The sequence below is a fragment of the Pseudoalteromonas sp. A22 genome (genome assembly GCF_018141345.1).
Taxonomy (GTDB): Bacteria; Pseudomonadota; Gammaproteobacteria; order Enterobacterales; family Alteromonadaceae; genus Pseudoalteromonas; species Pseudoalteromonas maricaloris.
Window position 1 is genome coordinate 2,225,759 of the sequence record NZ_CP047238.1, and the last position, 57,671, is coordinate 2,283,429.

Here is a 57,671-nt window from a genome sequence, read left to right on the forward strand (position 1 = left end):
GGGCCTTGTCACTTTGCTGCTCATCTGTGTATAGAATGATCGAGCGATACTGCGTTCCAACGTCATTACCCTGACGGTTTTTCTGGGTTGGATCGTGACTTTCAAAGTAGTACTTTAGCAGCGCATCGGTGGTGATAAGATTTGCGTTGTAAGTTACCTTTACCACTTCCGCATAGTTGTCTTCATCAAAGCGTCGGCTCGATTTAATAATTTCTCTATAACTTGGCTTAAACCCTTTACCGTCGGCATAGCCAGACTCAGCATCTATCACGCCCGTCATTTTCTCGTAGCGTTTTTCGGGACCCCAGAAACAACCGGAGCCCAACACTAACGTTTTAATATGGTTACTTGCGCCATCAACTTTAGGCTTGGGCATATCTGTCCCCGCGAGCGCCGAAACACCTACACCTAACATCATGATAAATCCTATCGATGCGGCTACCTGTAATGTTCTCATCACTACCCTCTCAATACTGTATGTCACAACTAAGTATGATTATCACTTCATACTTATTGAACTTAATATGATTTACTGCGTATTAAATGAGACCGTCTAAGGTTAATTATCATTTCATCTAAAGTCGTTCATGATAGTGAAGTAGTGCTGTCTGCAAAACTGCAAAATAAAGGAATAGGTGTGAGTAAAATAAGTGAGAATCTCTATCAAAAGCTAACCAATGATGACGAAGCGCGTGCCTGTAAGGCGATTGATGATAAGGCGTGTAAAGAAGTTCCAGGTAACTACGTGCTTATTTTATTGAGTCAACTATTTAGCAAATTGGGAGATGCCCTACTCAACCCAAAGATCACGCTACCTTGGCTGATGCAATCACTCGGTGCTCCTGCTTATTTGATATCGGCTCTAGTCCCCATTCGCGAGTCTGGTTCACTGATCCCACAATTGTTTATTGGTCAATGGGTGCGTAAGCATGCTAAGCGAAAGCACCTTTGGTCTCTCGGCGCACTTACGCAAGCTATTTGTGTACTGCTTATGGCGCTACTTGCATGGCAACAAACTGAAAATCAATTATACGCTTGGTTGGTACTTGGATTACTGGCGATTTTTAGCATCGCCCGCAGCTTAAGTTCCGTGTCGTCAAAAGATGTCATAGGTAAAACTATCCCTAAACAAAAGCGCGGCCAGCTTAGCGGCCAAGCCGCCTCTGTCAGTGGACTTATAACCGTTACATTTGGTGTTGGGCTTTTTATCGCAGCCACTCAAGTAAACAACGTCAACTTTGTGATCACACTGGTACTAGCTGCAACCTTTTGGTTGATTGGTGCAATAACGTTCTCACAAATCAAAGAATATGGAGGCGCCACCGAAGGCGGTGAAAACGGATTAGATAAAATAAAGCAAGATTTCGCGCTGTTAAAAACAGACCCAACACTGAAAAAATTTATTTTTGCGCGTGGGTTTTTGTTAAGTTCCGCGCTTATTCCGCCCTATTTCACCGTGCTGGCGCAGCAGAATATCGGCAACGGAGCATGGGTGTTGGCAGCTTTGTTAGCGGTGTCTGGGCTTGCCAGTTTAGTCAGTGGGGCTTTTTGGGGTCGTCTTGCCGATCAATCCAGTAAACGCGTGATGATGTATGGCGCTACAATCACCGTTGCCATCACTGCAATACTACTGGCAACTTCTTTATTTTATTCTTCACTGCTAGAAAGAATCTGGTTCATTCCACTTTGCTATTTTGTTATTGCTATCGCCCATCAAGGCGTGCGCGTGGGCCGCAAAACCTACGTGGTCGATATGGCTGAAGGAAACAAACGCACCAGTTACGTCACACTCAGTAACACAATTATCGGTATTGTGCTTTTATTAACAAGTGCACTTGGTGTCATTGCCTCGGCATTTTCAATTACAGTGTTACTTGCACTCTACATTATGATCACGATATTAGGCATTGTGCTGACAAGCCGCTTACCTAATGTCACTGAACGGTAAAACCTGTTACTTCACCGACAAATTGTGTCTAAATTTCTCTGATTAAGGTAAAAACGCCGCAATTTTAGTTATCTGAGGATAAGATTATGTCATTGACTACGCGTTTTTCTGCTTTAGCGCTGGCGGTTGCCAGCATGACTTCTGCAAATGCCGCTGACTTTGAGTTCAATACCAAGCTTGCAGACGCTGATGCACTGGTAATTTTTCAAGCTGGTGAAAGCCAAAGTAACCTAAAGTTCCTTGATAAAGACACTCGCAAACAATTGGAGCGCGCAATTGCTGCTGAAGACTTTAAAGGAGCATATGGCAAAACAGTTGAAGTATTAGCGCCAGTAGACTCTGATTATAAGCGTATCTTCATTGTTGGTTTAGGTGAAACGGGCGCACTCAATGCGAGCAAAATGACCAAACTTGGCGGTAACTTACACGCTAAATTTGAAGGTAAAAAGCTGGAGAGTGTTGCAGTTGCATTCGAAGACGTTGAGGGAGCGCTCTCAAATGCAGAACTAGCAGCACAATTTGCACACGGTGCAAACCTTCGTGACCACACCTTCGAAGTATACAAAAAAGAGCCTAACACTTTTAACGTAAGCTATCACTTCGACGTTGCCGATAAGCAAGCAACACAGGCTCAGTATAAAGCACTACAACACATTCAAGCTGGCGTGTTTTTAGCGCGTGACTTGACCTCTGAAGTCGCAACAGAAATGACCCCAGTAGACTTTGCAAAAGCAGCAAAGGAACTTGAACAATATGGCGTTGAAGTAAAAGTATTAGCACCAGCTGAACTTAAAGAGCTTGGCATGGGCGCACTTGAGGGCGTTGGCCGTGGTAGTGAGCACGGCTCTCGTTTAGTTGTAGCACACTATAAAGGCAACAGCGAGACACCGATTGCTCTGATCGGTAAAGGTATTACGTTTGATTCTGGTGGTTATAGCATCAAAACCGGCGCTTCGATTGCACGCATGAAATCTGACATGGCGGGCGCGGCTGCCGTGCTTGGTACAGTAAAAGCAATGGCACTGAGCAAAGCAGACGTAAACGTGGTCGCTGTGATGGGGATGGCGGCAAATATGGTGTCTCAGTATGCAATCGCACCGGGTGATGTACTGCGCACTGCAGAAGGTATTAGCGTAGAAGTTGTCAACACAGATGCTGAAGGTCGTTTGGTGCTGTCTGATGCAATGTGGTATGCACGTAAACATTACAGCCCTGAGATCATGATTGATGTCGCGACATTAACTGGCTCTAAAATTGGTGCTGTTGGTAACGAATATTCAGCAATTTTCTCTGAAGATGATAGCTTAATTACAGAATTTACCAACGCAGGTAAAGTTGTGAACGAAAACGTATGGCGTCTACCGCTTGGCTATAAAAACAAGCTAAAATCAGACATCGCCGATTTCCAAAACGTAGGTTCAGGTGGTCCTGGTGCAACAACTGCTGCGACTTTCCTGCAACAATTTGCAGGTGACACCCGTTGGGTTCATATCGATATTGCCGGTAACGCACTTTCAAGCTCAGCTAAAGACGAAGTACCAACTGGTGGTACAGGCTATGGCGTTCGCCTTCTAAGTCAATGGCTATTAACTGCTAAATAAATCCTCAGATTTTAAGCCGTGTTTAAATACGGCTTTTTTGTAACTACAACAAAACGGCAACTGATAGCAATAACTTCGTTTCAATTGCGAGGTGTGTTATAAGAAATATAACGTTTACCAAAGCAACCAACTGTTATTGTCTATGTCCGATGTGAGTTGTTATCTATTAGGTGAGCAAGCAATTGTTGTAAATGCAACGTGTTTGCCTGATAGCAAAAGTCCAATTAATCAACAATTGTTCGCCCTCAAGAAATGGCTTGATAGTAGCGGTGCTTTTATTGATGTAGTGCCTGCCAAATCTTCCGTTACTGCCTATTTAAAAGACCCCCGTAAAGCCGATGCCTGGCAACATAAAATCCAAGCACATTGGCAAGACCTAGAAGTAGCAGAGGTAAAGCCAACACGCCATCATATTGAGGTGTTTTATGGCAAAGAATTCGGACAGGATTTTGAACGTATAGCCCACGAATTACAACTGACACCAAAACAGCTTATCGAGCTGCACTCAAGCGTTGATTATCAAGTACAATTTATTGGCTTCTTACCCGGTTTTGCTTACTTATCAGGGTTACCAGCTGCGCTGCAATTACCCCGAAAATCCACACCGATTACCAAAGTCCCCAAAGGCAGTATTGCCATCGCAGACAGTTACAGTGCAATTTACCCGAGTCAATCTCCTGGTGGCTGGCATTTACTTGGACAAACCAATACTACGCTATTTGACCCAAATTCTGCATCCGCAAGCTTGCTACAACCGGGAGATATCGTGCGTTTTGTGGAGAAATCATGCTAGAAGTTATTAAACCTGGGCCACTTTCAACTATTCAAGACATTGGCCGTCAAGGACTTCGCCACTTAGGAGTAAGTCAAGCAGGTGTCATCGACCCTGTTGCGCTTAAACTTGCAAATACACTCTTGTCAAATGACGACGATAATGCAGCTATTGAAGTGACCATTGGCTTATGCGAGTTTCACTTCCACGCCCCCACTAACTTTGTTATCGCGGGGGCAGATCTCAATGCTGCTTTAAACGATGAAGCGATATACCCTTGCTGGCGCTACAGCGCTAAAGCTGGAGATAAGCTGACATTTAAACAAAATCGCGATGGTTTACGCGCTTATTTGGTGGTCGAAGGTGGATTTACCAACATAGACAAGCTGCTTGGGAGTTATTCAACCGATCTCATGGCAGGCTTTGGAGGAGTATGCGGCCGAGCTCTTAAACAAGGGGACAAACTAAGCTACACGCCAAGCACTGCCAAAGGCGCCGTTGGTGGTCTACAGCCCAGTTATGAAAAACTCATCCACTTTATTCCAGGCCCGCATCTCGAGTTAATTTCCAAACAGACACTGAGTGTATTAAACGACACCATTTGGAAAGTAAACCCCAGCAGTAATCGTATGGGCATTCGCCTAAGTGGCCATAGCAGCCTAATACATACACATAATATTGCAACCCAAGCCGTCCACCCAGGCGTTATTCAGCTGCCCCCCAGTGGCGAGCCCATTATCCTATTGAATGACTGCCAAACCACAGGCGGTTATCCAATTATTGGTACCATCATTCAAGCCGATATGCGCCACTTGAGCCAATTAGGCGCGGGTGATTGTATCCATTTAAAATCAACATCCCTTATAGATGCAGCAAAGGAATCTCACCGAGTACAGGCGCATCTCAATCAGCTAAGGTTAGCGCTTAAAAATAAAGAACAACAAAATGACTGAGCTAAATCTCCTTCCCCTTTCGGGCATTGCCGTGATTGTTATTGGCTTTGCTCTGAGGTTTAATCCCTTATTGGTTGTCACCTCGGCAGGTCTAGTTACTGGTTTTGCCGTTGGAATAGACTTTGTCGACTTAATTGCCACCTTTGGCGAAAAGTTTATGAACTCTCGCCAGCTTGCGAGCTTTTTACTTATCTTACCCGTGATTGCAATTTTAGAGCGTTACGGTTTACAGCAACGCGCTAAAGCTTGGGTTGCGGGCATAAAAGGGGCGACCACTTCTCGAATTTTAAGTATGTATTTTGTGGTCCGTGAGTGCTCCGCTGCGCTGGGGTTAATCAATTTAGCGGGCCAAGCGCAAACCGTTAGACCACTGCTTGCTCCGATGGCGATAGGCGCTGCGGCAAACCAATACGGCGACCTGCCACAAGATGTAAAAGACATGATAGGCGCACATGCTGCCGCCTGCGATAACATTGCCGTGTTCTTTGGCGAGGATATTTTTATCGCCTTTGGTGCTGTACTTCTGATGGATGCATTTCTAAAAGAAAACGGCATTGCCGGGATTGAACCGCTACATATCGGACTTTGGGCAATACCAACTGCAATTGCCGCGCTCATTGTTCATCTCTTCCGTTTAGCGCGATTTGAAGCAAAAATCCGGGCAGAAATTGCGCGCTGTCAGCAGCAACAAAGCGAAGAAGAGCAAACACTTAGCAACACAAATTCAGCGCTTAAGGAGGAGTCATTATGAGCTTAATGAACACTTCTGACGCGCAATCTAGCCTACTTTCAATTGACAACATCTATTTATTGATTGGTTTTATCGTGATGTTTCTGGTGGTAAAAACGCTACAAGATAAGGCCCATCCTAAGCGTCTCACTACGGCACTATTTTGGTTTTTATTTGGCTCTGTTTTTATCTTTGGCGATGCTTCTATCGCATTGATTGGTGAGCGAAATACATATTTATGGATTGGCATCAACGTGGTGATCATCGCACTGCTTGCAGGTATGAATATGGTTTCCATGGGAAATTACGACATGCCGTGCGAACGAGCCAAAACAGAAGATGCAAATCGGTTTGGTAATAAATTGTTTGTTCCTGCTGTACTTATTCCAATCGTTACTGTTATCTGTACTATCATCTTAAGTGAGATCCAGCTCGGCGATTTTTATCTATTCGATCAGGAGCACGTAACGCTTTCAGCACTGACACTCGCTTGCACCATCGCATTGCTGGTGAGCTGGAAAATAACCAAAGGCAGTCCACTACAAGCACTTTCTGAGTCTCGTCGCTTAGTTGATTCAATAGGCTGGGCAGCAATATTGCCACAGATGCTAGCAATGCTTGGCGGTGTATTTATCGTCGCAAACACTGGCACTGCTATCCAAGACTTAGTGACATTGTTTATTTCGCCAGATAACCGCTTTATGCTCGTTGTGCTGTATTGTGTGGGCATGGCACTCTTTACCATGATAATGGGCAATGCATTTGCCGCATTTCCGGTAATGACGGCGGGTATTGCGCTGCCATTTTTGATCCAGGGGCATGGCGCTGATCCTGCGCCGCTCGTCGCAATTGGCATGTATTCGGGTTATTGTGGAACACTGATGACACCGATGGCCGCTAACTTCAACATCGTGCCAGCGGCACTGTTAGATTTAAAAGATAAATACCAAGTCATTAAAGTGCAAATACCAACCGCTATAACGTTATTGGTGATTAATATTTTTCTTATGTACGGAGTCGTTTTTTAATGTCCAGTTACAGTAAACCTTGTGTCCTCGTGACTGGGTTCACCCCATTTGGTGGTGAGTCCATCAACCCTTCATGGCAATTAGCTCAGCTATTAGAAGGTGAGACCATTGAAGGTCACCTGATCCACACAAAAGAGTTACCTTGTGAATTTGACAAAAGTATTGAGTCTTTAACACAAGCGATAGATAAGTATCACCCAAGCATCGTGATCTGTTTAGGCCAGGCTGGTGGACGCTGTGATATCTCCATCGAACGTATTGCGATTAACGTTAACGATGCCAGAATAGCCGACAACGCAGGAAACCAGCCGATAGATACACCAGTCGTTACACACGGACCCGATGCTTACTTTGCCTCTTTACCAATAAAAAGTATGCTAAGTAGTGCGCTTCAAGCGGGAGTTCCTGCAAGTATTTCTAATACTGCGGGCACTTACGTGTGCAACCATGTGATGTATGGATTACTGCACTATCTTAGTACACATGACTTAGCGTGCCGTGGTGGCTTTGTACATATTCCATACTTGCCCTCCCAAGCGGCGCACCACCCTGGTGCGCCCAGTATGGACATTGACACCCTAGTTAAAGGAATAAAAATCCTATTAACCAGTGCTATTACACAAAAGCAAGATATTAAACTTGTCGCTGGAACGACACACTAATAAGTAATGCCCCAAAATGGTGCAGAATTGCACCATTGCACATCACAAAAAATTCACATTTTCTCTATTTCATTGTGTGACTTATCAAATTATTTTTGGTAGAACTTAAACTATCTCATGGTAGCTATGCTTCCGTGAGCAATAATAATTTGTTGATATTATCAACACATCAATAGGAATGAGGAAATATGTGTTCAATTTTCGGCGTACTTGACATCAAGACCGATCCCCTTGCACTTCGTGAGCAAGCGATCGAAATGTCAAAAAAATTAAGACACCGTGGCCCCGACTGGTCAGGGGTATATTCAAGTGAAAAAGCCATCCTAGTTCATGAGCGTTTGGCAATTGTTGGCGTTTCTAGCGGCGCACAACCATTATTTAACCCTGAAAAAACACATATTTTGGCGGTAAATGGTGAAATTTATAATCATAAAGAGCTTGCAAAAACACTGACCGTTCCATTTGAATTTCAAACAGAGTCAGACTGTGAAGTGATCTTGGCGCTATACAAGCAAAAAGGCCCTGAGTTTTTAGATGATCTCAATGGAATTTTTGCATTTTGTTTGTACGATGAAACGGAAGATGCCTTTTTAATTGGTCGTGATCATATCGGTATCATTCCACTTTACACTGGCCGTGATCAAAGCGGTAACCTCTATGTCGCCAGTGAAATGAAAGCGCTCACACCTATTTGTACACAAATTGAAGAGTTTCCTCCTGGCCATTATTGGTATTCAAAAGAAGGTGGTCCAAGAGAGTATTACCAACGCGACTGGCAAGCATTTAGTGCTGTAAAAGACAATGAGGCCAGCGCCGAAACGGTTAAAAATGGGCTAGAAGCCGCAGTAAAACGCCAATTGATGTGCGATGTGCCGTATGGCGTGTTGCTGTCTGGTGGTCTAGATTCTTCTGTGATTTCCGCTATCACACAAAAGTTTGCAGCAAAGCGTATCGAAGATGATGATGCTTCCGATGCTTGGTGGCCAAAACTTCACTCATTTTCCATTGGCTTGGAAGGTTCACCCGATCTCGCTGCAGCACAAAAGGTAGCGGATAAAATCGGCACAGTTCACCATCCCATTCACTTTACCGTACAACAAGGGATTGATGCTCTGAAAGAAGTGGTCTATCACCTAGAGACCTACGATGTCACAACCATTCGCGCTTCTACTCCTATGTACCTCATGGCACGCTACATTAAAGCAATGGGCATTAAAATGGTGCTATCGGGTGAAGGGGCCGATGAACTATTTGGCGGCTATTTGTATTTCCACAAAGCACCAAATGCTGAGGAGTTTCACAACGAGCTAAACCGAAAGGTCTCGAAACTGCATATGTTTGATTGCTTACGTGCAAATAAGTCGATGGCAGCTTGGGGGGTTGAAGCACGTGTACCCTTCTTAGATAAAGAATTTGTCGATATTGCCATGCGCACTAACCCAGACTACAAAATGTGTAAAGATGGCCGTATCGAAAAACATATTATCCGTGAGGCGTTTGATGGCTATTTACCCGATGACGTATTGTGGCGCCAAAAAGAGCAATTTTCTGATGGCGTAGGCTATAGCTGGATCGATTCACTAAAAGAGTATGTTAGTCAGCAAGTGAGCGACTCGGATCTTGAAAACGCCCACTACCGCTATCCAATCAATACACCTGATAGCAAAGAAGCCTATTATTATCGCACCATTTTTGAGTCGCATTTCCCTGGAGAAGCGGCAGCTAAGTGTGTTCCTCACGGCAAGTCTGTGGCGTGTTCAACGCCTGAAGCGCTTGCTTGGGACGAGTCTTTCCAGCGCAATGCCGATCCATCAGGTCGCGCAGCGAGCTCACACAACGAAGCGTATAATCAAAAATAAGAAAGTAAAAAAGGGACGCTCGTCCCTTTTTTAAAATTATCAGTTCTTGCGTTAAATAAAACGCTTGATGATAAAGTCGACTTTCACACGCTTGGCCTGACCAAGGAGTTTTTTCACCGGTGCTGGATAATCCGCTAGTGTCTCGAGATCATCGTGGCTTTCGATGCGACGGCAATGTTTTAAGATCTCTTGCTTTTCTAACTCAATTTGAGGCAACAATACTTTGTCGGGATCTTCTATTAGAATGCCATTTTCAATATCTAACCCCCACGCCCTTGGGTTGAGATTGTGACCACTCATTAAATGCGTATCGCCATCTTTGCTCACTCCCTTCAAGTGAAACGAGTTATTGCCATCTTGCCACAGATACACATCCAGCAATCCGGCAGTTATGAAGCGGCGTTGCGACTTGATAAATTTATACAAAATGGTTTCGTACAAATAAGGAAGCGCACCAATTCGGCTAAATGGCTGCTCTGGACTGATATAGAAATCATTTGCCGTTTTATCCCCCACCACTATTGTTACCTTTTTACCTGTTTTCAGTAAACGACGTAGCGAGCGAAGTAGAGGAGCCGGAAAATTGAAGTAAGGGGTGTAAAGTACTAACTCTTGTTCTGTGGTATCGAAAAGCGCCTTAATAAGACGGTTTAGCTTATTAGTTCTACGACCAAAACCTAAAAATGGACGAACCGTTAGACCTTCCCGACTGTTCGCCTTGGAAATATCATAACTGGCCTTTTTCAACTGTTTCATCAGCTGTTTTTGCTCAGTACGAATGTCGAGTAAAGTAGGTAATGGGCGGATGTCGAGTCTAGGTACTGCGTCGGACGCTATCAGCACTTGATCGGTAAAATGGCAAAAGCTATCCGCGAGCTGTGCTTGTTTAATCACAAAGTAGCGGTCTAGGCGGTATTTTTCATCATGATGCAAGTAGACATTATTTAAACTAGCACCACTATAAAGCAGGATGTCGTCAATAACAAAGCCTTTTAAATGCAACACACCAAAAAGCTCTTTTGCTTTTACCGGCACACCATACACTTCGACTTGAGTGCCTAGCTGCTCTTTTAAATCACAATATAGCTTGGCGTTGCCTTCTGACTTTTCAGCACCAATGAGGCCACGTTGCGCACGGTGAAAATCAACCAACACTTTTACCGTTAAGTCTGGATTTTGCTGTGCAGCCTCGTGCAATGCGTGCAATATCTCACGACCTGCCTCATCATCTTGAAGATAAAGTGCGGTGATATAAATACGCGTTTTTGCCTGTGAGATCAGTTGTAAAAGCGTCTGATGATATTGCTTAGCATCAGTTAACACCTCACAATCTTGTGCACTTAACCCAAAGCCTGGGGTATTCTGCCAAAATGCCATATGTACCTTTTCAATTAGGCTATCAACTCTTGATAGCAAAACAAAATTCTCTAAAACATATCAAAAAAAAAACCTGAGGTCATGAAATACTGCTGTTTTTTGCTAGTCCAGAACAAGATTGCTCAATCTGTAGTCGATTTAAAACAAAACAGTACAAATTTTTTGACAACTTGCCAATTTATACCAAATCGGATTACGGTTTTTTATTTACTTCCCTATTGAATTACATAGAATCGAACAAACTTTTGCTTAATAGCATTTTTTAGAATTTAGTTAGGAAAATTACATGAGCGATGCAAAACACTGCAAACTGTTGATTTTAGGTTCGGGTCCTGCAGGCTACACTGCCGCGGTATACGCAGCACGAGCAAATTTAAACCCAGTATTAATCACAGGTATGCAGCAAGGTGGTCAGCTGACTACAACAACTGAAGTCGAGAACTGGCCTGGTGATGCACATGGTTTAACGGGTCCAGCACTTATGGACCGTATGAAAGAGCATGCAGAGCGCTTTGAAACTGAAATCATTTTCGATCACATCAACAAAGTTGACGTGACGAAGCGCCCTTTCACACTCACTGGCGATCAAGGTACTTATACTTGTGATGCGTTAATCATCGCAACAGGCGCATCTGCTAAATACCTTGGTCTAGAGTCTGAAACAGCGTTCCAAGGCCGTGGCGTATCTGCTTGTGCGACTTGTGATGGATTTTTCTATCGTGGTCAAAAGGTTGCGGTTGTCGGTGGTGGTAATACCGCGGTTGAAGAAGCACTTTATCTATCAAACATCGCTGAAGAAGTACATGTTATTCACCGCCGCGATTCTTTCCGCAGTGAGAAAATTCTTGCCGATCGCCTAATGGATAAAGCAGCGAATGGTAATGTTGTGTTACATCTAAATCGCACACTTGATGAGGTGCTAGGTGATGATATGGGTGTTACTGGTATTCGTATCAAAGATACTGATTCCGAAGCGACAGAGCAACTTGATCTTGCTGGTGTTTTCATCGCGATTGGTCACAAACCAAACACAGATATGTTTGAGGGCCAGCTAGAGATGAAAGATGGTTATTTGGTTGTGCAGTCGGGCCTAAATGGTAACGCAACACAGACCAGTGTTGAAGGTGTATTTGCAGCAGGTGATGTGTCTGACCACATTTACCGTCAAGCAATTACCTCTGCTGGTACAGGCTGTATGGCAGCACTAGACGCTGAGCGCTTCTTAGATAGCCAAAAATAATAGATAAATGGGTCGGTCTAGACTGACCCTCTTCCCTCCTTGCCTTAATTTGCTATATTGAAATAAATAACAATCTTGTAGTTTGTTCAATGATCCAACAACTGTTCCACCTTGCTTGCGATGACTTTCGTTTTCCGCCAAATCACTATGCCTTATCTGAACCAGATGGACTGCTTGCTATTGGTGGTTGTTTACAAGTAAAACGTCTGAAAAACGCTTATGCCAATGGGATCTTTCCTTGGTTCAATGAAGGTGAGCCAATTATGTGGTGGAGCCCAAGCGAGCGCGGCATTTTGGAGCTTCAAGATTTTCACTGTGGTAAAACACTAAGAAAAGCGCAACGTAAACTCAGTCCAACCGTCACTATCAATACCGCCTTTTCACAAGTGATTGAAGCTTGTAGAAATCAACGAATGGCCGCTGAAGGAACTTGGATCACAAATGCGATGTTGGCTGCGTATCAGCAAGCGCACATTCAGGGGTTAGCACATAGTGTGGAGATATGGGATCAAGGTAACCTAGTTGGCGGGCTATATGGCATCATGCAGTCTGGTGTATTTTGTGGTGAATCTATGTTCCACACCTTACCTAATACGTCCAAAATGGCGATGTGGGCACTGGTAAATTGGCTCAAAGCCCATCAGGCACATTTTATTGATTGCCAACTTGAAAATCCTTATTTAACAAGTTTGGGATTAAAAGTTGTACCAAGGAGCGAGTTTTTGACTAGACTTAAATTGGCGGATCGATTTGAGATCCCATCATCAATGTGGCAGCCTCAGGAGTTGAAAGCTATCTATGAATGAACACTTTCCTTCTAAAATCGGACTGAGCCAACAATTTAGTTGTAGTTATTTACCTGAGCAGAAGGAACAGTTACTGGTTATTCTAGACCCAAATTGTTACAGCCCAGATAGATTTGAACAATTGTTAGCATTAGGGTTTCGCCGCAGTGGAGACCAGATTTATCGTCCACACTGTCCCGCATGCTCAGCTTGTCAATCAGTAAGAGTATTAACTCAAGAATTTAAACCGAGTAAATCTCAAAAACGCAAACGCAATAAATTAAAGCAAGATTATCAGCTAATTATTAGCCACCAGGAGCGTCCTGAATACTATCCGCTATACGAAAAATATATCAGCCTACGTCACAGCGATGGCTCTATGTACCCACCTAACCGTCTCCAGTACGAAAGCTTCTTATTTTGTCGTTGGATGAACATCGTCTTTATCGAGCTATGGCACAAAGATAAATTAATTGCAGTAGCCGTCACTGATTCAATGCCTTATTCATTGTCTGCTATTTATACCTTTTTCGATCCTGAGTATGAATCACTAAGTATCGGCACTATCATGATCATGGCTCAGCTCGAACAGGCAGCGAAACAAAATAAACCGTACTTGTACTTGGGTTATCAAATCGACGACTGCAAGAAAATGCGTTACAAAACCCAATTTGTTCCAGCACAAAAGCTAGTTAAAGATATTTGGCAAGATATTGATCCGGATGTCTCACAACCTTGTGCTTAATACCTAGCTTTCCTGCATACGTTTGCTCAAATGCAGGAATACACCTCCTTTTACACCACAACTATCCTATAGCATGGACAAAAAACATGCGTTACTAGCAGACTTTCCTATGCTAGAATGTCGCCCTTGCCTATCAACAAGGCTCCAGATTTTGAAATGCGTTAGGAATAGAAGCAAAAAACTTTGGTAAAACTGGCTGAATAAATGACCAAATTAACAAAAAATCAGCTTGTAACTTTACTTATTCCCCGCTTTTGGGCAAAATCTGCATCGTTTAATTTAACCAAGAGGTGATACGCTACACATGGCGAAAGAAGACGTAATTGAAATGCAAGGCACGGTCCTTGACACGCTACCAAACACAATGTTCCGTGTTGAACTAGAAAATGGTCACGTGGTTGTTGCACATATTTCTGGAAAAATGCGCAAAAACTACATCCGTATTTTGACTGGTGACAAAGTTACTGTTGAAATGACGCCTTACGACCTATCAAAGGGACGTATTGTCTTCCGTGCTCGTTAATCTGCGTGTGTAGATTTATACTAAGTTGATGCCGTAAACTCGTTGATACCCAAGCGACTTCAAAATGCTGATGTTACTTAGGTATACCAAGTTCATTCAAGCAATTAGTATACACGAACGACTAGCACTGAGTTTGAGAGACGGTGATGCCGCATCAAACTGAGTGATAACAAAAAGCCCAGCGATTCTGGGCTTTTTGTCGTGTGAAACTTTTTATTCTAACCCCACCATTCAAAGGGAGCATCATGGTCTTCCGTGCTCGTTACTCTGCGTGTGTAGATTTATACTAAGTTGATGCCGTAAACTCGTTGATACCCAAGCGACTTCAACATGCTGATGTTACTTAGGTATACCAAGTTCATTCAAGCAATTAGTATACACGAACGACTAGCACTGAGTTTGAGAGACGGTGATGCCGCATCAAACTGAGTGATAACAAAAAGCCCAGCTATTCTGGGCTTTTTGTCGTGTGAAACTTTTTATTCTAACCCCACCATTCAAAGGGAGCATCATGGTCTTCCGTGCTCGTTAATCTGCGTGTGTAGATTTATACTAAGTTGGTGCCGTACCAAGCGACTTCAACATACTGATGTTACTTAGGTATACCAAGTTCATTCAAGCAATTAGTATACACGAACGACTAGCACTGAGTTTGAGAGACGATAATGCCGCATCAAACTGAGTGATAACAAAAAGCCCAGTTATTCTGGGCTTTTTGTCGTTTGAAGCTTTTTATTTTAACCCCACCGTTCAAAGGGAGCATCATCGTCTTCCGTGCTCATTAATCTGCGTGTGTAGATTTATACTAAGTTGATGCCGTAAACTCGTTGATACCCAAGCGACTTCAACATACTGATGTTACTTAGGTATACCAAGTTCATTCAAGCAATTAGTATACACGAACGACTAGCACTGAGTTTGAGAAACGGTGATGCCGCATCAAACTGAGTGATAACAAAAAGCCCAGTGACGCTGGGCTTTTTATAAATACTTCAGAGGTTTTATGCTGACACCGCTTCCGTTTGGTAATCAAAGGACAACTTGTTGTCTTTCACTGTAACTTTCACTGTCCCACCATCAGACAAATGACCAAACAAGATTTCATTGGCAAGTGGCTTTTTCAGGTTGTCCTGAATAACCCTCGCCATTGGACGAGCCCCCATTGCCTTGTCGTAACCCAGATCTGCCAGCCAATCTCGTGCTTGCGCCGTAAGTTCCAGGTTAACCGATTTCTTATCAAGCTGCGCTTGCAATTCAACAATGAATTTATCAACAACTTGCAAGATAACTTCTTTCTCTAGGTGGTTGAACCAAATGATGTTATCCAAGCGGTTTCTAAACTCTGGTGTGAACACCTTATTGATTTCTACCATGGCATCATGAGAGTAGTCTTGCTGCTGGAATCCAATCGATTGACGAACAGTCTCTTGCACACCCGCATTTGTTGTCATCACCAACACAATGTTTCTAAAGTCTGCCTTACGACCATTGTTGTCTGTTAATGTACCATGATCCATAACCTGCAACAGAATGTTGTAGATGTCTGGGTGCGCTTTCTCTATTTCATCCAGCAACACCACTGCATGAGGATGCTTGATTGCAGCCTCGGTCAACAGTCCACCTTGCTCAAAGCCAACGTATCCCGGAGGCGCACCTATTAGTCGGCTAACAGCATGGCGCTCAGAGTACTCAGACATATCGAAGCGAATAAACTCTATGCCCATACACTTAGCAAGTTGCTTGGTTACTTCGGTTTTACCGACCCCTGTAGGACCTGCAAACAAGAATGAACCTACAGGCTTGTCTTCATTAGCAAGACCAGAGCGTGATAAGCGAATTGCTGATGTTAACGCGTCAATCGACTCATCTTGGCCAAACACCAACATCTTCAAGTTACGATCAAGATTCTTGAGCGTTTCTTTATCACTAGATGACACGCTTTGCTGTGGAATACGCGCCATTTTAGACACAATCGCTTCAATGTCCGACACATTAATCGTTTTCTTACGTCTTGAAGTTGGCTGTAGCCTTTGACTGGCGCCCGCTTCATCAATGACATCGATTGCTTTGTCAGGCAAATGGCGCTCATTGATATATTTAGCGCTCAGCTCAGCTGCCGCTTTTAACGCTTTTTGCGTGTAACGAATACCGTGGTGCTCTTCATACCGCTCTTTCAAACCATGTAAAATCTTAGTGGTATCTTCGACGCTTGGTTCAACCACATCAATTTTTTGGAAGCGGCGCACTAACGCTCTGTCTTTCTCAAAAATATTCTTGAATTCAGAATATGTTGTTGAGCCCATACAGCGAAGCTGTCCACTCGATAATAGTGGCTTAATTAGATTAGACGCATCCATCACACCACCTGAAGCAGCGCCAGCGCCGATAATGGTATGGATTTCATCAATAAATAATATCGCATGAGGTTTCGATTGAAGTTCTTTTAGTAGCGCTTTAAAGCGCTTCTCAAAGTCGCCGCGATATTTTGTACCCGCAAGTAATGCCCCCATATCCAGTGAGTAAACCACTGCATCGGCAATTACATCGGGTACCTGATTATTAACTATTCGATACGCTAAACCTTCAGCAATCGCGGTTTTACCAACCCCCGCTTCACCAACGAGTAATGGGTTATTTTTCTTACGACGGCACAGTACCTGAACCGTACGCTCAACTTCCTCATCACGACCAACCAGCGGATCAATGCGTCCAGATTCCGCTTGAATATTTAGATTAGAAGTGAAATTTTCCAGCTTGGTTTTCTCTTCCTGTTGCATTTCACCGCTATCGTCATGCATTTCTTCATGATCTTCTTGCTCGTGATCATCTTCAATCTTAGAGATACCATGACTAATGAAATTAACGATATCCAAGCGGCTCACGTCAGCCTTTTTAAGTAAATAAACAGCTTGGCTTTCTTGCTCAGAAAAAATAGCAACAAGTACATTTACCCCAGTCACTTCTGAGCGACCAGAGGATTGAACATGGAATACAGCGCGTTGTAGCACACGTTGAAAACCAAGTGTCGGCTGTGTTTCTCTGTCTTCCTCTAAATCAGGAATAACAGGCGTAGTTTCATCAATAAACTCTGATAACTCGCGCTTCAAGGTATCCATATCGACACCACAGGCATCTAGCGCCTCACTAGCAGAAGGGTTATCGATCAATGCAAGTAATAAATGCTCAACCGTCATAAATTCGTGACGGCGAGAACGAGCCTCGCGAAACGCGGCATTAAGAGTAAGTTCTAAGTCTTTGTTTAGCATTGGCAACCCCCAACAAGAAATTTATAGGTCATTCCTGCTCACAACTACAGAGCAGCGGGTGCTCGTTGTCACGAGCATATCGGTTTACCTGCTCAGCCTTAGTATGGGCTATGTCAGCAGGGTATACTCCACATACCGCTTTTCCCTTGTGATGCACTTCAAGCATCACCTCAGTTGCTCTCTCGCTATCCATATTGAAGAATGTCGTCAATACCTCGACAACAAAATCCATGGGCGTGTAATCATCATTATTCAAAATCACTTTATATTTTCGCGGCGGTTGAAGCTGCTGCTTCTGTTCCTCGCGAACGGCGTCCAATACACCAGAATCTTTTGTCCCACTCATAATAAATATAGTCTTGTCTTAGATACTCAAGCAAATAGATTTGAGAAATAAATAAAATGTTAAAAAAAAGAGCAAAAAACTTGACTGCTTGCTCATATAAACTACAGTCTTACATGACTGTCTAATCTATGGGCAGTTTAGCAAAATTAAAAGAGTAGATTAACTTTAATTTAGTCAACTTATAGAAGGATGTAGAAGTATGGCTTGCGGAAAAGTCAAATGGTTCAATAACGCCAAAGGGTTTGGTTTCATCGTAGAAGACGGCAGTGACGAAGATATCTTTGCTCATTACTCAACGATTGTAATGGATGGATACAAGACGCTTAAAGCTGGTCAGGATGTATCATTCGAGCTACAACAAGGACCTAAGGGTCTACACGCAACCAACATCGCTCCAATTACGGAAGATGTTGTATAAGTGTTAAGTAGTTTTTGGCTAAAGCGGGTTACATGAGTGCTCGCTTATTCCTCTCTTTGAATCGCTCCACCAAAATCTAAAAGAAATTTTCAGCCTTTCCTTTATCAAGTTTGTTATAACTTTTCACTTTTGCACTTTAAATTTAATAATTAGCCCCCATATGCAAACACTGTTAGACTAAAGCACGCTTGCAAAGTCAATTTCAGGTTGGTTAGATATTGCTACTTTGATGCATTTCAATGCTGAATGAATACCAGTTATTGTGATAAGCCAAAAGTATAAATACCTAACAAACTTGCTAATGCTGCGCTACCTAGACATCGATTCTAACGAGGATTGTCGAGGTTTTTTGCATCTTTCACTAATCGCTTAGTGAACTGGTCCAGTTTAAACCGGCTACAACAACACGTTGTTGAGTGTGAAAATTGCGTTGCTTAGTCCTATTAGCAATTGTTGAACGGCGTAACAGCCCACAACTATCTAGGAATGATGATGACATCGAAAATTATCTATACCAAAACAGATGAAGCCCCGGCTCTCGCAACTTACTCGCTATTGCCAATCATCCAAGCATTCACTAAGCCTGCAAATATCGAAGTTGAAACTCGCGATATTTCACTTGCAGGACGTATCATTGCGACTTTCCCTGAGTACTTAAAAGAAGAACAACGTATTGGTGATGCACTCGCTGAGCTAGGTGCACTTGCGAAAACGCCTGAAGCTAACATCATCAAGTTACCTAATATCAGTGCTTCAATTCCACAACTTCGTGCAGCGATTAAAGAATTGCAAGCTAAAGGTTATGCGCTTCCAGAGTATCCTTCTGAAGCAAAAACAGACGAAGAAGCCGATGTTAAAGCACGTTATGACAAAATCAAAGGCAGTGCAGTAAACCCTGTACTTCGTGAAGGTAACTCAGACCGCCGTGCTCCAACTTCAGTCAAAGGCTACGCTCGTAAAAACCCGCATTCAATGGGTGCTTGGTCTAAAGACTCTCAGTCTTATGTTGCATCAATGGCTGACGGTGACTTCTTCGGTTCTGAACAATCGGTAACGGTTGCTGCAGCGACTGATGTTCGTATTGAACACGTAGCGAGCAATGGTGACATCACCGTACTTAAACAAAGCACGCCACTACTTGCAGGTGAAATCATTGACGCCTCTCGTATGAGTGTACAGGCACTACGTGAATTCTTAGCAGCGCAAGTACAAGAAGCAAAAGATAAAGGCGTTTTATTCTCGCTACACATGAAAGCAACCATGATGAAGGTGTCAGATCCAATCATCTTTGGTCATGCTGTAAAAGTATTCTACAAAGACGTATTCGAAAAGCATGCGGCGACATTTGCTGAAATCGGTGTTGATGCAAGCAACGGTGTTGGCGACGTGTACTCAAAAATTGAGTCGTTGGACGACGCGAAGCGCAAAGAAATCGAAGCTGACCTTGCAGCAGTTTACGAGACAGCACCTGATATCGCGATGGTAGACTCAGACCGTGGTATTACAAACCTGCATGTACCTAGTGACGTGATCATCGATGCATCAATGCCTGCTGCCATTCGTTCAAGCGGTCAGATGTGGAATGCTGAAGGTAAACAACAAGATACTGCTTTTGTGATCCCTGATCGTTGCTACTCAGGTGTGTACGGCGCAACTATCGATTTCTGTAAAGAAAATGGTGCATTTGACCCACGTACTATGGGTACAATTCCTAACGTCGGTCTAATGGCACAAAAAGCGGAAGAGTACGGTTCACACGACAAAACGTTTGAAGCTCCATCAGCTGGCACAATCCGCGTCGTTGATGCTGCGGGCAACACTTTACTTGAGCATACCGTTGCTGAGGGCGACATCTGGCGTATGTGTCAGGTGAAAGATGCACCGATCAAAGACTGGGTAAAACTAGCGGTTAACCGTGCTCGCGCAACGAATACACCTGCCGTTTTCTGGTTAGACGAAGCCCGTGCTCACGATGCTGAACTTATCAAAAAGGTAAACGCATATTTGCCTGAGCATGACACTGATGGCCTTGAAATCCTAATCAAAGCACCAGTAGATGCAACGCTATACTCACTAGAGCGCATGAAAAAAGGCGAAGATACTATTTCAGTAACGGGTAACGTATTACGTGACTATCTAACTGACCTATTCCCAATTTTAGAGCTCGGTACCAGTGCAAAAATGCTATCTATCGTTCCACTAATGAATGGCGGTGGCTTATTTGAAACTGGTGCGGGCGGTTCTGCGCCAAAACACGTACAACAGTTCGAAAAAGAAAACCACTTGCGTTGGGACTCGCTAGGCGAATTCCTTGCACTGGCTGCTTCTTTTGAGCATTTGAGCCAAACAACGGGTAATGCTAAGGCACAAGTACTTGCAGATACATTAGATGCAGCAACGGCTAAATTCTTAGATGAAAACAAGTCACCTTCACGTAAAGTGAAAGAGCTTGATAACCGTGGTAGCCATTTCTACCTTGCAATGTACTGGGCTCAAGAGCTTGCTGCACAAGACAAAGATGCAGAGCTGAAGGCTAAGTTTGAAAATGTTGCTGCGGAACTAACAGCAAAAGAAGCCGATATTGTTGCAGCACTGAATGAAGCACAAGGTCAAGCAATGGATGTTGGTGGTTATTACCAGCCAGAAGATGACAAAGCGTTCGCAGCTATGCGTCCTTCTGCGGTATTTAACGACGTATTAGCGTCACTGTAATCTTCGGATAACAGTCAAAAAGCGGCCCAAGGGTCGCTTTTTTGCTTTCAGGCGACACTCGTGAGCAATTACGCTAAAATGCCATTTTTCGTGAACCTTAGGAATGTGGCGATGAACACAAGTAGTAGAGCCCGCACAAATAACAAAAGAAAATCACATGCTAACAAGCCCGCATTCTCTAGACACACCACAACGCGGAAAAAGCCAATAACTAACCGGCAGTCAAAACCCGCCCTACCGCCAGAGCAAGTAAAAGTCGTTCTATTTAATAAGCCTTTTGATGTTTTGTGTCAGTTTACTGATGATCAAAATCGTCAAACATTGGCTGATTTTATTGATATCAAAGATGTGTATGCAGCAGGTCGCTTGGATAGAGATAGTGAGGGACTATTGCTACTGACCAACTGCGGTAAATTACAAAACACCCTGACTTCTCCTAAAAAATCGACCTATAAAACCTACTGGGTTCAGGTCGAAGGAGAGCCAAGTAGCGAAAGCCTAAATGCGCTTAGAAACGGTGTAGAACTAAAAGATGGTCCAACTTTACCTGCCAAAGTAGAAGTAATAACTGAGCCCAATGTTTGGCCACGTAACCCGCCGATTAGAGAACGCAAAAATATCCCGACAACCTGGCTTTCTATTTCCATCAAAGAAGGACGTAATAGACAAGTTCGTCGTATGACGGCGCATATTGGTCATCCCACGCTTAGACTTATTCGCGCACAAATAGGCAAATATAGTCTGGGCGATCTTAAAAACGGTGAATATCGAGTGCTTTAGCATTTCCTACTAGGACTTTTCTCCTGCGCTTGAACGCCTCACGGACGTGCAATTTAAAGAGATTTGAGTATAATAAGCGCTTTCTATCTGAGCATTAAGATTAATAGCGAAATTATGAGCGATAATAGTCACATTAAAGTCATTGTCGGAATGTCCGGCGGTGTAGATTCTTCTGTATCTGCCTACCTTTTAAAACAACAAGGCTATCAAGTTGAAGGCCTGTTTATGAAGAACTGGGAAGAAGATGACAATGATGAGTATTGTGCAGCAGCTGAAGATCTAAAAGATGCTCAGGCAGTGTGTGATAAGTTAGGTATTGAGCTACACACCGTAAACTTTGCTGCTGAATACTGGGACAATGTGTTTGAACACTTCCTTGAAGAATACAAGGCTGGCCGTACACCAAACCCAGACATCATGTGCAACAAAGAAATCAAATTTAAAGCATTTTTACAATTTGCAGCAGAAGCGTTGGGCGCGGACTATATCGCAACTGGCCACTATGTTCGTCGCGCGGAGCGTGACGGTAAATTCGTTATGCTTCGTGGAGATGACGAGAACAAAGATCAAAGCTACTTCCTTTACACATTGAGCCATGAACATATTGCACAAACACTCTTCCCTGTCGGTGAAATTGAAAAGCCAGAAGTGCGTAAAATTGCAGAAGATCAAGGCTTAATCACGCACGATAAAAAAGATTCAACCGGGATCTGCTTTATCGGCGAGCGCAAATTTAAAGACTTCCTTGCCAAATTTTTGCCCGCGCAGCCTGGTGTGATTGAAGATTGTGAAGGTAATCATGTTGGTGAGCATGAAGGCTTGATGTACCACACGCTAGGTCAACGTAAGGGCCTATTAATTGGTGGTTCAAAAGAAGGCAACGGCGAACCTTGGTATGTGGTCGATAAAGATATCGAACGTAATGTACTGGTTGTTGGTCAAGGTAAAAACCACCCTCGCCTGTTCAGCAACGGTTTAAACGCAAATCAACTACATTGGGTCGACCGCGTAGGTCCGCAAGGTACAACTCGCTGCACGGTAAAAACACGTTATCGCCAAACCGACATCCCTTGTACGTTATTAGTTGGCCAAGATGGTATGGCACGTGTGCTATTCGATGAGCCACAAAAAGCCGTAACTCCCGGACAATCTGCGGTATTCTACGCAAATGACGTGTGCCTTGGCGGCGGTATTATTGAGTCGGTGATTAAATAATGCAAAACCAATACGTAATGCCTCTGGCGGCAATGTGTCAGATCAGTAAACTGGTACAAAAATGTGCGCGTTACGGCACCTTCAATGAAAACGAAGTTGAGAGCTTTTTAAAAAGCATTATTAACACTTCTCCTGAACGCCCAGAGGACGTTTACCCAGACAAATTTGCCATCAAAACAGGCTGTCGAACGCTAATTGAGCAGCTTTCGGCTGGCGGCGAAAAAGACGTTGAAATGGTTAAGTATGTTGGCGCGATGATGCAATTAGAGCGAGTGCTAAGTAACGATAGCAAATCTCTTGATTTATTAGCACAAAAAATTCAGCAAGTTGAGCGCCAGTTATTACACTTTGATATCTGTGAAAGCCAAGTTGTTGCCGCACTTGCCGACATTTACGGTCAAGTGATAAGCCCTCTTGGTCCTAAGATCCAAGTATTCGGTAAGCCTGAGTTATTAAAACAAACAGCAACACAACAAAAAATTCGGGCGCTATTACTTGCGGGGATCCGTAGTGCAGTACTGTGGCGCCAACTCGGCGGTAAACGTCGTCATTTCTTTTTTGCGAAAAAGAAAATCATTACTGCTGCAAAAAGTTATATGTAATACCAATTTGTCTTAATTCTTGCTCAATTTGAAGGAGCAAGTCTGACGCTAACAGCGTTAAAAATTTTTTATTTAGAACACTAAATAGCAAAATTTTGCCTTGCCTAGATGGATGTAGGTACCTTGGCGTGAGCAGGATGCGGAAGCGGTGTTATCGACTAGATTTTATCGCCTCAAAGTAGACCACTTAATTAATCAAGTTGGTATAAAATTCGTAGTGGTTCTAATACCACTATCTAAGTATCGTTAAAAAACAAATAGTTAGGAGTTATTATGGAGCTTTCAGCGTTAACCGCTATCTCTCCTGTGGATGGTCGCTATGGTAGCAAGACCAAAGAACTGAGAAGCATCTTCAGTGAATTTGGCTTGATCAAATACCGCGTCATCGTAGAAGTTCGTTGGCTACAAGCGCTAGCGAGCAGCGACGCCATTAAAGAAGTACCTGCTTTCAGCGATGAAGCCAACGCACTTCTTGATAGCATCGTTGAAAACTTCAGCGAAGCAGACGCAGCACGCGTAAAAGAGATAGAGCGCACCACTAACCACGACGTTAAAGCTGTAGAATACCTTCTTAAAGAAAAAGTAGCTGACAATGCCGAGCTAAATGCCGTCAATGAATTTATTCATTTTGCATGTACCTCTGAGGACATCAACAACCTTTCTCATGGCCTAATGCTAACTGAAGCGCGTGACACGGTATTACTGCCATACTGTGATGAGCTACTGAGCGCAATCAAAGACAAAGCGGTTGAGTATAAGTCAATTCCAATGATGACTCGTACACACGGCCAACCAGCTTCACCATCAACCATGGGTAAAGAGTTTGCAAACGTATATGTTCGTCTGCAACGTCAACGCCAGCAAATCGCTAACGTACAAATGCTTGGTAAAATCAATGGTGCCGTTGGTAACTACAATGCTCACCTAAGCGCTTACCCAGATTACGATTGGCATGCACACAGTGAACGTTTTGTATCAAGCCTAGGTTTGACTTGGAACCCATTCACAACGCAAATCGAACCGCATGACTATATCGCTGAGCTATTCGATGCGATTGCACGCTTCAATACTATCTTAATTGACTTTGACCGTGACGTTTGGGGTTATATCGCGCTAAACCACTTCAAGCAAAAAACCATTGCTGGTGAGATTGGTTCTTCAACAATGCCTCATAAAGTTAACCCTATCGACTTTGAAAACTCTGAAGGTAACCTTGGCATTGCTAACGCTATCTTTGCGCATCTTGCACAAAAGCTACCAGTCTCACGCTGGCAACGTGACCTAACTGACTCAACGGTTCTACGTAACTTAGGTGTTGGTATGGGTTATGCGCTTATCGCGTATCAAGCAACGCTTAAAGGCGTTAGCAAGTTAGAGGTTAATGCTGAGCGTTTACTTGCTGAGCTTGATGATAACTGGGAACTACTTGCAGAGCCAATCCAAACGGTAATGCGCAAGTACGGTATCGAAAAGCCATATGAAAAGCTAAAAGATCTTACTCGTGGTAAACGCGTAAACAAAGAAATCATGGCTGACTTCATCGATAACCTAGACTTGCCAAATGAAGTAAAAGCACAAATGAAAGAAATGACGCCAGCAAACTATATCGGTCGTGCTGAAGCGTTCATTGACGAACTAAACTAAGTATAAAGCGACACCAGCTTTTTACTACTTGGTATAGAATAAGCGAAAGAGTGCACTCTTTCGCTTTTTTATTACTGGAATTTCCCTATGTATCAACTGCAAATTAATGACCTTACCTTCGAACAATTTCTTGCCCAGTATTGGCAAAAGAAGCCATTACTCATCAAACAAGGATTCCGAGACTTTGAAGACCCAATTGAGCCAGAAGAACTTGCCGGCCTTGCAACTGAAGAATGCATAGAATCTCGAATAGTTACTAATCACAATGATAACTGGGAAGCCCATCACGGCCCTTTTGAACAATTTGATTTACTCACCGATAGCAACAGCACCCTATTGGTTCAAGCCGTTGATCACTGGCACCCACAAGCCGCACAATTAATAGAAGCGTTTAGATTCATACCAAATTGGCGTATAGACGATTTGATGATCAGCTTTTCGACGCCTGGTGGCGGCGTTGGCCCACACTTAGATCAATATGATGTCTTTATAATTCAAGGACAAGGTAAACGTCATTGGCGAGTTGGCAAACAGGACAACAGCCTAAAGCAATTTGCGCGCAACAAGAGCCTATTACAAGTAGAGCAATTCGAAGCAGTCATTGATGCAGTCCTTGAACCAGGTGATATCTTATATATTCCACCGGCTTGTCCTCACGAAGGTTACGCAGTCGAGGATGCTTTAAACTACTCAGTTGGCTTTAGAGCGCCTGATCAAAAAGACTTGCTGTCTAGCTTTGCTGATCACGTTATTGATATGGAAGCTGGTAAACGCCGTTTTAGCGACCCAGAATTACAACTTAGAGCGTCTATTGGCGAAGTAACCTGCGACGACCAACAGCAGATAAAGTCTCTGCTCAATGCTTTAATTGAAGATAAGGCACTATACAGTCAATGGCTTGGAAAAACACTCAGCGAACCAAAACATGAGATGGATCTCGCACCATTAGACCCCATAATTGATCCTCTGGAGCTTCTCGAGATCGCCAAAGATAACCCATTGATTTATCGCGCTGGTGGAGTACGTGCTATTTACCAAATCTGTGACGATCATATTTTGTTCAGTGTTAATGGTGAAAACTATGAATTAGACCATCATTGTTTAGATGCCGTAAAGCAGCTAAGCGATCATGTTGTGTTTGAGTTTAATGCAATAATTCCTGCATTAAATAGTTTGGAATTTAAACAAACGTTAACTAAACTGATTAATGATGGGACCTACTTCGTTGAAGACAGTGATCCAGCCGATGCTGACTTCGATGAGGGCTGGGAGTAGAGCCTGTTAGAACAAGATAGCCGCGTTCACAAAAACAACAATATGCCGCGAACGCCTTGATCTTCAAGGTTTTCGCAAGCTCTAGCTTGTCGCTAAACAGGGAATGCAGGTGCAATCTGTAGATGGGGGCAGTATGAGTTATAGGATCAGTAAAGTAACTTGGCAAACCAAAAAATTGGAGCTCAAAGCGATACGCGAACGCGTATTTGTGTATGAACTTCACATTCCTAAAGAAGTTGAATTTGATCAGCAGGATATCACTGCTGAGCACCTAATCATTATTGACGAATTCGATGGGCCAGTTGGCACAGGACGACTGTGTGAAGACGGCTTGTTAAGCCGTATCGCGATATTCAAATCTCACCGTAATCGAGAAGCTTATGCCTCATTGATTGGGGGACTTGTTGACTTGGCAAAAGACAAAGGCTTTGAAGATGTTTTTATCCAATGCATTTTGGATGAAGTGCCCGAATTTTTACAATCAGGATTTTCTACACATGGTCACGTATTTATGGAAGCAGGCATTCCAAGACAACGCTTGAAATGCCCTATCCAATCACTCAAGATGGATCCGTTTACGATGCTTCATTAGCCCAAAGTTCGTCTTTAGCGAAAAGGTCATATAGACCGTGAGCTCGGTTTACTAGTAGATTAGCAAACTGGGCTTGTGTTTTTTCTACTGGCTTTGCAGACATAATTTCTTCCGCTTTCATCTGCCAATGGAATGAAAAATAGCGCAGTGCTTCACGAGCTGTAGCGGCTGCTGATGCCTCAATATGATCCGTTGGTAGATTACCTGTGATCACCCAATACTTTTTGCCGTTTTGACCTTTGATTTTCCAAAGCGCAACCAATGGTTCAATGTAGCGACATTCTTTTTCAATAATACTCTGCGGTAACACCCCTTTATCCGCGAGATGTTTTTGTGCAGCTTGTACGCAGCTACGCTGCCATTGTATTGATCTTTGCTGCTGTTGTTCTGGTGTTAACGCCTCTTGCTGCGGTTGGTTTTGTTCTTCACTCATTGTTCGCCCTTTTATTCTTTTTAGATTACCGAATAGCATTTTACTTTATCGTTATTTACGCAGTGCGTTTCATAGCAAATTATCCAGCAAATCGGTTTTGATTCTTATACACCAAGCACTCAAACGCTTGCGAAGTTACCTGATACTAAGCTTTTGCAGTCATAACGGCAATACGAACGAAGGAATTTTGAGTTTATATGATTAATTACTGAGCTGTAAGTTTCGAGAAAGTTTCTTTTTCTATTCTAGCCACATCAACATGATTACTTAAACTCAAGGAATACTGACTATGGCTAGATTACTATTAACGATCACTACTTCTCTTTCATTCTTTTGTTGTTCGTCAGCGTTTGCTGAACAGCAGCCCCAATCAGAAGCGCTAAAATGGGGGATCGGCGGCGCTATTATTGCTCAGGACCAAGGTTATATAGATATTGGAAATGAAACAGAGTTTGTACCGGCCATCGCCATACAATATGGCGACTTCAACCTACTAGGGCCAAGAGCAACCTATAAACTATATCAAGCCGAACAATTTGAAATCAGTGTGGGTGCTCAATTACGGTTAGATGGATTCGAGGCAGCTGATAGCAAGTTCTTTACTGGCATGGAAGACAGAGATATGAGTTTCGATGCTGGATTTGAAGCAGAATATGATACTAGCTTTGGTGAATTTGGATTCGAGTTTATGCATGACGTGAGTAGTACACACGAAGGCTATGAAGCCAGCGTAAGCTATGGTGTACCATTTAGATTTGCTGACGGCAGAGTATACCCGTATATCGCTGCGAACTTTCAAAGTGAAGACCTTGTTGATTATTACTATGGTGTCAGAGTAAACGAAGCATTAAGTTCTCGACCCTATTACCTTGGTGAATCCAGCACTGCACTCGAAGTCGGTATTCAAAGCGATTGGTTTTTTGGTAAACATCATATGCTTAAAGCTGATGTTAGTTACACCAGTTACGGTGATGAAATAAAAGATTCTCCCCTTATCGATGCCTCTGGCAACGTACAAGTTTTGCTTGGGTATGTGTATGTTTTTTAGATTAGCAATAATAACGATCACCTTAACGCTTCAGGGCTGCGGTGATCCTTCAAACCTAGAGACTACTGCAGAAAAACGCTCAACGACGCTTATTTCAGTACCTGTAGAGTTAGCTACAACTATTCCGACGAAGCATTTTTATAGTCGAATTACAGGCAGTGATGTTGTCTATGTTGCTTCCCTGTCACAAGGGAGAATTGAGTCTTTATATGCCTACTCAGGTCAATTAGTTAAAAAAGGAGACGTGCTAGCGTCACTCTATTCTCCAAGACTTAGCGCCCAGCTGCGTGAAAAACAAGCGTTACTAGCCAGTTCTAAACGTACTGAGCAAAAGACACAGATTGATTTCGACCGAGCTAAAAAGCTCTTTACGGAGAAGCTTATAGCAAATTCTGCGCTTGAGTCCGCAAGGCTTGCGTTTAATATTGCAACCCAGCAAGTCCAAGCAGCACAAGCTCAGGTTGAAGAGGCAAAAAATGCACTGAATGAGAACAAAATATTCGCTCGAAAGGAAGGTATCGTCACCAATATTTACGCTCGTTCAGGTGATGTTGTCTCTGCGGGACAGCCAATTTTCCAACTCCAGACATTATCTACGCTAAAGGCTGAATTTCAGCTCCCTGAACAAGAATTTATTGCTTTACAACTTAACCAAACCGTTCGCATAGCCATTCCTTCGCTAAGCAAAAGCCTAAGCGGTAAAATTATAGAGAAAGGTTTACCCTCTAATGCCGTTGGTAAGCTTTTTAAACTTATCGTCGATTTGGAAGTGAGTGACTCTGAACTAGTTGGCCTGCATAGTCGTCTTGAGCTCCCTATCACCAATACACCACTCTATAAAGTGCCAAGCAACGCAATCCACTATGATGCCTTGGGGCAAGCCTATGTGCTGGTTACTGAACCCAAGGTCCAAAGACGCGATGTGACTATTTTTGACAATGATGATAACCAAGTCATAGTCACAGCACCAAAACTGATGGGTAAAAACGTACTCATCACATCGGAGGCTAAGTTAAATTTTAACTTGGCGCTACTGGAAGGTGAGTCTCATGAACAAAAGTAGAAGCTTATTAGTCCTATTCTCGCACTTTGTATTTAACCGACTTCAGCAGCGCTTATTTACAAGCATTACTGGCAGACCTATCAATAGGTTACAGGAGGAAGTTCATGGATAAGCTTCTCCCATCTAATTATCTCACTCCACGTCTAGTACTCGGGCTAACTCTGCTGCTTGTATTCACAGGTATTGTAGGCTGGTTTAAAGCAAAAAGTCAGGAGGACCCCAGCTTCCCCTATCGAAATGGCTTTATTCAAATTGTAAATCCAAGTGCTAGTGTCACTCAACTCAATGATGTCGTTGTTAAGCCACTTGAGCGACGTTTAGCAAAAATTGATGAGATTAATACCATACACGCACGGATAAAAGCTGGAAGTGCTGTTATCGATATTGAGCTTAAAGAGCAAGTGTATAATACCGCTTTAGTTTGGCAACGCATCAAAGATGATGTAGCACCACTGGGGGCAAGCTTAGTTGATAGCCAATTCTATGTAATAGATCGAGCACAAGATACTCAAGGGATAGTCTTAACCGTGCGCACGGGAAAAGGATTAACAGCAGATAGAAAGCTCGCCCTCGAAGTACGCGATGAGCTTGAGTATCTCGACGTTGTGAGAAGTGCCTCGCTAGTAGGCGACCCCGGGCTTGAATTGGCAATTTCCTATTCTCAAGAGCGAATGCTCGCTTTTGGCCTCTCGCCAGCAGAGATTGCAAAACAGCTACGGGATGCCAATCAGCAAGATAGCCTTGGCGTATTGTCGCAAAATCTAAGTGCGCTATCGCTATTGCCTGTCAATCACCTGCGTAACGACGCTCAGTTAAAAGACGTACAAATAACAACACCTGACGGGTCAAAAATCCCACTCAGCACTATCGCTGATATTGGCTACCGGACTGCCCCAGCTTCAAGCGAGCAATTTTGGAAAAATGGTCAACGAGTCATCGGTATTGCATTATCTCTACCGCCCAACCAGCATAATATCGCTGATGCTGGAAATACTATTAAACAAGCTATCGCCGACATTAATGCACGATTTACAGATGCTCCCATTAAAATTGAGATTTTCCAGCCCGACTGGTCTCAAAAACGCCGTGAAGGATTAGTAAATTCTCTAATTCAAAGCTGTGTCGCTATTTGCGTTGTTTTATTACTATTTCTTTCGGTACAAAGTGCGATTGTTATCAGTTTAACCCTACCCGCTATCGTGTTTTCGTCACTTGCGTTATTTATTACTTTCGATGGCGTTATTCACCAAATGACCATTGCTGGCTTGGTACTCTCATTGGGCTTGATGGTTGATAATTGCATTATCGTAGCTGAGCGCCTGAGTTATTTACGCAGCAAAGGGTTTACGATGAGATCTGCCTTGACGCACTCTGTGAACGAATTGAAAAAACCGCTTGCGGCGGCAACAATGACTACTATCGCAGCATTCGTTCCCATGCTATTGGCAAAAGGCAGTGTCGCTGATTTCATTGCTACTATTCCAGTGCTCGTTATCATCTGCATCTCATTGAGTTATGTTGCAACACTACTACTGCTTCCTGTACTGTTTGTTTATTTCCCTATTTCCATCCCTTGGCTAGTAAGGTGGCAGGAAACCGTTACTCAGAAACTTTCAACATTTGGCTATCAGCTAGCTCATAAAACATTACAACATCCCGTATACACGATTGTGGCCGCTACTGCCATGCTATGCACTTTACTTTCGCTACCCAATGCCAACGGCAAGTTCTTCCCAAATGCTAACCGCAATCAGATTTATATCGACGTCCAATTGCCGTTAGCTAGCCACATAGAAGCAACAACCAAGACAGCAAATCAAATCGCCGAGTATGCCCTTCAGTATCCTGAAGTCAGCAAAGCGATGGTATTTAGCGGCTTTTCAGGTCCAAGGTTCTACTATAACCTTGCACAAAAACCAAATGAATCCCATATTGCTCGAGTTGTATTAACGTTGCAGGATGATGTTAACCCGCCTGAATTTTCGCGCTTCATCGATAGTAATTTAAACAAGCAATTTCCTGAAATCTTAATCAACGCCCGTGAGCTCGGGCAAGGGCCTCCTATTGAGAGCCCGATTGAGTTGAGGTTGAGTGGCAATGACCGCAATGCTCTATTCGCAAGCGCTGAAGCTATGCTTATGCACCTCAGACAGCACCCTAAAATCACTTCCCCATATCGTAATTATAGTTTGGGCGCTCCTACCATTAACTTAGAAGCTCAGCAACTTACCTTATCAGCCTTGGGTTTAGCACGCAGCGATATTGCCGAATATATAGCATGGCGTAGCTCTGGACTAAAAGTAACAACTCTTGATTATAATTTCGAACCGATAGATTTGATGATTGTTGACACTACTTCTAATCAAAGTAGTACTGATATTTTAAATACTCAAATCATGCTACCCAACCAATTAAGCATCCCCCTATTTGCGGTCTTGAATGCCGAGGTTATTGGCACACCACCATTTATTGAAAGGCGCGATGGCAAGTTTGTAATGTCTATAAAAGCAGATGTCGCTATGGGAAGTGACGAAGAAGAAATCCTCGAAGCGTTACATCCGACCTTCCTAAAAATCGCGCAGCAACATCAAGTGACGTTAATGTTTGGCGGGGAATTGGAAGAATCAGAACAGGCTAATGGCGCTTTACTACAAACACTTCCTTTTGGAGTCGCATTGTTATTTGGGGCATTAATGTTGCAGTTTAATTCATATCGTTTAGCAATATTGGTGATGCTAACTATTCCCCTCGGCGTTGTAGGAGCGCCAGCTATGTTATCTATCGTCGGAGTACCCTTTGGCTTTATGTCAATATTAGGTGTGCTCGCGCTTATGGGTATTGTAGTGAACAGCGCAATTTTGCTGATTGAGCATACTCTTGAACATTTAAATCAAGGCACAGAGCTATCGCAGGCAATTTGTTTATCGGTACAAACGCGTCTTCGTCCTGTTATAGTAACTACATTAACAACCATAGTTGGCATGTTGCCGCTAACTTCCAGTGCAAGCCCTTTGTGGCCACCATTAGCCTTTGCAGTAATTGGAGGTTTGCTGACTTCAACTTTGCTTACGATGCTGATATTGCCGCTTATACTGAAGTTTTTACTATCAAGTAAACGTTTTCAAAAACCACAACTAGAAACAGAAAATAAGGAAATATTAATTCAATGAGAGTGCTAATCACTGAAGATAATCAGCAGCTTGCGACATTTATACAGCAAGCAATTACTCAAGATGGTCACGCCGCTGATATTGCTGCAACTGCTGCACAAAATGAACAGTTAATGCAAAGCTGGCAGTATGATGCCCTCATACTAGATTTAGGCTTGCCAGATAAAGATGGTTTAGAGGTTATTCGCTCAATTCGAAAACAACAAAATGGATTACCAATTTTGATCCTCACCGCGCGTGGCAGTGTCGATGATCGCATCAAAGGGCTTGATTTGGGTGCAGATGACTACCTGAATAAACCCTTCGCGATTGACGAGCTTAAGGCAAGACTTCGAGCATTGCTGCGTCGCCCGAGTACCTACACCGGAAACCTATTATCACATAACAATCTTGCTGTTGATACAAAGGCACGTCGTGTCACCGTTGGCTGTGAAAATTTAGCGATGGGGAAAACGGAAGTTGCCATTTTAGAATATATGATCCGAAATGCAGGTTTAACCGTGGGCAAAGATGCACTTTACGATGCTATCTATGCCATGGGTTTCGAAGTAACGGATAATGCAATCCAAGTTGCAGTGCACAGGATCCGCAAAAAACTAGAATCGTCCAATGCACAAACAACTATCAATACACTGCGCGGTATAGGATATATTTTGACATGAAGCAACTTTCTCTCGCGAAAAAGATATTTCTGCATTTTTTTATTATTGGATCTGCAGTATTCAGCTTGATTGGTGTTAGTTTATATTTATTTTCCACAAATTATGCCAATCTTGCTGTTGAGCAAAGCATGGTTGGTATGAGTGAAGACATTCAAGAGCAACTCTACTTTGATAATACGAATAAGTTAATATATCAATCTGACAGCGTGGCCGAGAAATGGGGCTATGATGCTTTGTACAATAACCTCGTGTTTCGCGTCACACACGCACAAACTGGTACTGTTTTGCTGCAGTCTACGACCAATGAGAGTAGTTCCTCGGCGTTGCAAGCATTGATTGATACTAAAGATATCCCCCTTGGATATTCTCACCTTAATGGTATTGATCGTTATCGCATCGAAACCAACATTGACACCGTCCCGGTGTTCGTCGATTTGGGCAGAAATGATCTTATTGGCGAGCTTGCCAATGAAGCGGTCATGCCCGTACTGAGCCAAGTCTCTATTTTTATCATCAGCGCGGCATTTTTAGTGTTTATGGTTGTTGGATATCTGTCTATTCGCTCTATTGTTCGGCCCGTGAAAAGCGTTGCGGGGCAACTACAAAGGATAAGGCCTGAACAACTCAATTTTAGGCTAAGTGAGCAAGGTCTCCCTGTTGAAATAGTTCCCATTGTGCATTCGTTGAATCAAGCGATGGCAAGAGTCGAAACAGGTTTTGATGAACAAAAGCGATTTGTTGCTAACGCAGCCCATGAGTTAAAAACCCCGCTTGCAATTCTCAATACCCGTGTTGAACTCGCCCAGTTAGATAAACACACCCACTCTGGTATTTTGGCGGATGTAAGTTATATGACACGTGTTGTACAGCAATTGTTAGACCTGTCTCGTGCACAGAGCCTTAACGCTTACGAAAAGCATTCGCTCAGTATTGTACCGTTAGCAAAAGAAGCCTGTATGATGCTGGCGCCATTATCTGTCACCATGGATAAACAGCTAGAACTGGAAATTGATGATACTGGAGAAATAATTACAGGCGATCAGTCCTCCATTCATATCATGATAAAGAATCTCATCGAAAATGCCCTACGCCACAGTACTGAGCAAGCTCAGATTAAGGTAAAGGCCTCTGGAAAATGTATCGAAGTTATGGATAGCGGCCCTGGGATCGATATCCAAAATTATGAAAAAATCTTCGAGCGTTTTTGGCGCAAAGAGCAGTCATCAATGACTGGCAGTGGTCTTGGTCTCGCTATTGTAAAAGAGGTAGTCGATTTACATCACGCCACATTAGATGTTACATGTCAAAATTATATGGGTGGTGCGACCTTTTGTGTCACATTTAAATGACCACCTCCAAACAGCGCCGTATTTATTGTCAGAAATTTTAATCGGTAGATTGAAACCTCAAATCAATAACCAAAGAAAACCAAAGCTTTGTGGTTTTGAACTGCTGTATCGAAAATGAAGTTCACCGTTTCTATATAGGAAGTTTCGTTAGTATATGGCTCGTCACTACCAAGAAAAACCTGTCGACCCGACTTTAATTCTTCAAGAGGGACACTGTAGAATTCAGGCCAATCATCATTTTTGGGGATAGGAATAAATGCTTTATGATTAGATGGCGTCACATCTTCCATTATGTCTAGAAAGTCATCATGGCGAACCATCTCACCAAATTCTTGGCACAGCATTTCATATAGATAACCGTAAATAAAGTTGTCTTCGTCGTCCTCATCTGTACTCGTTCCATTTATAATATTCGCCATGCAAGCGGCATATCCCTTAACATCCAGCTCTTCTTCTTGCTCTGCAATTTCATCTCGATATTTGGATAAAAACCTATCCAAAAATTGCTGATCTTTACTTCCCCACACCGCTTTTACTTTTTCTGCATCAACTTGATATGCAATGACATTATAACTCATTAAAAATCTCCTTTTTGAGTAAAATAGCTGGTTAACTTCTTTGCAGCTGCTACAAGCGCGAATCTATACCAGCAAAAAATAACCTGCCAGCGCAATAACGATTACACTGGCGGCAAACGTAAACACTTTGCCAGAGCTAGCACCTCCTTCTTGACTGTCTTTGCTACAATCTTCTCTTACATGGGCAATCACTGCAGACTCTGATCGTAAAACCGTTGAAGCTGGACCAACATGGTCATTTGTTAAATCAACATAGCTATCGCCAGTTTGAGTACTAAGAGAGGGAGATTCATTTTTAAGCTGTGTGTCAATAACCGTGCTATCGGTTGCTTCGACTGTAGCTATGTCTTTATGCGCTTCTAAACTATCACATGTAGCCTGATGAGAAGGCCTATTAAGCTCGACCAGCGTAGAAGGTTCATTATCCAAAGCTGGATCTAACAATACTTGAGCTATTAAGGTATCAGTATTATCTTCTTTCGATTCAGGAAGTGTAGTCTCAGGCGCAATATACTCGGGGTGATACAAAGTGACGATCGTTTCACCTGCAACGACTGCTTGCTCAAGCTTTTTGATAAAATCGCACACTACGCCATCATTGGGAGCACAAACTTCAAGGATGGCCTTGTCAGTATAAACATCACAAAGCCTATCGCCACAAGCAACCATATCTCCTTCTTTAACATAGATTTCAATAACCGTTGCACTCTCGACAAAATCGGGTAATACATCGATCTGCACGTCAATATTGCCTTTTCCTTTCAACTCGTGGTCAGTAGTGATGTCTTCATTACTGAGCAGCTGATGAACTCTCTTCGATTCAAGTGCAACTAAGTGGTTTAATTCTGGATCCGGAGTGATTGACATAATAAGCGCATCAGTTTTCAAAACATCGCCTTCGCTCACCACTATTTTACCGATACGGCTGGCTTCTGGCGCTCGTAGCTCCAATACGACCTTACTCGTTTCGATATCACATAAGACTTGATCTTTTGCAACTTGATGTCCTTCAGCTACATAGAGTGTTGCAATTTTTGCAGTATCTATTAACTCAGGCAACACGGGTACTTTCATTTCAATCGTCATAATTTCCCTATTACGTTTAAGTATCCAATTAAAAGATGAGGCTCAAAACCTCAGATGAAAATCACTGATAATATGTCTAATTTAGTCGATTAACGTATTACAAAGTGGGGACAGGTGCAAGCTTCTCACTGCTCCAAAGGAAAGGAAATAGTAAACTGACTACCCACTCCTTCTTGACTCTGAACATCTATTTTCCCTTTGTGCTCTTTTACAATCGCATGAGTAACGGCAAGTCCCATGCCTGTACCTTCGCCGACAGGCTTAGTCGTAAAGAAAGGATCGAACAATCTAGGAAGCACATCAGCATCAATTCCAATTCCGTTGTCGCTAACGCTTAAGATAATATCTTGATCGTTACCCGGTGCGAGTAGCACTTCTATTGATTTATGCGATTTATGGCTCATGTCTACCGCATATTTAGCATTCACCAGCAGATTGATGATAGCTTGTTTTAGCGCTCCCACCTTGCAAAAGATAGTTGGCACATCTTCGACCGCGACGGTTAGCTCGTATCCCTTAAGTTGCCCATGAAGTAAACGAAGTGTGTCTTCAACAATAGACTTTAGAGACGCCCTACCGAAACTATCGTTATTGGAGCGGGAGAAATTCATTAAATCGTTTACTATGGTTTTAATTCGCTCGCAGCCATGCAGCGTGTCATGAACGAGATCCGGCAAATCATTCGTAATTTCGTCAATACGTTGCCTTAAATATATATCAATAAGGCGAGCTTCCAATTGTTCTCCTCTCAATTCATTTCGCTCAAGTAATTTTACTGTCTCAAGCAACTGCAAGATTGGCGAGATATAGTAATTAAGTGACTCAAGGTTCCCCGCCACATATGCCAGCGGGTTATTTAATTCATGTGCAACGCCTGCAGATAGTGTCCCTAACGTCGCCATACGTTCGTTGTTTATTAATACAGCTTGTTGATTCTTAAGCTGCGCTAATTGACGTTCAAGTGTTTGGTTAGCCAAATATAACGCACGCGTTTTCTCTTCAAGTAATGACTCGACTTCATCACGTGCACGACGCTCTCTTAGATACGCCTTTTTATAGTCGTTATATTCAGACATCGAATTAATCCAAATGCAGAATGAGTACGCAATGTTTAGCGCCGCTGTGCATGCACTGTGGATGTTCAATTTTTAGTTTGCGACTGTAAAATTGGGCGGCACCATAAAGTAGCCCTTCCGCACAAAAACACAATTTACGATTCGAGCAATACTCTAATACGATAGTTTTGTCATCTTTCACTATCGCCGCAATAGAGGGGAGATTCGGCTCATCGTAGAGCTTTTTTACCTCCATGTGTATCACGCTATCGATAGATAAAACCAACTCTTCAAACGACGCAAATTTTGACGAGATACCTTTGTGCTTTTCCGCCAAAAATCCAAATAACGACTGCCCGAAAATGGCCAATACATCTGTCAATGGCTTATTCAATTTGTCAGCAACGCCTTGTGCTAACGCAAATAGCTCTGCATCTGGGTAGGATGTAGGGGAAACATAGACCCTTCCCTCGGGTGCATGTGCTTCGAGTAACTCATCCCAAGCTTGCATGCCAATCGCTTCTACAACTAATTCTTCTAAACCTCTAAATATCACGCCGCGCATTAAACTCTCCCTTAACAAAGTTGCTGCGTTATATAGTCAAGACTCACCTCGAAACAAGCCTTTGAATTAACAAGCTTGTTTCGTTCTTAATTAAGTGTAGAACAATATTTGGGATGTAATAGATCTTTCTCTATTCAGCTGTAGAAGTTTGTTCGTCAAGTTTAATTGTATCGAGTTCAATTCTTTCAAGCATAGACATATTGAGAAAGTTATCTAGTTCCTCATTATGCGCAAATACCTTTTCTTTTATGCCTTGATAGTAGTCATTTACAATTCCAGATAAATTGCGCTCCATCCAAGTTTCAACAGAGTCTGAGCGTTTAAACGCATCGGGGTTTTCTTCAACATCTTCTAAAATAGATAGCCACATATTGAGCTCAGCTCGCACAGGCATACCTTCTGACTGCTCCATTACGTCATTCATCCAACCGAGTCCCTGATTTTCATAGGCTTTTATCAGCTGATTGTATAACCTACTTTTTTCGTTATCGTCAGCTGGTGCACCTTTAAATTTAACGTATTCTCGATTGTCAGTTCTAAAGTATTCTGTATTCTCATTTTCGTAATTGAGTTTGCTCAATCTTGCGAACAGGTTATTCGGCTCCCGCGTATCCACTTCGTTTAACATTTCTATAAAAGTAGTTCGGTCATTTGCCTTAACCAAAGTTGCCATATCTAATATGCCACGACTCGTATCAAAATCAGAATTTGCTAAATGCGCGTTCAGATCTAAAAGATCACCGTCTGAGAATTTGTTATCAATGACAAATTTTGCATAGTCATTTAATAATTGGTTGTTCATGTCACCATACGCGTTTACATCTTCAAAAAAGCCTAAACCTCTTACATTTAAATCGAAATCAGCATGGCCGTCTTTATCAAGCAGATAAGCTGGTAAATTTGGTTCAGCGAAGACTTTATTGTCAGCTTGCTCCATCAGCTTAGACATGGTCTTCACCGTATCTTGTAATACCTCATCTGACATATTGCTAAGCTTATTTATTAGCTTGGTAGAATAATCATCCTTTTTTTGATCCAGTAAGTTGATAGTCAACGACTCGACAATAAAATCGGTGAGCTGTCCAAGCTCTTCATCAGTTAATCTGTTAGCAACATCAAGAAGTGCTTCAGTTGGTTTAAAGTGGGAAAACTTTATTTTTTGTTCTTCGTCCAAACGATCGAAAATAGCTAGAAATTCGTCAATTTTCTCTCTTCCTTCAAAATCACCATAGGTATCTTTATAAATATGGCCATTTTCATCCGTCCCCATATGCTCTCGATGAATCCCATAGCGCTTAAGCCCAATCATGCTGAGGTCTAGGTTGAGAAAAAATTCTTTACTGTATGTGACTGGTGATTGTGTGTAAGAAAAATCAATAGTTAATTCATTGTCTGAACTAGGTAATTGATTGGGCTCATCGTCGGCCCTATTTGTCGCAACTTCTCTGACCTTTTCATGTAGTTTTTCTGACGATGTTGAGTTTACAACATTGCCGTTATTCATTTGATATGGTGGTCTTATATTCATAACCTATATCCTTGTTACAAATTCAATTTACCGCGGAGTTATTAAACGTTATCGACCCACATAGAATAAACTTTACCCAATTTTGCTCCTTGTTTTAGCCTTACCTAATGTAGCTCGCCAAAATATCAAACCCACTGACGCTATCTTCAAAGTATCGCGCCTTTATCTCTACATATTCAGCATCACTGAAGAAGGACTCCATTGAAGCTTGATCAGGAAAATATATGGTAAAAAGTCGATTAGCTTGGCACCGTCCCTCTGTTAGCAAGGTTTCTGCAATATGAAAATCGTTACTAAATCCACCACCATATTGTCTTAAGATTGGCTTCATCGCCTCACGATATTTGGCATATCGCTCGCTGTTATGAATTTCCATCGCCACTAACATCTCATACATAATTTAGCCCTTTTAAAGTAGTTATCATCTTAACATTGCTCATAAAGCTCCAGCGGCAAACCATCAGGGTCGCTGAAAAAGGTAAACCGTTTGCCTGTATATTCATCTATTCGAACAGGCTCTACAGCAACTTGATTCTGCACGAGGTGTGCAATACAAGCATCAATATCCGATACGCTAAATGCTAAATGTCTCAGTCCTTGCGCCTCTGGATGTGAGGGTCGTTTTGGAGGATTTGGAAACGAAAACAACTCAATCTGGCTCCCATCAGGCAGCGCAAGATCTAATTTATAGGACGCTCTATCTTTTCGATAGTTCTCACGGAGTACGTGCAACCCAAGTACTTCGGTATAAAATACCTTTGATCTTTGGTAGTCAGAACAAATAACAGCAACGTGATGTATTCCAGATAACTTCAAGCACTTCTCCTCAAGCATTTAGGGTCTTTTAAATAAAAAAGCGGCAATATGCATTGCCGCTTCACACACTCAAGTAGGAACTTGGACTACACGTTGTAAAACCAAGCCTATTTTTTCATTACAGGCGAATGCCGCCGTCAATCTCAACGACACGTCCCGTAAAGAAATCATTTTCAATGATATATTTTGCTGTATGGGCAATTTCTTGCGCTTCACCCAGACGCCCTATCGGCTTCATTTTCACTAGGCGCTCTTTGGCTTCAGGCTTCATTGCATCCGTCATTTTTGTACGGATCACACCTGGTGCAATTGCGCCCACGCGAATACCAAAACGACCTAATTCTTTAGCCCAACTAGTAGTCATCGCAACGACACCAGACTTTGCCGCTGAATAATTGGTTTGTCCCATATTACCAGCGCGCGCAACGCTCGACATATTAATGATCACGCCACCGTTACCCGCTTCGACCATTTTGACAGCAGCTTCGCGGCCGCACAGGAAAACACCTGTGAGATTGACATCAATAACGGATTGAAATTGCGAAAGCGACATTTTATCGATGACTTGCCCATCTTTTGCTTTGAGTAGCAAACCGTCACGCAAAATACCCGCATTATTTATTAATACCGAAATATCACCGAAGTCATTTACGATGGCATTAAACACATTTTCGACGTCTGATTCTTGACTAACATTAGCGACATACGTGTTAACTTGCGTACCTAATTGAGCAAGTTCGTGCTTCGCTTCTGCTAAAACGTCTTCTTGCATATCAATCAGGGCAAGTTTTGCCCCATGCTTTGCCATTTCAGTCGCCATAGCAAGACCTAAGCCTTGCGCACCACCGGTGATCACAACTGTTTTATTGTTAATATCCATAGTGTCCTATTTCTCTGAATAAAGCTTAAAAATCGCACTAAAGTCTTCACTGCCTTTGCCTTGATTTTGCATCAAGTTATACAGATTCTTCGCTAGCGCCCCCATGGGCGTCGCAGAATTCGTTTGCTGCGCAGATTGCATCGCAAGGCCAAGATCTTTAGCCATTAAATCAACCATAAAGCCCGGCTTATAACCGTTCGAAGAAGGCACATTTTCTAGTACATCAGGACATGGGTTGTATAGCTCGAGCGTCCAGTTACGACCAGAGCTGTTTAGCATAATTTCGCTCAATACCTTAGGATCTAAGCCATGATCTACACCCATTTGCAGCGCTTCACTTGTGCCTGCCATAAGTATTGATAACAGCATATTGTTACATATCTTAGCAACTTGTCCGGCACCAATATCTCCAGCATGGAAGATATTCTTACCCATATTGGTCAGTACCACATGCGCACGTTCAAAGTCTGCTTTATTACCGCCGACAATAAAAGTTAAGGTACCGGCCGCTGCACCTGCCACACCGCCAGACACGGGCGCATCGACAAATGAAATACCCGATTCTGCCAACTTGTTGCCAACAAACTGAGCTGATTCAGCATCAATGGTCGAGCAATCAATTACTTGTGTGTTTTTACTAAGGTAATTAATTAATCCGTCATCGCCGGTATACACTGCTCGAACATGTTTGCCTGCAGGCAGCATACTGATCACATAATCGGCTTCGCGACATACATCGCTCACAACCGTCGCTTTCGTCGCGCCACTTGCTTCAAGCGTCGCAACGGCTTCAGGGTTCAAATCGAATACACATACTTGGTGGCCAGCCTTTAATAGGTTAATGGCCATTGGACCACCCATATTACCTAAGCCGATAAATCCTACTTGTGCCATTTAAGTCACTCCTTATAAGTCACGCAATGGGTGATCGTTTTCATCCCAGCGAGGTGCAAAAAAGCGTTCTACCGCGTCGTCTATAACTTCGGCGACAGATTTAAATCGCCAATTTGGCTTGCCATCTTTATCAATAAGCAACGCACGAACACCTTCTTGAAACTCACCAAACTCGCCAGCCGTTACCGACATTCCTAATTCCTGCTTAAAACAGTCTCTTAGTGTTTTGCCTGCACTTCTAGTGAGCTGAGCTTTAACCAATGCAGCACTTAATGGTGAACCATGCTTTAATGCAGCCTGTGCCTTGCTTAGCCATTTGTTGTCAGTGCTATCCAACGCCAAAATAAACTCAACCTGCTCTGATAAAGTATCTTTCTCATCAAGCGCTTCGAACACTTTGATAAGCGGTTTAATTTCGCTTTTTGGCGGCGCATGAGACGCTTCATCTAGTGACAACAGCAACTGAGTAAGCTTTTCATGATTTAATACATTGGTTTTGCCCCAGTTCACTTCAACTAGGTTTTGTAACAGTAAGCTCAGCTTTTCTGAGTCCATAAAATGGTCGGCGAGCCCAACCAGCTTGGCATCCGCAGCGTTAATGTTTGCAGCAGTGAGACCCAAGAATAGTCCAACGCCCTTTGGCATCTTATTGAGGAAATAGCTCCCACCCACATCAGGGTATAAACCAATGGTGATTTCCGGCATCGCGATGCGCGACGTTTCGGTCATCACTTTATGGCTTGCGCCAGCCGTTAAGCCCAATCCACCACCCATGATGATGCCATTACCCCATAGTAGGATTGGCTTATCATAGTTATGGATTTGATAATCTAACCGGTACTCTTCACTGAAAAAGGTTTCGATTAATGCGTTACTCGTATCAGACGACATTTCGCGATATAAACTCACGACATCGCCGCCGGCACAAAACGCCTTCTCTCCAGCACCTTTTAGCATAACCATTGCTATTTGTGGGTCGTTTGCCCAAGCGTCTAGTTGTGGCGCGAGCAAACGGATCATATCGAGGTTTAAGGCATTTAACGCTTTTGGTACATTTAATGTCGCCAGCGCTATTTTCATCCCGTTATGGCACGTTGCCTGTTCGAATATAACCGGCGCCTCTTCGTGATTTATTAGCTCAAATTCAATCATTAGCCATTTACCCAATTCGCTTTACGCTTCTCTAAAAACGCGTTTACGCCTTCTTTTTGATCTTGCGTATCGAATAGTGTTACGAAAAGTTCGCGTTCAAGTGGCAATGCGCTATTGATAGTGCCAGTGCGGCCTTTTTGAATGAGAGCCTTACAAGCCGTGACCGCAACTGGACTTTGATCTTCTACTTTCTTAGCAAGTTCGAGCGCAGCTTCCAGTGCTTTACCCTGCTCGACCACTTCTTCAACTAAGCCAATTTGCTGTGCTTTATCAGCTTTTAAGCGCTCACCGCATAAAATCATACGTTTTGCCCAGCCTTCACCCACAAGCCAAGACAAGTTTTGTGTGCCGCCAGCACAAGGTAACAACCCTACTTTCGCCTCAGGGAGTGCCATTTGTGCTTGAACTTCGGCAATGCGGATATCGCATGCTAGTGCTACTTCTAAACCGCCACCCATTGCAAAACCATTGATAGCAGCAATTGATACGCCTCTAAAGTCGCTGAGTGTTTCGAACGCTTCGCCAAATACTCGAGACATATCCGCAGCGACTCCTTTGTCGCCGTCGGCAAATACGTTTAGATCTGCACCTGCTGAAAAGAACTTTTCACCTTCGCCAGTGATCACTAACGAATAGATTTCTTTATCTGCATTCAATTCGATTACTAGATTTTTAAGTGCAATTAGTGTGTCTTTTGTCCACGTATTCGCGGGTGGATTTGACATAGTAACAACGGCAGTATGGCCTTGTTTTTCGAGTTTTAATTGTGCAGTCATGATACTCTCCTTATAGGACGCTTGCCGCGCCTTCAGCTAAGATCCGACGTGCAATAATTACACGCATGATTTCGTTTGTACCTTCAAGGATCTGATGAACACGTACGTCACGTAAATGACGTTCAAGTGGATATTCTTTGATATACCCGTAACCACCATGAATTTGCAGTGCATCATCACACACCTTAGTGCCTACATCAGTGGCAAAACGCTTCGCCATTGCACAATAAGTGGTCTTTTCTGGGTCGTTGCTATCCAGTTTAAATGCCGCAAGTCGAACCATTTGGCGCGCAGCCACAAGTTCTGTATTCATATCTGCAATTTTAAATTGCAGTGCTTGGAACGCTGCTAACGGTTTACCAAACTGAGAACGCTCTTGCATATACTGCTTGGCGGTATTGAGCGCCTGCTGGGCTGTACCAATCGAGCAAGTTGCAATGTTAATACGACCACCATCAAGGCCTTGCATCGCAAATTTGAAGCCTTCGCCTTCTTGGCCTAGTAGGTTGGCAGCTGGGATACGGACATTTTCAAGCGTGATAAGGCGCGTAGGTTGAGCGTTCCAACCCATTTTTTCTTCTGCTTTGCCATAAATAACGCCATCAGCATCGGCAGGTACAACAAAGGCCGAAATACCTTTTGGACCAGCCTCACCGGTTCTTGCCATTACCACCAATACGTCGGTTTCACCTGCACCTGAGATAAACATCTTAGAGCCAGACAAAACGTACTCGTCGCCTTCTTTTATTGCTTTTGTTTTCAGCGATGCGGCATCAGAGCCAGAACCAGGCTCTGTTAGACAGTAAGAAGCCAGAAGCTCACCTGTTACTAACTGATCCATATATTTCGCTTTGGTTTCTTCCGTTGCAAAGCTCGCTATCATCCACGTTGCCATGTTATGAATAGTCAACATGGCGGTGGTTGCTGTACAACCCATAGAAAGTTGTTCAAAAATAATACTTGAGTCAAGGCGAGATAAACCCAGACCACCTGCCTCTTCTGGCGTATATAGACCGCAAAAACCAAGCTCACCTGCTTTTTGAATTACGTCTTTTGGAAAAATGTGCTCTTGATCCCATTTTGCAGCATGTGGAGCAAGCTCGCTCATTGCAAATTGGTGCGCCATATCGGCAAATGCTTGTTGATCTTCGTTTAGGTTAAAGTCCACGCTAGACCTCTCTTGCTGTTCTGACACCCTGAATGTGTGTCGGTAATTCTTATCGTTTTGGTAAAAAATAGCGTGCTCCCCCTGCAGAGCACGCTATGCAATATGAGTTATCTAAGGTTGATACTCATATTTGGACCACTGACAGCCTCATCGTCAAACCAACGTGAGGTAATTGTTTTGGTTTCTGTATAGAAACGCACGCCTTGCTTACCATAGGTGTGTTGGTCGCCGTAGAATGAATTCTTCCAACCGGTAAATGAAAAGAACGGCAATGGCACAGGAATAGGAATATTAATGCCTACCTGACCCACTTCGATTTCACGCTGGAACTTACGTGCTGCGCCACCGCTTGCAGTGAATAATGAGGTACCGTTACCGTATGGGTTGTTATTAATAAGCGTAATTGCTTCATCTAAACTATCGACAAAGACACAGCAAAGGACTGGGCCAAAGATTTCTTCTTTGTAGATATCCATTTCAGTTGTGACATTTGAAAACAGGGTTGGACCTACCCAATTACCATTTTCATAACCCTCAACTGTAAAATCAGAACCGTCTAGCAAACACGTTGCGCCTTGCTGCTTACCACTGTCGATCAGCGACAGAATGCGCGCTTTAGCCTGCGGCGTCGTTTGCGGACCATAAGCGGCTTCAGGATCATCCCAAACGCCAGGACGAACCTTCGCCATTGCGTCTTTTAGTTCCTCTACCCACTGTTGTGATTGCCCAACAAACACAGCAACTGAGATCCCCATACAACGCTGACCACCCGCACCGACCGAAGAGCCAACTAGGTTATTGATCACTTGTTCTTTTTTCGCATCGGGCATAATAACCATGTGGTTTTTCGCACCAACACACGCTTGAACGCGTTTGAGATTTTGCGTACCTTTGCTGTAAATGTACTGACCAACACCACAAGAACCTACGAAAGAAATCGCGCGAATTTCCGGCGCTTCAAGGATTTGGTCAACCTGATCCTTACTACCGTGTACTACCTGTAGTACGCCTTTTGGCGCACCAGCTTCTTCAAACAATTCAACCAAGCGCATTGGCGTTAGTGGATCTTGCTCTGATGGCTTAAGTACAAAGGTGTTACCGCATACAATTGCCATTGGGAACATCCACAGCGGGATCATCGCTGGGAAGTTAAATGGCGTAATACCCGCACAAACGCCTAGCGGTTGGGTATATGAATAGGTGTCGATATTTCGGGCAACGTTTTCTACCGTCTCGCCCATCATCATTGAAGGGGCATTACATGCTTGCTCAACCACTTCAATACCACGCCATACATCACCTTTCGCATCTTCAAAAGTTTTGCCTAATTCATGGCAAATGATGGTTGCGATTTCTTCTTGATGCTCTTTAAGAAGCGCTGCATAACGCATCATAATTCGCGCACGCTCAGTTACCGGAACATTACGCCACGTTTTAAATGCTTCTTGAGCTGAATGAATTGCAGCTTGTACTTCTTCGTTAGTAGCACAAGGTACTTTTGCTAATACTTCTTGATTAGCCGGATTAACAACGTCTAACCATTTGTCAGACTGAGACTGTGAAAATTCACCGTTGATGTATAAAGGTACTTGGTGCATGAAGCACTCCTCCCCATAAAACGAGTTTATGCGCTGCGTGAATGATTAGAATTATGGAAAACGCAGCGCCCCTTGAACGAAATAAATTGCAGTAACTTACACTTCTACCGCGAGCGCTACAGCTTCACCACCACCGATACATAGTGACGCTACGCCTTTTGATAAGCCGCGGTTTTTTAGTGCATGGATAAGTGTAACTAAGATGCGTGCACCGCTTGCACCGATTGGGTGACCTAGTGCACAAGCACCACCGTTGACGTTGACTTTGTTGCTATCTAACTGCATTTCGTTGATAGCCAACATAGTCACCATGGCAAACGCTTCGTTGATTTCCCAAAGGTCAACGTCTGCTGTCGACCAACCTGCTTTTTCAAGCAGCTTATTCATCGCACCGACTGGTGCCACGGTAAATTCAGCGGGAGCTTGTGAATGAGTTGCATGGGCAACAATCTTACAAAGAGGTGTCAAACCGTGCTTTTTCGCTTCTGATTCACTCATTAAAATCAGCGCTGCTGCACCGTCAGAAATAGACGAGGAGTTGGCAGCAGTGATAGTGCCGTCTTTTTTAAATGCTGGACGAAGTGATGGAATTTTGTCTGGACGCGCGTTACCTGGTTGCTCGTCAGTATTAACCTCAACATCCCCCTTACGCGTACTCATCACATGAGGGGCAATTTCATTGCCAAAGCTGCCATTTTCGATTGCGGCGTTTGCTTTACTTAGTGAGCCAAGTGCAAATTCATCCATGTGCTCGCGGGTAATGCCATATTCATCAGCGGTAGCTTGTGCGAAACAACCCATCGCTTTATTGTCATAAGCATCTTCTAAGCCATCAGCCATCATATGGTCTTTGATTTCGCCATGACCCATGCGCATTCCGCCACGGGCTTTTGGAATAAAGTAAGGTGAGTTAGTCATGCTTTCCATGCCGCCAGCGATAGCAGAATTAATGCTACCTGAGCGGATGAGATCATGCGCGAACATCGCCGCTTTTAGACCCGAGCCGCACACCTTGTTAATTGTCGTCGCTCCCGTCGAGCGTGCTAACCCTGCATTTAGCATCGCTTGACGCGCTGGCGCTTGACCAAGGCCTGCTGGTAAGACACAGCCCATGATAACTTCGTCTATACTCGCGTCACTAAGACCTGTTTCATTCATTACTGCTTTAATTGCAGTCGCACCTAAGTCTGTCGCGGTTGCGTCAGATAGGCTTCCCATAAAGCCACCCATTGGTGTACGCTTAGCAGCGACGATGACAACAGCTTCGTTACTCATTGCAAAACTCCTGTTTACAAGCCAATCTCGGGCTTGTTAAAAATTAACTCTGTATTCGAGCATACATAATATTTACGTTTACGCCAACGTAAATCTAAAATCAAGCCAAACGAGATCAGTGAAAGTGTAAAGCTAACTTGCACAAATTTGTTTCCAAGGCTTATTTTCTCTGGCTGTAATGAAGATTTGATGACAATTCGAACGGACAGATTATTCCTTTTATAAGACTAAAGAAGGATCTGCTATTCTTACTTTACCTTTACGTAAACTTCACTTATATTGGTCTAATCAGTGACGTTGTAAGTGTAAATAAAAATGCAAGAAATTAATGAACCTACCTATTCAATCAGCGAGTTAGCTAAAGAATTTGATATTACTACTCGCAGTATTCGTTTTTACGAAGACCAAGGACTCCTTTCTCCTAAGCGCCAAGGACAAACGCGTATTTACTCAAAACGTGACAAAGTTCGATTAAAACTGATCCTTCGCGGAAAACGTCTTGGTTTTACACTTGCTGAAACTGGCCGACTATTTGAGCTTTACGACGCCGACAAATCGAGCGAAAAGCAACTTAAAACCATGTTGCAACTCATTGAAGAGAAAAAAGCCGACTTAAGCCAACAGATGGACGACATTAAAGTTGTCTTAATGGAACTGGTGACGGCTGAGCGCCGTTGTCGCGACACCCTACACGAGCTCGAAAAATAAACTCTCACAACAGGATGAATACCGATGAGCACAGTATCTTTATATAAAGAATTAAACTTTGGACTAGGCGAAACAGCAGACATGATCCGTGATCATGTCAATAGCTTTGCGACCAGTGAAATTGCCCCACTTGCTGAAAAAACAGATCAAGAAAATGCATTTCCAAACGAAATGTGGCCAAAGTTTGGCGAAATGGGCCTACTTGGGATCACCGTCGCTGAAGAATTTGGCGGCTCAAACATGGGTTATCTTGAACACGTTATCGCAATGGAAGAGATAAGCCGTGCGAGTGCATCAATTGGCTTAAGCTACGGCGCACACTCAAACCTATGTGTAAACCAAATTAACCGTAACGGTAACCAAGCCCAAAAAGAAAAGTATCTACCAAAACTTATCAGCGGTGAACACATCGGTGCACTAGCAATGAGTGAGCCCAATGCTGGCTCTGACGTGGTTTCAATGAAACTGCGTGCTGAAAAGCAAGGTGACAAGTTCATCCTAAACGGTAATAAAATGTGGATCACCAATGGTCCAGATGCCGACGTTTTTGTGATTTACGCAAAAACGGATACCAATGCAGGCCCTCGCGGGATCACGGCCTTTATCGTCGAAAAAAGCTTCCCTGGTTTTTCAACGGCACAAAAGTTAGACAAACTTGGAATGCGTGGTTCAAACACCTGTGAGCTGGTATTCGAAAACTGCGAAGTACCTGCAGAAAACATCCTTGGCGAATACAACGAAGGCGTTAAGGTACTCATGAGTGGCCTAGACTACGAGCGTGTGGTATTGGCAGGCGGTCCGCTTGGTATTATGCAGGCTTGTATGGATGTGGTAGTACCTTATATTCACGAGCGTAAACAATTTAACCAATCCATCGGTGAATTCCAGCTGGTGCAGGGCAAAGTTGCTGACATGTACACGCAAATGAACGCCGCACGCTCATACGTTTATACCGTGGCGAAAGCCTGTGACCGTGGCGAAACCACACGTAAAGATGCTGCTGGTGCAATTTTGTATGCCGCAGAACTTGCAACCAAACTTGCACTTGATGCCATTCAGCTACTAGGCGGAAACGGTTATATCAATGAATATCCTACAGGTCGACTACTTCGCGATGCCAAGCTATATGAAATTGGCGCTGGTACGTCTGAGATCCGCCGTATGCTTATCGGACGTGAGCTATTCAACGAAAGTCGCTAGGAGTGCTACATGACGGTACTAAATTCTGCGGTTAATCCGCATGATCCCCAATTCAAGGCAAACAGCGATGCGATGGCATCGCTAGTTGCTGATCTTAAAGATAAAGTCGCCACACTGAGCCAAGGCGGTGGTGAAGCGCTTATTGCCCGTCATCAAAGTCGCGGTAAATTATTTGTCCGTGACCGAATTGAAACCTTGCTTGACGAGGGCTCGCCGTTTTTAGAGATTGGCCAATTCGCCGCGTTTGGCGTTTACGAGCAAGATATTCCTTGTGCTGGTGTGGTCGCCGGGATCGGACGCGTTAAAGGCGTTGAATGCATGATTGTGGCAAATGATGCGACGGTAAAAGGGGGAACCTATTTCCCTATTACCGTAAAAAAGCACCTACGAGCGCAAGAAATCGCTGAGCGCTGCCACCTTCCTTGTATTTATTTAGTGGATTCTGGCGGTGCGAACCTGCCAGAGCAAGATGAAGTATTCCCAGATAAATTGCATTTTGGTCGGATTTTCTACAACCAAGCCCGTATGTCTGCAAAAGGGATCCCACAAATAGCTGTAGTCATGGGGTTATGTACCGCTGGCGGCGCGTATGTACCAGCGATGGCCGATGAAAGTATTATCGTCAAAGAACAAGGCACCATTTTCTTGGCAGGGCCACCACTTGTTAAAGCGGCCACGGGTGAAGAAGTGAGTGCAGAAGACTTAGGCGGCGCAGATGTTCACTGTAAAGTTTCAGGTGTGGCCGATCACTATGCAGAAAATGACGAGCATGCGCTTTCTATCGCAAGGCAGTGCGTATCACGCCTTAATCATCAGCGCCCTACTCGCCCACTCCTTCAAGATGCCAAACCACCACGTTATGACATCAGTGAGGTGTATGGCATTGTCGGTACGGATCTGAAAAAACCGTTTGATGTACGCGAAGTCATTGCCCGTATCGTGGACGATTCTCAGTTTGATGAATTTAAACGCTACTTCGGCGAAACACTCGTGACTGGTTTTGCTGAAATTTATGGTCACCCTGTAGGGATCGTAGCAAACAACGGTATTCTCTTTTCCGAATCCGCGCAAAAAGGCGCACACTTTATTCAACTCTGTGCACAGCGCAATATTCCGCTGCTGTTTTTGCAGAATATTACTGGATTTATGGTTGGTCAAAAATACGAAGCGGAAGGTATCGCCAAGCACGGTGCAAAAATGGTAACAGCCGTTTCCTGTGCTGATGTGCCCAAGTTTACTGTTTTGATTGGTGGCTCATATGGTGCTGGTAACTATGGCATGTGTGGTAGAGCGTACGAGCCAACCATGATGTGGATGTGGCCAAACGCACGGATCTCCGTAATGGGTGGTGAGCAAGCTGCGGGCGTATTAACGCAGGTTAAACAAGATGGTCTAGCGCGTAAAGGCCTTAGCATGAGCGATGCCGAAGTGAGCGAATTTAAAAAGCCAATTATCGAGCAGTACGAAAAGCAAGGCCACCCATATTATGCCAGCGCAAGGCTTTGGGACGATGGCGTTATCGACCCTGCGGATACGCGCACAGTACTTGGTCTTGCCTTAGAGGCTGCGAGCAATGCGCCGCAAAAAGAGTCTAAATTTGGCGTCTTCAGAATGTAAGGAGCACTTATGCCTGTCACTTTAAATATAACAAAAAGCAAAGTGGCGATTTTAGAGCTAAGTCGCCCAGAAAAACATAATGCCTTCAATGCGGAGGTGATTGCCGAACTCATTAAGAATATCGAATATGCCAGCGGCCTCGATGTCAGAGCGCTGGTATTAAAAACCGAAGGTAAACACTTTTCAGCTGGGGCTGATCTGGCGTGGATGAAATCCATGGCAGACAACGACTATGACGAAAACGTCGCTGATTCTTTAGAACTTGCTAAATTAATGCAAGTGCTGGCCACTTGCCCTCATCCAACGCTATGTTTGGTGCAAGGAGCTGCGTTTGGCGGTGCACTCGGATTAATCGCCTGTTGTGATATCGCCATTGCAGAGCACAACTCTAAATTCTGTTTAAGCGAAGTCAAGCTTGGTCTTATTCCGGCTGTAATTAGTCCTTATGTCATTAAAGCCATTGGGGAGCGCCAAGCGCGACGCTATTTTTTAACAGCCGAAGTCTTCGATGGTGAAAAGGCGCTAGAAATGGGTTTAATTCACGAATTGAGCAATGATTTAGCAAAAAGCGAAGCGGATTTTCTCGATACCTTACTTAACAATGGCCCTGCTGCTGTGAAAAGCGCCAAAGCACTGATCAACGAAGTTGCTGGTAAAGAGATAAATGAAGCGTTGATCGCCCATACCGCAAAGCGTATCGCTGAAATTAGAGTAAGTGACGAAGGCCAAGAAGGTCTTAGCGCCTTTTTCGATAAACGAGCACCACGCTGGCAAACCGCCGCAAGCGAATAGGAGTCAACATGCTAACTAAAATTCTAGTCGCGAACCGTGGTGAAATTGCCTGCCGCGTGATGCGCACCGCAAAGAAATTGGGCCTAACCACAGTGGCAGTTTATTCTGATGCAGATGCCAATGCGATGCATGTGAAAACAGCTGACGAAGCCTATCATATCGGTCCGGCACCAAGTAAAGAGTCTTATTTGGTTGCGGACCGAATTCTTGAAGTCGCCAAAGCGGCGGGCGTCGATTGCATCCACCCTGGTTATGGTTTTTTGTCTGAAAATGAAGTATTCGCCAAAGCATGTGAAGCGGCAAACATTGCGTTTATTGGTCCGCTGGCAAGCTCTATTGAAGCGATGGGTTCTAAGACCCGTGCCAAGGAAATCATGCATGACGCTAATGTGCCCTTAGTCCCGGGGTATTATGGCGACAAACAAGAAGATGATTTCTTGCAAGCAGAAGCAGAAAAAATCGGCTTTCCGGTACTTATCAAAGCCGCTTACGGCGGTGGTGGTAAAGGGATGCGCGTGGTACGAGAAAGCAGCGAGTTTTTGTCGGCACTACATGGTGCTAAACGTGAAGCTGCAGCGAGTTTTGGCAATGACTTAGTACTGCTTGAGCGTTTTGTTGATAAGCCTCGTCACGTTGAAGTACAAGTTTTTGCCGATAGTCACGGTAACTGTGTTTACCTAGGTGATAGAGACTGTTCACTACAGCGTCGTCACCAAAAGGTGATTGAAGAAGCGCCCGCGCCAGGTTTGAGTGATGCGATGCGCAAAGCTATGGGTGAAGCGGCAGTACGCTGTGCGCAAGCGATTAACTATCGCGGCGCAGGTACAGTAGAGTTCTTATTATGTGGCGATGAGTTCTTCTTTATGGAGATGAATACTCGCCTGCAAGTAGAGCACCCAGTGACAGAAATGGTAACTGATCTCGATTTAGTCGAGTGGCAACTGATGGTTGCTGCGGGTGAACAGCTACCGCTGACCCAGGAGCAGGTTTCGTTATCTGGTCATAGCTTTGAAGCGCGTATTTACGCAGAAGACCCTGAAGAAAACTTCATGCCGTTTTCAGGTGTACTTTCACACCTTAGCTTTCCAGAAGCCAAAGATGGCGTAAGAATTGACACTGGCGTGCAGCAAGGCGATGAGATCAGCCCATTTTACGATCCTATGATCGCCAAGCTTATTGTTCATGGCAAAAATCGTGAACAAGCGTTACTAAAGCTAAAATCGAGTTTAGAGCAAGTACATCTGTGTGGTTTAAAATCCAATATTGCATTTTTACATCACTTAGCAGGCCACCCTACTTTCACAGCTGGTGCGCCTGATACCCACTTTATTGACACGCAAACTGAGGTATTAACTCAATCGAATACGCCGCTGGATAAAATGGTGTTATTAGCAAGTGCGGCCTATCTTAGCCACCAACAACCATGTAAAAACACGGTGTGGGGAAACTTAGGCTTTAGGCTTAACCAAACCGCGAAAGTGGATTTACCATTTGCAGATCATGTCGCCTGCGCCTATCAATCTCAAGGTGGTTGGAAGGTTTCGTTTAACGAGCAAATCCACCAAGTTGAATGTGAATTAAATGGACACCAGTTGACAGTGGTGATTGATGGTGCACGGGTACATGCCAGTGCCATTGTGACCGAAGCCGCGATCACCATTATGTATGGCCCGTATCAACATACCGTTGAACTCAAGTCAAAGCATTACATTAGCGATCATGAGCACGAAGCCGCACCGCTGGCAGCGCCATTGAACGGCACCGTGGTTAAGCATTTGTTAACCGTCGGTACTCAAGTCAATAAAGGCGATGCCGTGGTGATAATCGAAGCCATGAAGATGGAATATACGCTCAATGCACCATTTGATGGCACGCTAACTTCATACTGCTTTGCAGAAGGCGAGTTGGTCAGTCATGGCGATATGCTGGCGATTGTTGAGGAGCAAGACTAATGTCTCAGTATCCGGCTAACGTCAAAATTGTAGAAGTCGGCGCACGTGACGGCTTACAAAATGAGGTCAGTGTTGCCACAGAAGCTAAAATCGCGCTGGTTAACGCATTAAAAGACGCTGGTCTCAAGCACATAGAAGCAGGCGCGTTTGTGTCGCCCAAATGGGTGCCACAAATGGCCGATTCTGCTGCGGTGATCCAAGGCTTTGAGCGTAGTGAAGGCGTTGAAATAAGCGCCCTAACGCCAAACCTTAAAGGCGCAGAGCTTGCACTAGAAAATCAGGTCGACGAATTTGCCATTTTTACTGCCGCCAGTGAGGCATTTACGCAAAAAAACATCAACTGCACGATTGAACAAAGTATTGAACGCTTTCGTCCCGTTGTTGAACTTGCACAAAAAAACAACATAAAAGTAAGAGGTTATGTTAGCTGCGTGGTCGGTTGCCCATATCAAGGTGAAGTACAACCAGAGCAAGTTTTAGCGGTATGTAAACAATTGTTGTCACTTGGTTGTTATGAAATCAGCCTAGGCGACACCATAGGTGTTGGTACGCCTAAAAAAGTCCAGCAGCTGCTCACCTTGTTACTGCAACATATCCCTGCTGACAAGCTTGCGGTGCATTTCCATGATACCTACGGACAAGCATTAACGAATATTCACACGGCCCTGCAAATGGGGATCGCAACTGTTGATAGCGCCGTTGCAGGTCTCGGTGGTTGCCCTTACGCCAAAGGCGCGTCAGGAAATGTTGCCACTGAGGATGTAGTTTACTTGCTGCAAGGACTTGGCATTGAGTGTGGAATTGATTTAGAAAGGCTAGCAAAAGCAGGATGGACAATTTGTGATGCGCTAGGTAAGACACCAAGCAGTAAAGTGTCGTTAGCACTCAAACAAACTTGTCAATCTTAAAACAATAACATTATTAGGAGTGGGCTTATGGCCGGTTTCGATAAAGTCGTATCAAGCTACAGCGATGCGATGGCGGGTCTTAAAGACGGCGATACCATCATCGCAGGTGGCTTTGGTTTGTGTGGTATTCCAGAAGGCTTAATTGCAGAAATTAAGCGCCTGCAAACAAAAGAGCTTACCGTGGTTTCAAACAACTGTGGGGTCGACGACTTTGGTTTAGGTATTTTGCTTAAAGATCGTCAAATTAAGAAGATCATTGCCTCTTATGTTGGTGAAAATGCGCTGTTTGAACAGCAACTACTCGATGGCATTATTGACGTTGAATTAACACCACAAGGTACGCTTGCAGAGAAGATGCGCGCTGGTGGCGCTGGGATCCCAGCTTTTTACACGGCAACAGGGTACGGTACTCCCATTGCTGAAGGTAAAGAAGTAAAAGAATTTGATGGCCGACCATATATTTTGGAAGAATCAATTACCGGTGAGTTTGCTATTGTTAAGGCTTGGAAAGCAGATCGCTATGGCAACTTGGTGTTCCGCCACACAGCAATGAACTTTAACCCAATGGCAGCGACAGCCGGAAAAATCACCGTCGCGGAAGTTGAAGAAATCGTAGAACCGGGTGAACTTGAGCCGAGTCAAATCCACACCCCAGGTATTTATGTCAATCGCGTGATCAAAGGTGACTTTGAAAAACGTATTGAACGTGTCACAACGCGCAAATAGGAGGCAATCATGGGTTTAAATCGTGAACAAATTGCGATGCGCGTGGCGCAAGAGCTTGAAGACGGTTACTACGTTAACTTAGGCATAGGTATTCCAACCTTAGTGGCTAACTACGTACCACAAGGCATTGAAGTGATGCTGCAATCGGAAAATGGCTTGTTGGGTATGGGTCCCTACCCAACTGAAGACCAAGTTGATGCCGATATGATCAACGCGGGTAAAGAAACCGTGACAGCAGCGACAGGTGCAGCAATTTTTAATAGTGCGGAAAGCTTTGCCATGATCCGTGGTGGTCATGTAGACTTGACGGTACTAGGTGCTTTTGAAGTTGATCAACAAGGCAATATCGCGTCTTGGATGATCCCGAAAAAATTAATCAAAGGCATGGGTGGTGCAATGGACTTAGTTGCTGGTGCACGCAACATCATAGTGACCATGACCCATGCTAGCAAACACGGCGATTCTAAATTGCTTGAATCATGCACATTGCCACTGACCGGCGTAAATTGTGTAAAGAAAATCGTAACAGATTTAGCTGTGTTAGAAGTAAAAGACGGCGCATTCCATTTGCTAGAACGCGCACCGGGTGTTAGTGTTGATGAAATAATCAGCAAAACTGCAGGCAAGCTTATCGTCGACGGTGAGATCCCCGAAATGCAGTTTGAGGCGTCGTAAGACACACCCTAACTTACAAATGTACCGACCTCATTCCCAGTGCCAAAGGCGCTGAGTTACCCAAAACCCCTCGCAAGAGGGGTTTTTTTTCACATGCCATCAAAGAAAAACTCCTTAGTCTACATCACTCTTCATGTCTAGTTGATGAATGTGATGATTTTTAAATAAAAAATTCAGTAGCCATTTACTTTTCAATCTCACCCCCTAAACTAGTAGAGATAGTTTTGGTTGGCATTGAATATTCACCTGCCAGTACAACTTAAAACTAAAAAGTTGCTGCTTTGAAGCATCGACTGAATATCAAGTTGACACAATATATTGATACCATAGCTTAGTAGCATAACGGTTCGGTTGGTTTATCTTAATTACAAGTATTGAGGCAGTATACTGTCGCTGTAACTAACATAAACCCATCATATATTTAGATAGTCATTCGGCTGATGTGATTGAAACGCACAAATCGAATGAATACGCTAAATAATCTAAACTAGACTGAGTAATTTTTGTGGCTTATGGCTAGCATATTGTATGGCTGATAAAGTCATTCTAAGCCGCTAATGATTAGCATTAATAGCCAGATTACATTTTGCTTTGTTGCATAGTTAGTTTATGTCGAATTGTTATCACCCATTGTCTAGCGATTAATTCAGTATATCAGCTTGGTGTCGTATCACGATGAGAACAACAAGAGGATATCATGGGCAATCACCACGATAAGTACAGCATCGATAATACAGACTACACCGTTGGACAAGACAATGTTCAAAAGTGGGGGTTTGACGTACATAACCCTGTATTTGGTGTAAGTGCTGGATTAATACTGGCGTTTTTAGTCGCCGTATTATTAGTTGATGCAAACACAGCTAAAACCACTTTAGACGGCATAAAGTGGGATATCATAGGTAACTTTGATGCCCTATTTAT

53 protein-coding genes (2 of these 53 running past the window's edge) are annotated in these 57,671 nt (G+C 43.6%); 34 read left to right on the plus strand and 19 right to left on the minus strand.

The window, feature by feature from the left end:
• On the minus strand, positions 1-418 hold the start of the coding sequence (msrA, locus tag GSF04_RS14705) for a peptide-methionine (S)-S-oxide reductase MsrA (protein WP_039497723.1). 836 nt of this gene lie to the left of the window's left edge; the window shows 418 of its 1,254 coding nt (coding positions 1-418); the start codon lies at positions 416-418; the stop codon falls past the left edge of the window.
• Between the two features lie 219 nt (positions 419-637).
• On the opposite strand from msrA, the gene GSF04_RS14710 reads away from it, so the two are divergent.
• From GSF04_RS14710 to asnB, 8 genes are all read left to right on the plus strand, one after another.
• Complete coding sequence (locus GSF04_RS14710) at positions 638-1,948, plus strand: MFS transporter (RefSeq protein ID WP_211857645.1); 1,311 nt, start codon at positions 638-640, stop codon at positions 1,946-1,948.
• Positions 1,949-2,034: 86 nt separating this feature from the next.
• Positions 2,035-3,549, plus strand: a complete 1,515-nt coding sequence (locus GSF04_RS14715; RefSeq protein WP_211857646.1) for a leucyl aminopeptidase — start codon at positions 2,035-2,037, stop codon at positions 3,547-3,549.
• Between the two features lie 142 nt (positions 3,550-3,691).
• Positions 3,692-4,342, plus strand: coding sequence for a 5-oxoprolinase subunit PxpB (gene pxpB / locus GSF04_RS14720; RefSeq protein WP_211857647.1), 651 nt, complete (start codon positions 3,692-3,694; stop codon positions 4,340-4,342).
• On the plus strand, positions 4,336-5,274 hold the full coding sequence (locus tag GSF04_RS14725; RefSeq protein WP_211857648.1) for a biotin-dependent carboxyltransferase family protein: 939 nt from the start codon (positions 4,336-4,338) through the stop codon (positions 5,272-5,274). The genes pxpB and GSF04_RS14725 overlap by 7 nt, the downstream gene beginning before the upstream one ends.
• Complete coding sequence (locus tag GSF04_RS14730) at positions 5,267-6,025, plus strand: DUF969 domain-containing protein (protein ID WP_211857649.1); 759 nt, start codon at positions 5,267-5,269, stop codon at positions 6,023-6,025. Before GSF04_RS14725 ends, GSF04_RS14730 begins: the two co-directional genes overlap by 8 nt.
• A complete protein-coding gene (locus tag GSF04_RS14735; RefSeq protein ID WP_138523046.1) occupies positions 6,022-7,032 on the plus strand; it encodes a DUF979 domain-containing protein in 1,011 nt (336 codons plus the stop codon). Before GSF04_RS14730 ends, GSF04_RS14735 begins: the two co-directional genes overlap by 4 nt.
• Positions 7,032-7,694, plus strand: a complete 663-nt coding sequence (gene pcp, locus GSF04_RS14740; protein ID WP_010372450.1) for a pyroglutamyl-peptidase I — start codon at positions 7,032-7,034, stop codon at positions 7,692-7,694. The genes GSF04_RS14735 and pcp overlap by 1 nt, the downstream gene beginning before the upstream one ends.
• Before the next feature lie 188 nt (positions 7,695-7,882).
• Complete coding sequence (gene asnB, locus GSF04_RS14745) at positions 7,883-9,553, plus strand: asparagine synthase B (protein WP_211857651.1); 1,671 nt, start codon at positions 7,883-7,885, stop codon at positions 9,551-9,553.
• A 51-nt stretch (positions 9,554-9,604) separates the two neighbouring features.
• Here asnB and pssA read toward each other — a convergent pair whose 3' ends face one another.
• Positions 9,605-10,930: a CDP-diacylglycerol--serine O-phosphatidyltransferase gene (pssA, locus tag GSF04_RS14750; RefSeq protein ID WP_211857653.1), complete on the minus strand. Its 1,326-nt coding sequence runs from the start codon at positions 10,928-10,930 to the stop codon at positions 9,605-9,607.
• Positions 10,931-11,216: 286 nt separating this feature from the next.
• Between pssA and trxB the strand changes: the two genes are divergently transcribed.
• The 4 genes from trxB (at position 11,217) to infA (ending at position 14,223) form a co-directional block, all read left to right on the plus strand.
• Entirely contained in the window at positions 11,217-12,170 is a 954-nt protein-coding gene (trxB, locus tag GSF04_RS14755; protein WP_017217521.1) for a thioredoxin-disulfide reductase, read from the plus strand.
• 89 nt (positions 12,171-12,259) lie between these two features.
• On the plus strand, positions 12,260-12,976 hold the full coding sequence (gene aat / locus GSF04_RS14760) for a leucyl/phenylalanyl-tRNA--protein transferase (protein ID WP_130164205.1): 717 nt from the start codon (positions 12,260-12,262) through the stop codon (positions 12,974-12,976).
• A complete protein-coding gene (locus GSF04_RS14765; RefSeq protein WP_130126462.1) occupies positions 12,969-13,700 on the plus strand; it encodes an arginyltransferase in 732 nt (243 codons plus the stop codon). Before aat ends, GSF04_RS14765 begins: the two co-directional genes overlap by 8 nt.
• A 304-nt stretch (positions 13,701-14,004) precedes the next feature.
• Entirely contained in the window at positions 14,005-14,223 is a 219-nt protein-coding gene (gene infA / locus GSF04_RS14770; RefSeq protein WP_002962494.1) for a translation initiation factor IF-1, read from the plus strand.
• Positions 14,224-15,224: 1,001 nt separating this feature from the next.
• On the opposite strand, the gene clpA is transcribed toward infA, so the two are convergent.
• Together clpA and clpS are read right to left on the minus strand one after the other, a co-directional pair.
• The gene (gene clpA, locus GSF04_RS14775; RefSeq protein ID WP_211857655.1) at positions 15,225-17,489 is read right to left on the minus strand and encodes an ATP-dependent Clp protease ATP-binding subunit ClpA; all 2,265 of its coding nucleotides are present in this window, start codon (positions 17,487-17,489) and stop codon (positions 15,225-15,227) included.
• A gap of 28 nt (positions 17,490-17,517) precedes the next feature.
• Positions 17,518-17,835, minus strand: a complete 318-nt coding sequence (gene clpS / locus GSF04_RS14780) for an ATP-dependent Clp protease adapter ClpS (RefSeq protein WP_010379297.1) — start codon at positions 17,833-17,835, stop codon at positions 17,518-17,520.
• A 199-nt stretch (positions 17,836-18,034) separates the two neighbouring features.
• Here clpS and cspD point away from each other — a divergent pair, with 199 nt between their 5' ends.
• The 8 genes from cspD (at position 18,035) to GSF04_RS14820 (ending at position 27,073) form a co-directional block, all read left to right on the plus strand.
• Positions 18,035-18,253, plus strand: a complete 219-nt coding sequence (gene cspD, locus GSF04_RS14785; RefSeq protein WP_010379294.1) for a cold shock domain-containing protein CspD — start codon at positions 18,035-18,037, stop codon at positions 18,251-18,253.
• Between the two features lie 492 nt (positions 18,254-18,745).
• Positions 18,746-20,965 carry an NADP-dependent isocitrate dehydrogenase gene (locus GSF04_RS14790; RefSeq protein ID WP_211857657.1) on the plus strand — a complete coding sequence of 740 codons (2,220 nt, stop codon included), beginning with the start codon at positions 18,746-18,748 and terminating at the stop codon, positions 20,963-20,965.
• A 111-nt stretch (positions 20,966-21,076) separates the two neighbouring features.
• A complete protein-coding gene (locus GSF04_RS14795; protein ID WP_211857659.1) occupies positions 21,077-21,745 on the plus strand; it encodes a pseudouridine synthase in 669 nt (222 codons plus the stop codon).
• Positions 21,746-21,859: 114 nt separating this feature from the next.
• On the plus strand, positions 21,860-22,960 hold the full coding sequence (mnmA, locus tag GSF04_RS14800) for a tRNA 2-thiouridine(34) synthase MnmA (RefSeq protein WP_010379287.1): 1,101 nt from the start codon (positions 21,860-21,862) through the stop codon (positions 22,958-22,960).
• A complete protein-coding gene (gene hflD / locus GSF04_RS14805; protein WP_211857660.1) occupies positions 22,960-23,562 on the plus strand; it encodes a high frequency lysogenization protein HflD in 603 nt (200 codons plus the stop codon). The genes mnmA and hflD overlap by 1 nt, the downstream gene beginning before the upstream one ends.
• A 273-nt stretch (positions 23,563-23,835) precedes the next feature.
• Positions 23,836-25,206: an adenylosuccinate lyase gene (gene purB / locus GSF04_RS14810; RefSeq protein WP_039497692.1), complete on the plus strand. Its 1,371-nt coding sequence runs from the start codon at positions 23,836-23,838 to the stop codon at positions 25,204-25,206.
• An 87-nt stretch (positions 25,207-25,293) separates the two neighbouring features.
• On the plus strand, positions 25,294-26,481 hold the full coding sequence (locus GSF04_RS14815) for a cupin domain-containing protein (RefSeq protein WP_211857661.1): 1,188 nt from the start codon (positions 25,294-25,296) through the stop codon (positions 26,479-26,481).
• A gap of 133 nt (positions 26,482-26,614) precedes the next feature.
• Positions 26,615-27,073, plus strand: coding sequence for a GNAT family N-acetyltransferase (locus GSF04_RS14820; protein ID WP_069022474.1), 459 nt, complete (start codon positions 26,615-26,617; stop codon positions 27,071-27,073).
• Here the strand turns inward: GSF04_RS14820 and GSF04_RS14825 are convergent.
• Complete coding sequence (locus GSF04_RS14825; protein WP_017219474.1) at positions 27,057-27,506, minus strand: DUF4826 family protein; 450 nt, start codon at positions 27,504-27,506, stop codon at positions 27,057-27,059. The two genes, GSF04_RS14820 and GSF04_RS14825, sit on opposite strands and share 17 nt — an antisense overlap.
• Before the next feature lie 289 nt (positions 27,507-27,795).
• Between GSF04_RS14825 and GSF04_RS14830 the strand changes: the two genes are divergently transcribed.
• The 5 genes from GSF04_RS14830 to GSF04_RS14850 all read left to right on the plus strand — a co-directional run bounded on the left by GSF04_RS14830 (position 27,796) and on the right by GSF04_RS14850 (position 34,798).
• Complete coding sequence (locus GSF04_RS14830; protein WP_052258383.1) at positions 27,796-28,554, plus strand: MipA/OmpV family protein; 759 nt, start codon at positions 27,796-27,798, stop codon at positions 28,552-28,554.
• Complete coding sequence (locus tag GSF04_RS14835) at positions 28,544-29,617, plus strand: efflux RND transporter periplasmic adaptor subunit (protein ID WP_211857662.1); 1,074 nt, start codon at positions 28,544-28,546, stop codon at positions 29,615-29,617. The genes GSF04_RS14830 and GSF04_RS14835 overlap by 11 nt, the downstream gene beginning before the upstream one ends.
• A gap of 104 nt (positions 29,618-29,721) precedes the next feature.
• A complete protein-coding gene (locus tag GSF04_RS14840; RefSeq protein WP_211857663.1) occupies positions 29,722-32,787 on the plus strand; it encodes an efflux RND transporter permease subunit in 3,066 nt (1,021 codons plus the stop codon).
• Positions 32,784-33,449 carry a response regulator transcription factor gene (locus GSF04_RS14845; protein WP_211857664.1) on the plus strand — a complete coding sequence of 222 codons (666 nt, stop codon included), beginning with the start codon at positions 32,784-32,786 and terminating at the stop codon, positions 33,447-33,449. Before GSF04_RS14840 ends, GSF04_RS14845 begins: the two co-directional genes overlap by 4 nt.
• Positions 33,446-34,798, plus strand: a complete 1,353-nt coding sequence (locus GSF04_RS14850; RefSeq protein WP_211857666.1) for an ATP-binding protein — start codon at positions 33,446-33,448, stop codon at positions 34,796-34,798. Before GSF04_RS14845 ends, GSF04_RS14850 begins: the two co-directional genes overlap by 4 nt.
• Positions 34,799-34,860: 62 nt before the next feature.
• Here GSF04_RS14850 and GSF04_RS14855 read toward each other — a convergent pair whose 3' ends face one another.
• From GSF04_RS14855 to GSF04_RS14920, 14 genes are all read right to left on the minus strand, one after another.
• Positions 34,861-35,376, minus strand: coding sequence for a hypothetical protein (locus tag GSF04_RS14855; protein WP_211857669.1), 516 nt, complete (start codon positions 35,374-35,376; stop codon positions 34,861-34,863).
• Between the two features lie 63 nt (positions 35,377-35,439).
• Positions 35,440-36,462, minus strand: coding sequence for a biotin/lipoyl-containing protein (locus tag GSF04_RS14860; protein ID WP_211857671.1), 1,023 nt, complete (start codon positions 36,460-36,462; stop codon positions 35,440-35,442).
• Positions 36,463-36,587: 125 nt separating this feature from the next.
• Positions 36,588-37,538 (minus strand): ATP-binding protein, encoded by a 951-nt coding sequence (locus GSF04_RS14865; protein ID WP_211857673.1) that lies wholly within the window; start codon positions 37,536-37,538, stop codon positions 36,588-36,590.
• A 4-nt stretch (positions 37,539-37,542) separates the two neighbouring features.
• Positions 37,543-38,082, minus strand: a complete 540-nt coding sequence (locus GSF04_RS14870; protein ID WP_039497675.1) for a heme NO-binding domain-containing protein — start codon at positions 38,080-38,082, stop codon at positions 37,543-37,545.
• 130 nt (positions 38,083-38,212) lie between these two features.
• Entirely contained in the window at positions 38,213-39,610 is a 1,398-nt protein-coding gene (locus tag GSF04_RS14875) for a hypothetical protein (protein ID WP_211857675.1), read from the minus strand.
• Positions 39,611-39,710: 100 nt separating this feature from the next.
• Positions 39,711-40,007, minus strand: coding sequence for a DUF1330 domain-containing protein (locus GSF04_RS14880; protein ID WP_039497670.1), 297 nt, complete (start codon positions 40,005-40,007; stop codon positions 39,711-39,713).
• Between the two features lie 29 nt (positions 40,008-40,036).
• Positions 40,037-40,426 carry a VOC family protein gene (locus tag GSF04_RS14885; protein ID WP_039497668.1) on the minus strand — a complete coding sequence of 130 codons (390 nt, stop codon included), beginning with the start codon at positions 40,424-40,426 and terminating at the stop codon, positions 40,037-40,039.
• 118 nt (positions 40,427-40,544) lie between these two features.
• Positions 40,545-41,306 carry an SDR family oxidoreductase gene (locus tag GSF04_RS14890; protein ID WP_211857677.1) on the minus strand — a complete coding sequence of 254 codons (762 nt, stop codon included), beginning with the start codon at positions 41,304-41,306 and terminating at the stop codon, positions 40,545-40,547.
• A gap of 6 nt (positions 41,307-41,312) precedes the next feature.
• Complete coding sequence (gene mmsB / locus GSF04_RS14895; RefSeq protein WP_010604932.1) at positions 41,313-42,200, minus strand: 3-hydroxyisobutyrate dehydrogenase; 888 nt, start codon at positions 42,198-42,200, stop codon at positions 41,313-41,315.
• 12 nt (positions 42,201-42,212) lie between these two features.
• The gene (locus GSF04_RS14900; protein WP_211857679.1) at positions 42,213-43,352 is read right to left on the minus strand and encodes an enoyl-CoA hydratase/isomerase family protein; all 1,140 of its coding nucleotides are present in this window, start codon (positions 43,350-43,352) and stop codon (positions 42,213-42,215) included.
• Positions 43,352-44,128, minus strand: a complete 777-nt coding sequence (locus tag GSF04_RS14905; RefSeq protein WP_130164219.1) for an enoyl-CoA hydratase — start codon at positions 44,126-44,128, stop codon at positions 43,352-43,354. Before GSF04_RS14905 ends, GSF04_RS14900 begins: the two co-directional genes overlap by 1 nt.
• A gap of 10 nt (positions 44,129-44,138) precedes the next feature.
• Positions 44,139-45,296, minus strand: a complete 1,158-nt coding sequence (locus GSF04_RS14910; RefSeq protein WP_010604935.1) for an acyl-CoA dehydrogenase family protein — start codon at positions 45,294-45,296, stop codon at positions 44,139-44,141.
• Between the two features lie 107 nt (positions 45,297-45,403).
• A complete protein-coding gene (locus GSF04_RS14915; RefSeq protein ID WP_010378628.1) occupies positions 45,404-46,894 on the minus strand; it encodes a CoA-acylating methylmalonate-semialdehyde dehydrogenase in 1,491 nt (496 codons plus the stop codon).
• Between the two features lie 96 nt (positions 46,895-46,990).
• Positions 46,991-48,169, minus strand: coding sequence for an acetyl-CoA C-acyltransferase (locus GSF04_RS14920; RefSeq protein ID WP_211857681.1), 1,179 nt, complete (start codon positions 48,167-48,169; stop codon positions 46,991-46,993).
• Between the two features lie 315 nt (positions 48,170-48,484).
• On the opposite strand from GSF04_RS14920, the gene GSF04_RS14925 reads away from it, so the two are divergent.
• From GSF04_RS14925 to GSF04_RS14965, 9 genes are all read left to right on the plus strand, one after another.
• Complete coding sequence (locus GSF04_RS14925; protein WP_099643874.1) at positions 48,485-48,877, plus strand: MerR family DNA-binding transcriptional regulator; 393 nt, start codon at positions 48,485-48,487, stop codon at positions 48,875-48,877.
• 24 nt (positions 48,878-48,901) lie between these two features.
• Positions 48,902-50,077 (plus strand): isovaleryl-CoA dehydrogenase, encoded by a 1,176-nt coding sequence (locus GSF04_RS14930; protein WP_010378622.1) that lies wholly within the window; start codon positions 48,902-48,904, stop codon positions 50,075-50,077.
• 9 nt (positions 50,078-50,086) lie between these two features.
• Entirely contained in the window at positions 50,087-51,694 is a 1,608-nt protein-coding gene (locus tag GSF04_RS14935) for a carboxyl transferase domain-containing protein (RefSeq protein ID WP_211857683.1), read from the plus strand.
• 9 nt (positions 51,695-51,703) lie between these two features.
• Positions 51,704-52,486, plus strand: a complete 783-nt coding sequence (locus GSF04_RS14940; protein ID WP_211857685.1) for an enoyl-CoA hydratase-related protein — start codon at positions 51,704-51,706, stop codon at positions 52,484-52,486.
• A gap of 8 nt (positions 52,487-52,494) precedes the next feature.
• Positions 52,495-54,438, plus strand: coding sequence for an acetyl/propionyl/methylcrotonyl-CoA carboxylase subunit alpha (locus tag GSF04_RS14945; protein WP_211857687.1), 1,944 nt, complete (start codon positions 52,495-52,497; stop codon positions 54,436-54,438).
• Positions 54,438-55,346, plus strand: coding sequence for a hydroxymethylglutaryl-CoA lyase (locus GSF04_RS14950; protein ID WP_130126478.1), 909 nt, complete (start codon positions 54,438-54,440; stop codon positions 55,344-55,346). The genes GSF04_RS14945 and GSF04_RS14950 overlap by 1 nt, the downstream gene beginning before the upstream one ends.
• A gap of 27 nt (positions 55,347-55,373) precedes the next feature.
• Entirely contained in the window at positions 55,374-56,072 is a 699-nt protein-coding gene (locus tag GSF04_RS14955; protein WP_211857689.1) for a CoA transferase subunit A, read from the plus strand.
• Positions 56,073-56,081: 9 nt separating this feature from the next.
• Positions 56,082-56,747 (plus strand): CoA transferase subunit B, encoded by a 666-nt coding sequence (locus tag GSF04_RS14960; RefSeq protein ID WP_010604942.1) that lies wholly within the window; start codon positions 56,082-56,084, stop codon positions 56,745-56,747.
• A 697-nt stretch (positions 56,748-57,444) separates the two neighbouring features.
• Positions 57,445-57,671, plus strand: the start of a protein-coding gene (locus tag GSF04_RS14965; RefSeq protein WP_211857691.1) for a BCCT family transporter. The gene runs 1,348 nt beyond the window's last position; only the first 227 of its 1,575 coding nucleotides appear in the window; the start codon lies at positions 57,445-57,447; the stop codon falls past the right edge of the window.

What these genes read in the sequence shown, in the direction of transcription:
- GSF04_RS14715 (WP_211857646.1), top strand. Translation starts at nt 2,035, where the DNA reads ATGTCATTGACTACGCGTTTTTCTGCTTTAGCGCTGGCGGTTGCCAGC.
- pxpB (WP_211857647.1), top strand. Translation starts at nt 3,692, where the DNA reads ATGTCCGATGTGAGTTGTTATCTATTAGGTGAGCAAGCAATTGTTGTA.
- GSF04_RS14725 (WP_211857648.1), top strand. Translation starts at nt 4,336, where the DNA reads ATGCTAGAAGTTATTAAACCTGGGCCACTTTCAACTATTCAAGACATT.
- GSF04_RS14730 (WP_211857649.1), top strand. Translation starts at nt 5,267, where the DNA reads ATGACTGAGCTAAATCTCCTTCCCCTTTCGGGCATTGCCGTGATTGTT.
- GSF04_RS14735 (WP_138523046.1), top strand. Translation starts at nt 6,022, where the DNA reads ATGAGCTTAATGAACACTTCTGACGCGCAATCTAGCCTACTTTCAATT.
- pcp (WP_010372450.1), top strand. Translation starts at nt 7,032, where the DNA reads ATGTCCAGTTACAGTAAACCTTGTGTCCTCGTGACTGGGTTCACCCCA.
- asnB (WP_211857651.1), top strand. Translation starts at nt 7,883, where the DNA reads ATGTGTTCAATTTTCGGCGTACTTGACATCAAGACCGATCCCCTTGCA.
- pssA (WP_211857653.1), bottom strand. Translation starts at nt 10,930, where the DNA reads ATGGCATTTTGGCAGAATACCCCAGGCTTTGGGTTAAGTGCACAAGAT.
- trxB (WP_017217521.1), top strand. Translation starts at nt 11,217, where the DNA reads ATGAGCGATGCAAAACACTGCAAACTGTTGATTTTAGGTTCGGGTCCT.
- aat (WP_130164205.1), top strand. Translation starts at nt 12,260, where the DNA reads ATGATCCAACAACTGTTCCACCTTGCTTGCGATGACTTTCGTTTTCCG.
- GSF04_RS14765 (WP_130126462.1), top strand. Translation starts at nt 12,969, where the DNA reads ATGAATGAACACTTTCCTTCTAAAATCGGACTGAGCCAACAATTTAGT.
- infA (WP_002962494.1), top strand. Translation starts at nt 14,005, where the DNA reads ATGGCGAAAGAAGACGTAATTGAAATGCAAGGCACGGTCCTTGACACG.
- clpA (WP_211857655.1), bottom strand. Translation starts at nt 17,489, where the DNA reads ATGCTAAACAAAGACTTAGAACTTACTCTTAATGCCGCGTTTCGCGAG.
- clpS (WP_010379297.1), bottom strand. Translation starts at nt 17,835, where the DNA reads ATGAGTGGGACAAAAGATTCTGGTGTATTGGACGCCGTTCGCGAGGAA.
- cspD (WP_010379294.1), top strand. Translation starts at nt 18,035, where the DNA reads ATGGCTTGCGGAAAAGTCAAATGGTTCAATAACGCCAAAGGGTTTGGT.
- GSF04_RS14790 (WP_211857657.1), top strand. Translation starts at nt 18,746, where the DNA reads ATGACATCGAAAATTATCTATACCAAAACAGATGAAGCCCCGGCTCTC.
- GSF04_RS14795 (WP_211857659.1), top strand. Translation starts at nt 21,077, where the DNA reads ATGAACACAAGTAGTAGAGCCCGCACAAATAACAAAAGAAAATCACAT.
- mnmA (WP_010379287.1), top strand. Translation starts at nt 21,860, where the DNA reads ATGAGCGATAATAGTCACATTAAAGTCATTGTCGGAATGTCCGGCGGT.
- hflD (WP_211857660.1), top strand. Translation starts at nt 22,960, where the DNA reads ATGCAAAACCAATACGTAATGCCTCTGGCGGCAATGTGTCAGATCAGT.
- purB (WP_039497692.1), top strand. Translation starts at nt 23,836, where the DNA reads ATGGAGCTTTCAGCGTTAACCGCTATCTCTCCTGTGGATGGTCGCTAT.
- GSF04_RS14815 (WP_211857661.1), top strand. Translation starts at nt 25,294, where the DNA reads ATGTATCAACTGCAAATTAATGACCTTACCTTCGAACAATTTCTTGCC.
- GSF04_RS14820 (WP_069022474.1), top strand. Translation starts at nt 26,615, where the DNA reads ATGAGTTATAGGATCAGTAAAGTAACTTGGCAAACCAAAAAATTGGAG.
- GSF04_RS14825 (WP_017219474.1), bottom strand. Translation starts at nt 27,506, where the DNA reads ATGAGTGAAGAACAAAACCAACCGCAGCAAGAGGCGTTAACACCAGAA.
- GSF04_RS14830 (WP_052258383.1), top strand. Translation starts at nt 27,796, where the DNA reads ATGGCTAGATTACTATTAACGATCACTACTTCTCTTTCATTCTTTTGT.
- GSF04_RS14835 (WP_211857662.1), top strand. Translation starts at nt 28,544, where the DNA reads ATGTTTTTTAGATTAGCAATAATAACGATCACCTTAACGCTTCAGGGC.
- GSF04_RS14840 (WP_211857663.1), top strand. Translation starts at nt 29,722, where the DNA reads ATGGATAAGCTTCTCCCATCTAATTATCTCACTCCACGTCTAGTACTC.
- GSF04_RS14845 (WP_211857664.1), top strand. Translation starts at nt 32,784, where the DNA reads ATGAGAGTGCTAATCACTGAAGATAATCAGCAGCTTGCGACATTTATA.
- GSF04_RS14850 (WP_211857666.1), top strand. Translation starts at nt 33,446, where the DNA reads ATGAAGCAACTTTCTCTCGCGAAAAAGATATTTCTGCATTTTTTTATT.
- GSF04_RS14855 (WP_211857669.1), bottom strand. Translation starts at nt 35,376, where the DNA reads ATGAGTTATAATGTCATTGCATATCAAGTTGATGCAGAAAAAGTAAAA.
- GSF04_RS14860 (WP_211857671.1), bottom strand. Translation starts at nt 36,462, where the DNA reads ATGACGATTGAAATGAAAGTACCCGTGTTGCCTGAGTTAATAGATACT.
- GSF04_RS14865 (WP_211857673.1), bottom strand. Translation starts at nt 37,538, where the DNA reads ATGTCTGAATATAACGACTATAAAAAGGCGTATCTAAGAGAGCGTCGT.
- GSF04_RS14870 (WP_039497675.1), bottom strand. Translation starts at nt 38,082, where the DNA reads ATGCGCGGCGTGATATTTAGAGGTTTAGAAGAATTAGTTGTAGAAGCG.
- GSF04_RS14875 (WP_211857675.1), bottom strand. Translation starts at nt 39,610, where the DNA reads ATGAATATAAGACCACCATATCAAATGAATAACGGCAATGTTGTAAAC.
- GSF04_RS14880 (WP_039497670.1), bottom strand. Translation starts at nt 40,007, where the DNA reads ATGTATGAGATGTTAGTGGCGATGGAAATTCATAACAGCGAGCGATAT.
- GSF04_RS14890 (WP_211857677.1), bottom strand. Translation starts at nt 41,306, where the DNA reads ATGGATATTAACAATAAAACAGTTGTGATCACCGGTGGTGCGCAAGGC.
- mmsB (WP_010604932.1), bottom strand. Translation starts at nt 42,200, where the DNA reads ATGGCACAAGTAGGATTTATCGGCTTAGGTAATATGGGTGGTCCAATG.
- GSF04_RS14900 (WP_211857679.1), bottom strand. Translation starts at nt 43,352, where the DNA reads ATGATTGAATTTGAGCTAATAAATCACGAAGAGGCGCCGGTTATATTC.
- GSF04_RS14905 (WP_130164219.1), bottom strand. Translation starts at nt 44,128, where the DNA reads ATGACTGCACAATTAAAACTCGAAAAACAAGGCCATACTGCCGTTGTT.
- GSF04_RS14915 (WP_010378628.1), bottom strand. Translation starts at nt 46,894, where the DNA reads ATGCACCAAGTACCTTTATACATCAACGGTGAATTTTCACAGTCTCAG.
- GSF04_RS14920 (WP_211857681.1), bottom strand. Translation starts at nt 48,169, where the DNA reads ATGAGTAACGAAGCTGTTGTCATCGTCGCTGCTAAGCGTACACCAATG.
- GSF04_RS14925 (WP_099643874.1), top strand. Translation starts at nt 48,485, where the DNA reads ATGCAAGAAATTAATGAACCTACCTATTCAATCAGCGAGTTAGCTAAA.
- GSF04_RS14930 (WP_010378622.1), top strand. Translation starts at nt 48,902, where the DNA reads ATGAGCACAGTATCTTTATATAAAGAATTAAACTTTGGACTAGGCGAA.
- GSF04_RS14935 (WP_211857683.1), top strand. Translation starts at nt 50,087, where the DNA reads ATGACGGTACTAAATTCTGCGGTTAATCCGCATGATCCCCAATTCAAG.
- GSF04_RS14940 (WP_211857685.1), top strand. Translation starts at nt 51,704, where the DNA reads ATGCCTGTCACTTTAAATATAACAAAAAGCAAAGTGGCGATTTTAGAG.
- GSF04_RS14945 (WP_211857687.1), top strand. Translation starts at nt 52,495, where the DNA reads ATGCTAACTAAAATTCTAGTCGCGAACCGTGGTGAAATTGCCTGCCGC.
- GSF04_RS14950 (WP_130126478.1), top strand. Translation starts at nt 54,438, where the DNA reads ATGTCTCAGTATCCGGCTAACGTCAAAATTGTAGAAGTCGGCGCACGT.
- GSF04_RS14955 (WP_211857689.1), top strand. Translation starts at nt 55,374, where the DNA reads ATGGCCGGTTTCGATAAAGTCGTATCAAGCTACAGCGATGCGATGGCG.
- GSF04_RS14960 (WP_010604942.1), top strand. Translation starts at nt 56,082, where the DNA reads ATGGGTTTAAATCGTGAACAAATTGCGATGCGCGTGGCGCAAGAGCTT.